Annotated in this window: 50 protein-coding genes and 1 pseudogene (1 of these 51 only partly in view); 27 read left to right on the top strand and 24 right to left on the bottom strand. The window is 72.6% G+C overall.

Annotation, left to right across the window (positions count from 1 at the left end):
* Positions 1 to 455, top strand: partial view of a serine/threonine-protein kinase gene (locus V5O40_RS05740; RefSeq protein WP_332904480.1) — the end only. The gene continues 1,021 nt to the left of window position 1, outside the view; the window shows 455 of its 1,476 coding nt (coding positions 1,022-1,476); its start codon lies off the left edge, out of view; it ends in the stop codon at positions 453 to 455.
* A 23-nt stretch (positions 456 to 478) separates the two neighbouring features.
* On the opposite strand, the gene V5O40_RS05735 is transcribed toward V5O40_RS05740, so the two are convergent.
* Both V5O40_RS05735 and V5O40_RS05730 read right to left on the bottom strand, forming a co-directional pair.
* Positions 479 to 814, bottom strand: a complete 336-nt coding sequence (locus tag V5O40_RS05735) for a hypothetical protein (protein ID WP_332904479.1) — start codon at positions 812 to 814, stop codon at positions 479 to 481.
* Positions 815 to 1,052: 238 nt separating this feature from the next.
* A complete protein-coding gene (locus V5O40_RS05730; RefSeq protein ID WP_332904478.1) occupies positions 1,053 to 1,406 on the bottom strand; it encodes a winged helix-turn-helix transcriptional regulator in 354 nt (117 codons plus the stop codon).
* Positions 1,407 to 1,485: 79 nt separating this feature from the next.
* On the opposite strand from V5O40_RS05730, the gene V5O40_RS05725 reads away from it, so the two are divergent.
* From V5O40_RS05725 to V5O40_RS05715, 3 genes are all read left to right on the top strand, one after another.
* Positions 1,486 to 2,100: a hypothetical protein gene (locus V5O40_RS05725; protein WP_332904477.1), complete on the top strand. Its 615-nt coding sequence runs from the start codon at positions 1,486 to 1,488 to the stop codon at positions 2,098 to 2,100.
* Between the two features lie 94 nt (positions 2,101 to 2,194).
* Positions 2,195 to 3,136, top strand: a complete 942-nt coding sequence (locus V5O40_RS05720; protein WP_332904476.1) for a transporter substrate-binding domain-containing protein — start codon at positions 2,195 to 2,197, stop codon at positions 3,134 to 3,136.
* Positions 3,133 to 4,260: a hypothetical protein gene (locus V5O40_RS05715; protein ID WP_332904475.1), complete on the top strand. Its 1,128-nt coding sequence runs from the start codon at positions 3,133 to 3,135 to the stop codon at positions 4,258 to 4,260. Before V5O40_RS05720 ends, V5O40_RS05715 begins: the two co-directional genes overlap by 4 nt.
* Before the next feature lie 40 nt (positions 4,261 to 4,300).
* Here V5O40_RS05715 and V5O40_RS05710 read toward each other — a convergent pair whose 3' ends face one another.
* From V5O40_RS05710 to V5O40_RS05675, 8 genes are all read right to left on the bottom strand, one after another.
* Positions 4,301 to 5,464, bottom strand: a complete 1,164-nt coding sequence (locus tag V5O40_RS05710) for an acyl-CoA dehydrogenase family protein (RefSeq protein ID WP_332904474.1) — start codon at positions 5,462 to 5,464, stop codon at positions 4,301 to 4,303.
* The gene (locus V5O40_RS05705; protein ID WP_332904473.1) at positions 5,461 to 7,485 is read right to left on the bottom strand and encodes an ATP-binding protein; all 2,025 of its coding nucleotides are present in this window, start codon (positions 7,483 to 7,485) and stop codon (positions 5,461 to 5,463) included. Before V5O40_RS05705 ends, V5O40_RS05710 begins: the two co-directional genes overlap by 4 nt.
* 58 nt (positions 7,486 to 7,543) lie before the next feature.
* Positions 7,544 to 9,145 carry an acyl-CoA carboxylase subunit beta gene (locus tag V5O40_RS05700; protein ID WP_332904472.1) on the bottom strand — a complete coding sequence of 534 codons (1,602 nt, stop codon included), beginning with the start codon at positions 9,143 to 9,145 and terminating at the stop codon, positions 7,544 to 7,546.
* Positions 9,142 to 10,353: an acyl-CoA dehydrogenase family protein gene (locus V5O40_RS05695; protein WP_332904471.1), complete on the bottom strand. Its 1,212-nt coding sequence runs from the start codon at positions 10,351 to 10,353 to the stop codon at positions 9,142 to 9,144. Before V5O40_RS05695 ends, V5O40_RS05700 begins: the two co-directional genes overlap by 4 nt.
* Positions 10,350 to 12,056 carry an acyclic terpene utilization AtuA family protein gene (locus V5O40_RS05690; RefSeq protein ID WP_332904470.1) on the bottom strand — a complete coding sequence of 569 codons (1,707 nt, stop codon included), beginning with the start codon at positions 12,054 to 12,056 and terminating at the stop codon, positions 10,350 to 10,352. Before V5O40_RS05690 ends, V5O40_RS05695 begins: the two co-directional genes overlap by 4 nt.
* A gap of 43 nt (positions 12,057 to 12,099) precedes the next feature.
* Positions 12,100 to 12,900 carry a TIGR03084 family metal-binding protein gene (locus V5O40_RS05685; protein WP_332904469.1) on the bottom strand — a complete coding sequence of 267 codons (801 nt, stop codon included), beginning with the start codon at positions 12,898 to 12,900 and terminating at the stop codon, positions 12,100 to 12,102.
* A gap of 25 nt (positions 12,901 to 12,925) precedes the next feature.
* The gene (locus V5O40_RS05680) at positions 12,926 to 13,546 is read right to left on the bottom strand and encodes a TetR/AcrR family transcriptional regulator (protein ID WP_332904468.1); all 621 of its coding nucleotides are present in this window, start codon (positions 13,544 to 13,546) and stop codon (positions 12,926 to 12,928) included.
* A 119-nt stretch (positions 13,547 to 13,665) separates the two neighbouring features.
* Positions 13,666 to 14,343: a Crp/Fnr family transcriptional regulator gene (locus V5O40_RS05675; protein WP_013736306.1), complete on the bottom strand. Its 678-nt coding sequence runs from the start codon at positions 14,341 to 14,343 to the stop codon at positions 13,666 to 13,668.
* 220 nt (positions 14,344 to 14,563) lie between these two features.
* On the opposite strand from V5O40_RS05675, the gene V5O40_RS05670 reads away from it, so the two are divergent.
* The 6 genes from V5O40_RS05670 to V5O40_RS05645 all read left to right on the top strand — a co-directional run bounded on the left by V5O40_RS05670 (position 14,564) and on the right by V5O40_RS05645 (position 19,849).
* Complete coding sequence (locus V5O40_RS05670) at positions 14,564 to 15,226, top strand: adenosylcobinamide amidohydrolase (protein WP_332904467.1); 663 nt, start codon at positions 14,564 to 14,566, stop codon at positions 15,224 to 15,226.
* A gap of 58 nt (positions 15,227 to 15,284) precedes the next feature.
* Positions 15,285 to 16,430: a CapA family protein gene (locus V5O40_RS05665; RefSeq protein WP_332904466.1), complete on the top strand. Its 1,146-nt coding sequence runs from the start codon at positions 15,285 to 15,287 to the stop codon at positions 16,428 to 16,430.
* Between the two features lie 55 nt (positions 16,431 to 16,485).
* The gene (gene nth, locus V5O40_RS05660) at positions 16,486 to 17,265 is read left to right on the top strand and encodes an endonuclease III (protein ID WP_332904465.1); all 780 of its coding nucleotides are present in this window, start codon (positions 16,486 to 16,488) and stop codon (positions 17,263 to 17,265) included.
* Positions 17,262 to 17,870 (top strand): TlpA family protein disulfide reductase, encoded by a 609-nt coding sequence (locus V5O40_RS05655; RefSeq protein WP_332904464.1) that lies wholly within the window; start codon positions 17,262 to 17,264, stop codon positions 17,868 to 17,870. The genes nth and V5O40_RS05655 overlap by 4 nt, the downstream gene beginning before the upstream one ends.
* A gap of 5 nt (positions 17,871 to 17,875) precedes the next feature.
* Entirely contained in the window at positions 17,876 to 18,607 is a 732-nt protein-coding gene (locus V5O40_RS05650) for an NUDIX hydrolase (protein ID WP_332904548.1), read from the top strand.
* A 63-nt stretch (positions 18,608 to 18,670) separates the two neighbouring features.
* The gene (locus tag V5O40_RS05645; protein WP_332904463.1) at positions 18,671 to 19,849 is read left to right on the top strand and encodes a MarP family serine protease; all 1,179 of its coding nucleotides are present in this window, start codon (positions 18,671 to 18,673) and stop codon (positions 19,847 to 19,849) included.
* A gap of 18 nt (positions 19,850 to 19,867) precedes the next feature.
* Here the strand turns inward: V5O40_RS05645 and V5O40_RS05640 are convergent, their stop codons facing one another.
* The 3 genes from V5O40_RS05640 to eccCa form a co-directional block, all read right to left on the bottom strand.
* Positions 19,868 to 20,593 (bottom strand): phosphatase PAP2 family protein, encoded by a 726-nt coding sequence (locus V5O40_RS05640; RefSeq protein WP_332904462.1) that lies wholly within the window; start codon positions 20,591 to 20,593, stop codon positions 19,868 to 19,870.
* A gap of 73 nt (positions 20,594 to 20,666) precedes the next feature.
* Complete coding sequence (gene mycP, locus V5O40_RS05635; RefSeq protein WP_408631831.1) at positions 20,667 to 21,989, bottom strand: type VII secretion-associated serine protease mycosin; 1,323 nt, start codon at positions 21,987 to 21,989, stop codon at positions 20,667 to 20,669.
* Positions 21,990 to 22,062: 73 nt separating this feature from the next.
* On the bottom strand, positions 22,063 to 26,001 hold the full coding sequence (eccCa, locus tag V5O40_RS05630; protein ID WP_332904461.1) for a type VII secretion protein EccCa: 3,939 nt from the start codon (positions 25,999 to 26,001) through the stop codon (positions 22,063 to 22,065).
* A 100-nt stretch (positions 26,002 to 26,101) separates the two neighbouring features.
* Here eccCa and eccD point away from each other — a divergent pair, with 100 nt between their 5' ends.
* A complete protein-coding gene (gene eccD, locus V5O40_RS05625; protein WP_332904460.1) occupies positions 26,102 to 27,502 on the top strand; it encodes a type VII secretion integral membrane protein EccD in 1,401 nt (466 codons plus the stop codon).
* A gap of 25 nt (positions 27,503 to 27,527) precedes the next feature.
* Here the strand turns inward: eccD and V5O40_RS05620 are convergent, their stop codons facing one another.
* Positions 27,528 to 28,034 carry an inorganic diphosphatase gene (locus tag V5O40_RS05620; protein ID WP_281582445.1) on the bottom strand — a complete coding sequence of 169 codons (507 nt, stop codon included), beginning with the start codon at positions 28,032 to 28,034 and terminating at the stop codon, positions 27,528 to 27,530.
* A 736-nt stretch (positions 28,035 to 28,770) separates the two neighbouring features.
* Here V5O40_RS05620 and dacB point away from each other — a divergent pair.
* The 4 genes and pseudogenes from dacB to V5O40_RS05600 all read left to right on the top strand — a co-directional run bounded on the left by dacB (position 28,771) and on the right by V5O40_RS05600 (position 34,191).
* Positions 28,771 to 30,192, top strand: a complete 1,422-nt coding sequence (gene dacB, locus V5O40_RS05615; RefSeq protein WP_332904546.1) for a D-alanyl-D-alanine carboxypeptidase/D-alanyl-D-alanine endopeptidase — start codon at positions 28,771 to 28,773, stop codon at positions 30,190 to 30,192.
* Between the two features lie 147 nt (positions 30,193 to 30,339).
* A complete protein-coding gene (locus tag V5O40_RS05610; RefSeq protein WP_332904459.1) occupies positions 30,340 to 31,407 on the top strand; it encodes a zinc-dependent metalloprotease in 1,068 nt (355 codons plus the stop codon).
* A 16-nt stretch (positions 31,408 to 31,423) separates the two neighbouring features.
* A pseudogene (gene tilS / locus V5O40_RS05605) lies at positions 31,424 to 32,419 on the top strand (tRNA lysidine(34) synthetase TilS); the annotation flags it as partial.
* Between the two features lie 137 nt (positions 32,420 to 32,556).
* The gene (locus V5O40_RS05600; protein ID WP_332904458.1) at positions 32,557 to 34,191 is read left to right on the top strand and encodes a gamma-glutamyltransferase family protein; all 1,635 of its coding nucleotides are present in this window, start codon (positions 32,557 to 32,559) and stop codon (positions 34,189 to 34,191) included.
* Between the two features lie 24 nt (positions 34,192 to 34,215).
* Here the strand turns inward: V5O40_RS05600 and V5O40_RS05595 are convergent, their stop codons facing one another.
* Entirely contained in the window at positions 34,216 to 35,178 is a 963-nt protein-coding gene (locus V5O40_RS05595) for a GlxA family transcriptional regulator (protein ID WP_332904457.1), read from the bottom strand.
* 152 nt (positions 35,179 to 35,330) lie between these two features.
* Between V5O40_RS05595 and V5O40_RS05590 the strand changes: the two genes are divergently transcribed.
* From V5O40_RS05590 to folE, 4 genes are all read left to right on the top strand, one after another.
* Complete coding sequence (locus tag V5O40_RS05590) at positions 35,331 to 35,468, top strand: hypothetical protein (protein ID WP_332904456.1); 138 nt, start codon at positions 35,331 to 35,333, stop codon at positions 35,466 to 35,468.
* 99 nt (positions 35,469 to 35,567) lie between these two features.
* Positions 35,568 to 36,143: a hypoxanthine phosphoribosyltransferase gene (gene hpt / locus V5O40_RS05585; RefSeq protein ID WP_164448636.1), complete on the top strand. Its 576-nt coding sequence runs from the start codon at positions 35,568 to 35,570 to the stop codon at positions 36,141 to 36,143.
* A gap of 327 nt (positions 36,144 to 36,470) precedes the next feature.
* Positions 36,471 to 38,489 (top strand): ATP-dependent zinc metalloprotease FtsH, encoded by a 2,019-nt coding sequence (ftsH, locus tag V5O40_RS05580; RefSeq protein WP_332904455.1) that lies wholly within the window; start codon positions 36,471 to 36,473, stop codon positions 38,487 to 38,489.
* Between the two features lie 38 nt (positions 38,490 to 38,527).
* Positions 38,528 to 39,190 (top strand): GTP cyclohydrolase I FolE, encoded by a 663-nt coding sequence (gene folE / locus V5O40_RS05575; protein WP_332904545.1) that lies wholly within the window; start codon positions 38,528 to 38,530, stop codon positions 39,188 to 39,190.
* 11 nt (positions 39,191 to 39,201) lie between these two features.
* Here the strand turns inward: folE and V5O40_RS05570 are convergent, their stop codons facing one another.
* Positions 39,202 to 39,912 carry a hypothetical protein gene (locus tag V5O40_RS05570; protein WP_332904454.1) on the bottom strand — a complete coding sequence of 237 codons (711 nt, stop codon included), beginning with the start codon at positions 39,910 to 39,912 and terminating at the stop codon, positions 39,202 to 39,204.
* On the bottom strand, positions 39,909 to 42,461 hold the full coding sequence (locus V5O40_RS05565) for an FtsK/SpoIIIE domain-containing protein (protein WP_332904544.1): 2,553 nt from the start codon (positions 42,459 to 42,461) through the stop codon (positions 39,909 to 39,911). Before V5O40_RS05565 ends, V5O40_RS05570 begins: the two co-directional genes overlap by 4 nt.
* Positions 42,462 to 42,659: 198 nt before the next feature.
* Between V5O40_RS05565 and V5O40_RS05560 the strand changes: the two genes are divergently transcribed.
* Positions 42,660 to 43,214 (top strand): hypothetical protein, encoded by a 555-nt coding sequence (locus V5O40_RS05560; RefSeq protein WP_332904543.1) that lies wholly within the window; start codon positions 42,660 to 42,662, stop codon positions 43,212 to 43,214.
* A 2-nt stretch (positions 43,215 to 43,216) separates the two neighbouring features.
* On the opposite strand, the gene V5O40_RS05555 is transcribed toward V5O40_RS05560, so the two are convergent.
* Genes V5O40_RS05555 through V5O40_RS05525 form a run of 7 tightly spaced genes read right to left on the bottom strand, consistent with a single transcriptional unit; the run spans position 43,217 to position 51,535 of the window.
* Positions 43,217 to 43,810, bottom strand: coding sequence for a hypothetical protein (locus V5O40_RS05555; protein WP_332904453.1), 594 nt, complete (start codon positions 43,808 to 43,810; stop codon positions 43,217 to 43,219).
* Between the two features lie 13 nt (positions 43,811 to 43,823).
* Complete coding sequence (locus V5O40_RS05550; protein WP_332904452.1) at positions 43,824 to 44,987, bottom strand: M23 family metallopeptidase; 1,164 nt, start codon at positions 44,985 to 44,987, stop codon at positions 43,824 to 43,826.
* The gene (locus tag V5O40_RS05545) at positions 44,984 to 45,541 is read right to left on the bottom strand and encodes a hypothetical protein (protein WP_332904451.1); all 558 of its coding nucleotides are present in this window, start codon (positions 45,539 to 45,541) and stop codon (positions 44,984 to 44,986) included. Before V5O40_RS05545 ends, V5O40_RS05550 begins: the two co-directional genes overlap by 4 nt.
* Positions 45,538 to 47,478 (bottom strand): MraY family glycosyltransferase, encoded by a 1,941-nt coding sequence (locus tag V5O40_RS05540; protein ID WP_332904450.1) that lies wholly within the window; start codon positions 47,476 to 47,478, stop codon positions 45,538 to 45,540. Before V5O40_RS05540 ends, V5O40_RS05545 begins: the two co-directional genes overlap by 4 nt.
* 2 nt (positions 47,479 to 47,480) lie before the next feature.
* A complete protein-coding gene (locus V5O40_RS05535) occupies positions 47,481 to 50,792 on the bottom strand; it encodes an ATP-binding protein (protein WP_332904449.1) in 3,312 nt (1,103 codons plus the stop codon).
* A gap of 49 nt (positions 50,793 to 50,841) precedes the next feature.
* On the bottom strand, positions 50,842 to 51,204 hold the full coding sequence (locus V5O40_RS05530) for a hypothetical protein (protein ID WP_164448629.1): 363 nt from the start codon (positions 51,202 to 51,204) through the stop codon (positions 50,842 to 50,844).
* A gap of 13 nt (positions 51,205 to 51,217) precedes the next feature.
* On the bottom strand, positions 51,218 to 51,535 hold the full coding sequence (locus tag V5O40_RS05525; RefSeq protein WP_164448628.1) for a hypothetical protein: 318 nt from the start codon (positions 51,533 to 51,535) through the stop codon (positions 51,218 to 51,220).
* 344 nt (positions 51,536 to 51,879) lie between these two features.
* On the opposite strand from V5O40_RS05525, the gene folP reads away from it, so the two are divergent.
* The 7 genes from folP (at position 51,880) to V5O40_RS05490 (ending at position 56,649) form a co-directional block, all read left to right on the top strand.
* Complete coding sequence (folP, locus tag V5O40_RS05520) at positions 51,880 to 52,821, top strand: dihydropteroate synthase (protein ID WP_332904448.1); 942 nt, start codon at positions 51,880 to 51,882, stop codon at positions 52,819 to 52,821.
* Entirely contained in the window at positions 52,818 to 53,183 is a 366-nt protein-coding gene (folB, locus tag V5O40_RS05515; RefSeq protein ID WP_332904447.1) for a dihydroneopterin aldolase, read from the top strand. Before folP ends, folB begins: the two co-directional genes overlap by 4 nt.
* The gene (folK, locus tag V5O40_RS05510; protein ID WP_332904446.1) at positions 53,180 to 53,707 is read left to right on the top strand and encodes a 2-amino-4-hydroxy-6-hydroxymethyldihydropteridine diphosphokinase; all 528 of its coding nucleotides are present in this window, start codon (positions 53,180 to 53,182) and stop codon (positions 53,705 to 53,707) included. Before folB ends, folK begins: the two co-directional genes overlap by 4 nt.
* A 109-nt stretch (positions 53,708 to 53,816) precedes the next feature.
* Positions 53,817 to 54,302: a DUF3180 domain-containing protein gene (locus tag V5O40_RS05505; protein WP_332904542.1), complete on the top strand. Its 486-nt coding sequence runs from the start codon at positions 53,817 to 53,819 to the stop codon at positions 54,300 to 54,302.
* Positions 54,303 to 54,512: 210 nt separating this feature from the next.
* Positions 54,513 to 55,721, top strand: a complete 1,209-nt coding sequence (locus tag V5O40_RS05500; RefSeq protein ID WP_332904445.1) for an ABC transporter permease — start codon at positions 54,513 to 54,515, stop codon at positions 55,719 to 55,721.
* A gap of 55 nt (positions 55,722 to 55,776) precedes the next feature.
* On the top strand, positions 55,777 to 56,082 hold the full coding sequence (locus tag V5O40_RS05495) for a hypothetical protein (RefSeq protein WP_332904444.1): 306 nt from the start codon (positions 55,777 to 55,779) through the stop codon (positions 56,080 to 56,082).
* A gap of 75 nt (positions 56,083 to 56,157) precedes the next feature.
* A complete protein-coding gene (locus tag V5O40_RS05490; RefSeq protein ID WP_269738557.1) occupies positions 56,158 to 56,649 on the top strand; it encodes a hypothetical protein in 492 nt (163 codons plus the stop codon).
* Positions 56,650 to 56,745 lie beyond the last annotated feature (96 nt).

Below are 56,745 nucleotides of genomic sequence, written 5' to 3'. Positions count from 1 at the left end.
CGGCCGGTGGCGGACCGTCGCCGCAGCCCAGCATCCCGGCCCGTCCGGCGGCAACCGGGATGCTCCGCCCAGGTTGCGCCACCCACCCCGAGGCGCTTCCCGCCGGCGCCCAGTGCGCGACGGAGTTGGAGTGTTTCGGGCCGGTGCAGGTGCGTGCCCAGCGGGCCGAGGCCAGCCGGACGCCCTGCGACGCCCGGCACACCTGGGAGAGCTACGCCCAGGGGCGGTTGCCGGCCGCGTTGGTCGACGCCGGCCACGACGAGATCGTCGCCGACCCCCGAGTGCGGCAGGTCTGCAACGAGAAGACGTTCCGCCTGGTCAGTGGGCTGCGCCAGGCGGCTGGTTGGAATCTTGAGGTGCTGCCGCCAGCGGACGCGGACACCGATCTCACCTACCGGTGCCTGGCTGGGCGGGGCCTGAACGGGCTGGCTTCGCCCACGCTCACCAGCAGCTGACCGGTTCCTGACACCGGGCAGGGTCAGCGTGCCCGTCGGTCGCGTCGATGCCGGTCCCGCATCGCGCGGACCGCCTCCCGATCGCCCAGGGTCTCCAGTGTGTCGGCATCGATGCCGGGCGGCTCGATCCCCGGCCCCACGGACGGCTGCCCGCGCTCGAGTCGAGCATCGGCGTCACGCTGGCGGGCAGCGGTGACGGCCACTCCCGCGACGGTGGCGAGCAGCACACAGAGCAGCGCGCCCGCCACCCCGAGCAGATCCTGCCGACGCCCTACCACCAGCATCGCGAGCAGCCAGAACGCCGCCAGGGCCGCGACCACCGCCACGGTCCGTGCGTCGGATCCTGGGAACCGTCTCACCCGTCCAGAATGTCGGAGATTGCCGATCTGTCAACAGCAGCCAGCTTCACCACGCGGAACAGCTGACAAACAACAGCTTGCCGGATGGGCGGTGAGCTGCGACAGTGCCGGGCGAGTCGGTAATGCGCCCTGCTGGCGACGACACTCGTCACCGGACGACCGACTGCCCGGTCGCCCGGTGCCGTTACCGGGGCCCCGCCGCGCCAGGGGCCACGGGCGTGTGGGCGCCGCCGGCCCGTCAGCGGGCACCGAGCCGTCGGGTGCCGGGCAGGTGGGTGATGCCCCAGGTGGCGATGCTGTCCAGCACCGGCGCGAGGGCCCGGCCGCGCTCGGTCAGGTGGTACTCGTACCGCCGGGGACGCTCGCTGTAGGGGCGGCGTACGACGATTCCGCACTCCTCCAGCCGACGTAGTCGGTCCGCGAGCGTGTTGGTCGGCATCGCCTCGGCCGAGGCCGCCAGGTCGGCGAATCTGAGCTCGCCACGGAACAGCAGGTCACGCACGATGAGCAGGGACCATCGGTCGCCGACGAGGTCCAGCGTGCCGGCGATCGCGCAGTCCGAGCGGGGGGCCGGGTTCCGGGTCGATGGCATTCGCACCTCCGAGTCGCTTGCGATTTACAAGTTACCTCCCTAGGGTCACTTGCAAAACACAAGTGACTTGGAGGAGTCCGTGACCGTACCCGCGCGTACCCGGTCTTCCTGGGTGTCGAGTCCACCCGCGATCGTCGCCGTGGGCTGGTTCTGCGCCGCGCTCGCGGCGAGCGCCCTGGGTGCCTTCCGCACCCAACCGGGCGACCCGCCGGTTGCTCTGGCCCTCGCCGCCGGGGTCCCGCCGCTGACGGTGCTCGTCCTCGCCATGCGCTCGTCACGGTTTCGCGCCTGGGCCCGCAGCCTCGATCTACGGTTCCTCACCCTGTTGCAGACCTGGCGGGTCGCGGGACTGGCGTTCCTGGCGCTCGCCGCCGTCGACGCGCTGCCGGCCGGCTTCGCCCTGCCGGCCGGTCTCGGCGACGTGGCCATCGGGCTGACCGCACCACTGGTGGCGGCCTTCGTGGTCGACCGCGCCAACCGGGTCTTCGTCGCCTGGACGGCCCTGGGCATCGCCGACCTCGTTCTCGCCGTCACCCTCGGGGTCCTCTACTCGGCGAGTCCAGCCGGTCTGCTGCGCACCGATCTCGACACCGGGCTCATGTCCACCCTGCCGATGAGCCTCGTCCCCGCCTTCGGCGTCCCCATCACCCTGGTCGCCCACCTGCTGTCGCTGATCCGGCTCTCCGGGCGCTGAGCACACGCCGGGACCGACCGCCGGATGGTGGTGCCTCGACACGTGCGGCTACTTTCAGTGCCACACGAGACACCGAACCGTAGCGAGGTTGCCAATGGGTGTAAGCCTCTCCAGCTCCCGGTGGCGCTCGGTGGCCGCCACGGCGGCGGTCGCGCTGACCCTGCTGCTCGGTGCGGCGGCCGGCTGCGACAGTCGGAAGGAGCCGGACCTGCCGTCCGTGCAGGAGAAGCTCCGCGAGTCGCACATCTGGGGCCAGCCGGTCCTACGGATCGGGGTGGCCGACGACGAACCGCTGATGGGTGAGATCCGCGACGGCGACCACGTCGGTTTCGACGTCGAGATCGCCCGGTACATCGCCGCCTCCCTCGGCTACGAGGGAGAGCACCGGCTGGAGTTCGTGGCGGTGTCCACGGAGGACCGGATCCCGGCCCTGCAGGGCGGGGTGGTGGACCTGGTGGTCTCCAGCTTCTCGATCACGGAGGAACGCAAGAAGCTCGTCAGCTTCGCCGGGCCGTACTTCGTGACCACTCAGGAGGTGCTGGTGCCGACCCGGCACAAGGACACCATCCGCACCATCGAGGACCTGCGGAACCCGAAGTACCGGATCTGCACCAGCGGCGGTTCCACCACCGAGGCGGAGTTGGAGAAGAACCAGGTCCGCACGCTTGTGGTGAAGGACGTCTGGGACTGCGTCAAGGGCATCCGGGCCGGCAAGTACGACGCGGTCAGCTCCGACGAGACGATCCTCGCCGGTTTCCTGGCCCGGTACCCGACCGAGTTCGAGATCGTCGACATGCCGTTCGGCACCAGCGAACTACTCGGCGTCGGCGTGCCGATCGGCGATCCGGCGCTGCGCGACCTGGTCGCCTACTTTCTCGACAAGAGCTACCAGCAGGGACGCAGCGGAGAGGCCAGCCCGTGGCTGACCGCGTACAACCGCACGTTGGGGCCGTGGCTGCGGGGCGAGAAGCGGCAGCCGCAACCACTCGACGTACCGAGGCTCGTGGACTTCGACGACAAGGCACCGCAACGATGAGTGCGGCACCGGCCACCACCGCCGACGAGCCGGGCACCGACGGTCCATCGCCGCCCGTGCTGCGGCCAGCCGCGCCGCCATCGGTGCTGCCGATCCCGGTGGGGCGGACCGAACCCGACCCCGGCGCGCTGCGGACGGAGGCGGCTGGCGGCTGGGATCAGGTGGAGCGGCGGGCCCGCGCCAGCCAGTCGTTCTGGACGGCGGTGGTCGGCGTACCGGCGATCTTCTCGGTGCTGCGGCTCGGCATCGAGGCCGGCGGGGAGTTGCAGACCACCTTGCTGCTGGTGGCCAACGTGGGCCCGGTCAACCTGCTCGCCGGCTTCCTCACCACGGCGGCCCGCCTGCTCTCCACCGTGCTGGTCGCGGTGTTCGCGCTCGGCGGGGTGCTCGCCGCCAGCGGTCATCCGCTGACCCGCCCGCCGCTGTTCGCCCGGTGGACGCAGATCACCCCGAGCTGGTTCGTCGCGGCGAGCTTCCTGATGGCGCTGGTGACCTGGCCGCTGCTGTACCTTCCGCTGCTGCTGCCCACCTTCGCGGCGGCCTTCCAGCTCCGGCCGGAACGTCTGCACGAGCGCCCCGCCGTCCGCACCCTGATCGTCGTCGCGGCGTACGCCGGCTACCTCTGGCTGCTGGTGCCGACGCTGCGCGACGCCTGGCGGCAGGGCGAACTGCTGCCGATCGTGCTCCTCGTCGGACCACCGCTGCTGGCCCTCTTCGTCGCCGGACCGCTGCCCAGCGTGGTCATTCGGCCGCTCGCCCCGGTGACCCAACTCGCCGTGCTGGTGGTGCTGGTCTGGGCGGCGCTGCCGGTGATCAGTACCCCGGTGCTGCCGCTGACGGTGACCACGGTCGGCGAAGCGGGCGCGACCTCTGTCGACGCCACCGAGGAGATCCGTGGACACGTGGTCACCACCGACGACGTCAACATGGTGATCCTGCAGGAACGCGGCGGAGTGCGGTACGTACCGGTCGACCAGGTACGCGGACAGGTGCTCTGCCCCTCGGAGGAGGAACTGCCCCGGTACCGGCTGCGCATCCACGACTTCCACGTCGAGGACTCGCTGCTGGAAGGACTCGGCCGTCGGGTACGCCCGGTCCACCGGGTGGACGCCGCCTGCCGCTGAGCCGGGGGCGGCAGTGCATCCGATCGGGTGCAGGGGCGAGTCAGTAGGACTTGTCCTGGCCGAGAACGTGTTGGGCGACGAAGTTGAGGATCATCTCCCGGCTGACCGGGGCGATCCGGCCCGCCCGTACCGCGCCGAGCAGGGTGGCCACGCCGTACTCGGTGGTCATGCCGGCGCCGCCGAGCGCCTGCACGGCCGTGTCGACGGCGAGTGCGGCGGCGTCGCCGGCCGCGTACTTCGCCATGTTGGCGGAGACGGCCGCCTCCAGGTCGCGGCCGGCGTCGTAGAGTGCCGCCGCCTTCTGGATCATCAGCCGGGCCAGCTCCACCTGCACCGCCGCGTGCGCGAGGGGATGGGCCACTCCCTGGTGGGAGCCGATCGTCCGGCCGCCCCACACCTTCCGGGTCGCGGTGTACTCCGAGGCGCGTTCGATGGCGTACCGGCCGGTGCCGGCGCCCATCGCGGCGACCGTGATCCGCTCCGGGTTGAGACCGGCGAAGAGCGCCGGGAGCCCGGCGTCGAGCGACCCGCCGACCAGCGCGTCGCCGGGCAACCGCACCTCGTCCAGGTAGAGCAGGAACTGGTTCTCCGGCGACACGATCTCCATGTCCAGCTTGGACCGGGTCAGCCCGGCCGCGTCGGTCGGCACGATGAACAGCGCCGGCTTCAACTTCCCTGTCGAGGAATCCTCGGTCCGGGCCACCACCAGGACAAACTGGGCCTCGTCGACGCCGGAGATGTAGCACTTGCGGCCGGACAGCACCCAGTCGTCACCCTCGCGGCGGGCCACCGTGGCGAGGCGGTGGAAGTTCGAACCGGCCTCCGGCTCGGTGATCGCAAAGACGATCTTCTGAGAGCCGTCGGCCAGCCCGGGCAGGTGGCGTTTGCGCTGCTCCTCGGTGCCGTGTCGGTTGATGACGGTGGCCGCGATGGCGGGGGAGACCACGAGCAGCAGTAGCGGGCAACCGGCGGCGGCCAGCTCCTCGCAGACGATGGCCAGCTCGGTGATGCCGCCGCCCCCGCCGCCGTACTCGGTGGGGATGTTGACGCCGAGGTAGCCGAGTCGGCCGGCCTCCTGCCACAGCTCGGTGGTGTGCTCGCCGGCCTTCGCCTTGTCCACGAAGTACCGGTGGCCGTACCGCCGGCCCAACGCCCGCACGGCGTCGCGGAGTTGGTCCTGCTCGGAGGTGAGGTCGAAGTTCATGACGGTGACTCCTCATCGGGGGTGACCACGGCCAGCACGGCGGCCGTGTCGACCTGACCGCCGGCCGGCACCGGAAGCTCGGCGACCAGACCGTCGGTGGGGGCGAGCACGGGATGTTCCAGCTTCATCGCCTCCAGGGTCAGCAGCAGGTCACCGGCGGCCACCCGCTGACCGACCTGGACGTGCACCCGGGCCACCGTGCCGGGCAGCGGCGCGAGCAGCGACCCGGCGGCCAGCTCCGCGGTGGGCAGCGGGAAACGGGGCAGCTCCGTCAGGCTCGTCGCCCCGTCCGGTCCGGCCACGAAGACCTGCGACCCCACCCGGTGTACGCGGTAGGCCCGCCGCACCCCGTCGACATCGAGCACGACCCGCTCCGGGCACGCCTCGACCAGCGCGACGGCCGGCGTCGCCGGCCCGGTGCCGCCCTCCGGGGTCGCGGTGCCGGCGGATTCGGCGGGGGACACCGACCACTCGGCGAGGCCGCCCGAGCGGTCCAGCCGGTAGTGGATCTCGATTGCCTCGCCGTCCGGGCCGGCGAACCGGATGACCTGCGGGAAGGCGGGCACATTGCGCCAGCCCGACGGCAGGCCGGCCAGCACCGGGGCGGTAGCCCGGCGAGCGGCGGCCGACGCCAGCGCGGCTGCCAGTGCGACCAGGGGCACCTCGGCGGCGGGCAGGATCGGCTCGAAGACCTCGGGGTGCCGGTCCAGGAAGCCGGTGTCGACGTCGACGGCGGCGAACTCCGGGCTGCGCAGGACGCGGACCAGCAAGTCCCGGTTGGTGACCACACCGTGCAGTTCGGCGCGGGCCAGCGCACCGGCCAGGGCCCGGGCCGCCTCCGCGCGGGTGGGTGCCCACGTGATCACCTTGGCGAGCATCGAGTCGTAGTGGACGCTCACCGCCGACCCGTCGACCACGCCGGAGTCCAGGCGTAGGCCGGGGGTGGCCAGCGGCCCGAACTCGGCCGCCACGCCGGGTAGCGCGAACCGGTGCAGGGTGCCGGTCGCCGGTCGGTACCCGTGCGCGGGGTCCTCGGCGCAGAGTCGCACCTCGATCGCGTGTCCGGTGGCCGGTGGCGTCGCGGCCAGCGGCAGCGGTGCGCCCTCGGCGACCAGTAGTTGCAGCCGCACCAGGTCCAGCCCGGTGGTCAGCTCGGTGACCGGGTGCTCCACCTGGAGGCGGGTGTTCATCTCCAGGAAGTGGATCTCCCCGTCGGGCGCGAGCAGGAACTCGACCGTGCCGGCCCCGACATAGTCGACCGCCCGCCCGGCGGCCACCGCCGCCTCGTGCAGCCGCTCCCGCACCTCGTCGGTCAGGACGCCGGGCGCCTCCTCGACGATTTTCTGGTGGCGGCGCTGGATCGAGCAGTCCCGCGCGCCCAGCGCCACCACCGTCCCGAGGCTGTCGCCGAAGATCTGCACCTCGACGTGCCGGCCCCGTTCGACGTACCGCTCGATGAAGACCGTGTCGTCGCCGAACGCCGCGGCCGCCTCGCGGCGCGCGCCGGCCACGGCCTCGGTGAGCCCGGCGGCGTCGCGGACCACCCGCATGCCGCGCCCGCCGCCCCCGGCGGACGCCTTCACCAGCACCGGGAAGTCCGTCACCTGCCCCGGGTCGGTCCAGGTGGGCAGCATCGGTACGCCGGCCTCGGCGAGCAGCGCCTTGGCGGCCAGCTTGTCGCCCATCGCGGCGATCGCCTTCGCGGGCGGGCCGACCCAGGTCAGGCCCGCGTCGGCGACCGCCGTGGCGAACTCGGCGTTCTCGGCGAGGAAGCCGTAGCCGGGATGGACGGCGTCCGCACCGCACCGGTGGGCCGCGTCCAGGATGAGATCGATGCGCAGGTACGTCTCGGCGGGCGCGTTGCCGGGCAGCCGGACGGCCTGGTCGGCCTCGGCGACGAAAGGCGCGTCGGCGTCCGCGTCGGAGTGCACGGCGACCGTCCCGATCCCGAGCGCCCGGCAGGTGGCGAAGACCCGACGGGCGATCTCCCCCCGGTTCGCGACCAGCAGCTTCCGAATCACCTGCTGTATCTCCTTTCGTTCGCGACTGCGGGACTCCGCTTCGCTGCGTTCCTCGCGCTCACATCCGGAAGATGCCGAAGCCGTCGGCGCCCTGTACCGGTCCGCTGTGGACGGCCGAGAGACACAGGCCGAGGACGGTACGGGTGTCCCGCGGGTCGATCACCCCGTCGTCGTAGAGCCGACCGGAGAGGAACAGTGCGCCGGACTGGGACTCGATCTGCTGCTCGACCATCATCCGCATCGCCGCGTCGGAGTCCTCGTCGAACTCGCGGCCCCGCGCGGCGGCGGCCTGCCGGGCCACGATGGACAGCACCCCGGCCAACTGCGCCGGCCCCATCACCGCCGACCTGGCGTTCGGCCAGGTGAACAGGAACCTCGGCTCGTACGCTCGGCCACACATGCCGTAGTTGCCCGCGCCGTACGAGGCGCCCAGGTTCACCGTCAGGTGCGGCACCGTCGAGTTCGACACCGCATTGATCATCAGGGCGCCGTGCTTGATGATGCCGCGTTGTTCGTACTCGGTGCCGACCATGTAGCCGGTGGTGTTCTGCAGGAAGATCAGCGGAGTGTCGGCGGCGTTGGCGAGCTGGATGAACTGCGTCGCCTTCTGCGCCTCCTCGCTGAACAGCACACCCCGGGCGTTGGCCAGCACGCCGACCGGGTACCCGTGCAGTTCGCCCCAGCCGGTGACCAGCGCGGTGCCGTAGGCCGGCTTGAACTCGTCGAACTCGCTGCCGTCGAGCACCCGGGCGAGCACCTCGCGCGGATCGAACGGCACCTTGAGGTCGGCGCTGGCGATGCCCAGCAACTCCTCCGGGTCGTACTTCGGTGGTCGCGGCACCGGGTTGCGCGGCGCCGGACCCCGCTTGCGCCAGTTGAGCCGGCGTACGCACTGTCGGGCCAACCGGATGCCGTCGCGCTCGTCGGCGGCGAGGAAGTCGGCCAGACCGGATTTCGTCGCGTGCATGGCCGCGCCGCCCAACGACTCGTCGTCGGCGTCCTCACCGGTGGCCATCTTCACCAGCGGCGGCCCGGCCAGGTAGACCTGCGAACGGTCCCGGATCATGATCGTGTAGTCGGACATGCCGGGCACGTACGCGCCGCCGGCGGTGGCGTTGCCGAAGACCACGCTGACCGTGGGGATCTTCTCGGCCGAGAGCCGGGTCAGGTCGCGGAACACCCGGCCACCCGGAATGAAGATCTCCGCCTGGGTGGGCAGGTCCGCACCCGCCGACTCGACCAGGTTCACCATCGGCAGCCGGTTGGCCAGGGCGATCTCGCCGGCCCGCCGGGTCTTCGCCAACGACCACGGGTTCACCGCGCCACCGCGTACCGTCGGATCGTTCGCGACGACCAGACACTCCACGCCCTCGACCACACCGATCCCGGTAACCACGCTGGCCCCGACCGGAAAGTCGGTGCCGTACGCGGCGACCGGCGACAGTTCGAGGAACGGGCTGTCCTGGTCCAGCAGCAGTTCGATGCGCTCGCGGGGGAGCAGCTTGCCGCGCTGGTGGTGCCGGGCCACGTACTTCTCGCCGCCGCCGGCCCGGGCGGTGTCGAGCGCGGCGTCCAGCTCGGCGAGGCTGTCCAGCAGCGCGTCCCGGTTCGCGCGGAAGATCGACGAGGACGGGTCGATCGCGGTGTCGAGTGTGCTCAAAGGCCCATTCCCTTCGCGATGATCTCGTTCATGATCTCGGTGGTGCCGCCGCCGATGCCGAGGATCCGGGCGTCGCGGTAGTGCCGCTCCACCTCGGCGTCGCGCAGATAGCCGAAACCGCCGTGCAGTTGCAGGGCCTGGTCGACGACCCGGTCGGCGGCCGAGACCGCCACGTTCTTCGCCATCGCCACCTCGGTCACCACCGGCTCGCCCGCGGCCACCCGGGCGGCCACCTGGTGCACGTACGCCCGCGCCGCCTCGGCCCGGGTGTGCATCTCGGCCAGCCGGTGCCGGACCAGCTGCCGGCTCGCCAGTGGCCGGCCGAAGGTCGACCGGTCGCGACACCAGCTGACCGCCAGTTCGACGCAGCGCTGCGCGATGGCGTACGCGTGGGTGGCCAGGGAGAGGCGTTCCGCCGCGAACTGCTGCATGATCGCCAGAAAGCCGGTGTCCTCCTCGCCGATCCGGTTCGCCACCGGCACGCGTACGTCGACGAAGGAGAGTTCGGCTGTGTCCGAGCAGTGCCAGCCGAGCTTGTCCAACCGTCGTCCCACGGTGAAGCCGGGGGTGCCCTTGTCGATGACCAGCAGGCTCAGCTCCCCGCCGCCCGGCACGCCGGTGCGGACCGCGGTGGTCACGAAGTCCGCCCGGACTCCGCTGGTGATGTAGGTCTTCGCGCCGTTGACCACGTAATGGTCGCCGTCGAGGCGGGCGTGGGTGCGGATGCCCGCGACGTCCGAGCCGCCGTCGGGCTCGGTGATGGCCAGCGCGCCGATCATCGAACCGGCGAGCGTCGGCCGGACGTACCGGTCGATCAGGTCGTGCTCCCGGCCGGTCGGGTCGACGCTTCCGGGGGCGTCGCCGGACCGTCTGGGAAGTTTGCCGCCCGAGCCGGCCCCGGCCGCGGCGACCATGTGCGGCAGCGCGATGCCGTGCGTGAACAGGGCGGCGACAAGCCCCGACGAGCCACCCGAGCGGATGATCTCCTCGGTGACGATGATCGAGTCGAGCAGGTCACCGCCGCTGCCGCCGACCGCCTCGGGAAAGCCGATGCCGAGCAGGCCGATCTTGGCGGCGGTCGCGTGCAACTGGCGGGGCACCTCGCCGGCCCGCTCCCAGTCGGCCAGGTGCGGCAACACCTCCCGGGTCACGAAGGCGCGGGTCAGCTCCCGCAGCTGCCGCCGCTCGGGAGTGTCCACGATCGTCACGACCGCACCTCCCGGCCGACCGGTGCGTCGCCGACCGCCGGTTCGACCGGTAGGTCGACGATCCGCGAGCGGAGCAGCTCGCCGAGGGCCTTGGCCTGTGGGTCGAACCGGGTGGAGGCGGCCACCCCGGCGCCGAGCAGTCCCCGGATCACGAAGTTGACGGCGCGCAGGTTCGGCAGTTCGTACCGTTCGACGGTCAACGGAGCGGTCTCCGGCAGCAGCTCCGCCAGCCGCGTCACGGTGAGCCAGCCACGCAGCCAGGCCCAGGTCGAGTCGGTACGCGCCCAGACCCCCAGGTTCGCGTCGCCGCCCTTGTCACCCGACCGCGCTCCGACCACCTCACCGAGCGGGGCGCGCCGGGTGGGACCGGTCGCCGCCGGTCCGGCCACCTCGGCCGCCGGCTCGCCGACGACCGTCCCGGTCACCGGCGGCGGGTCGATCGGCATCCGGGTGCCGTCGGGGAGCACGGCGACGTGGTCGACGGCCGCCTGCGGTACGGCGTCGGCGGTGAACACGCCGTACGGGGTGGCGTCGCCGGGCAGGGTGGTCAGGGTGCAGCCCGGGTAGGAGGCCAGGGCCAGCTCGACCGCCGCCGCGGAGAACGCCCGTCCGGCCCGCGTCCGGTCACCGTCGCGCAGGTGCACGTGCAGCAGCGCGCTGGCCGTCTCGGTGTCGGCGGCATCCGGGTGGTCGGTACGGGCCAGGTCGAACTCCAACCCGTCCGGGCCGACCGCCCCGGTCAACTGCTCCCGGACCAGATCCGCCTTGGCCGGGATGTCCAGCCCGCAGAGCACGAACGTCATGGAGTTGCGGAAACCACCGAGGTTGTTGACGCCCACCTTGAGCGTGTCCGGTGGCGGGGTGCCCCGGGCGCCGCTGACGAGCACCCGGTCCGGACCGTCCTGGCTCAGCCGGACCGAGTCGAGCCGGGTGACCACGTCCGGGCCCAGGTACGCCGGCCCGCCCACCTCGTACAACAACTGCGCGGTGACGGTCTCGACGGTGACCGCGCCGCCGGTGCCGGGATGCTTCGTGATCACCGCCGAGCCGTCCGCGCGCAGCTCGGCGACCGGAAATCCGGGTCGCCGTCCGCCGTCGGGCAACTCGTTGAAGAAGCTGAAGTTGCCGCCGGTGACCTGCGCCCCGCATTCGATCAGGTGCCCGGCGACGGTGGCGCCGGCCAGCGCGTCGAGGTCGCCGCGTCCCCAGCCGAACCGGCTGATGGCCGGGCCGACGACCAGCGAGGCGTCGGTGACCCGGCCGGTCACCACCACGTCCGCCCCGGCGTCGAGGCAGGCCGCGATGCCGAACGCACCGAGGTAGGCGTTCGCGGTCAGCGCGTCCGGCCGGGCCAGGGCGTCGCCCTCGACGTACCCGATCCGGACGGGCAACCCGAGCCGGTCGGCAAGGGTGCGGATCGCGGCGGCCAACCCGGCCGGGTTGAGTCCACCGGCGTTCGTGACAAGCGTGACCCGCCGGTCGAGCGCGGTGCCGAGACAGCCCTCCAGTTGCCGGAGGAAGGTCTTCGCGTAGCCCAGATCGGGGTCCCGCATCCGGTCCCGGCCCAGGATGAGCATGGTCAACTCGGCCAGGTAGTCACCGGTCAACACGTCCAACCCGCCGCCGTCGAGCATCTCCCGCCAGGCGGAGAACCGGTCACCGTAGAAACCGGAGGCGTTGCCGACCCGCAGCACGCCGCTCATCGGCGGCACCCCCGGGTCGCCGCCGCGTGGCCACGTCGCGCGTTCACGGCTGTGCTCCCGTCGTCGCCGTGCGGGGAGCGCGGCCAGTGCCGGGCGGGCCGGCGAAGGCCTGGGCGACGTCCAACCACCCGTCGGCGACCGGCCCGGTGGCGACCAGGGCGGTGTCGGCGCGGTGCCGGCGCCGGGTCACCAGCAGGCAGAAGTCGAGCGCCGGACCGGTCACCCGGTCGGTGGCGTCCGCCGGGCCGAAGGTCCAGTTCCCCCCGCCGGGTGCGGTCAGCTCCACCCGGACCGGCGCCGTGGGCACCGCCCGGCCGTGCGCGGCGAAGCTGTGCCCGACGGTACGGAAGCCGAGGTACGCGATGTGTCGCAGCCGGTCGGTGGTGGGCCGGGTGACGCCGAGCGCCTCGGCCACGTCCTCGCCGTGCGCCCAGGTCTCCATGATCCGGGCCGTCGCCATCGAGGCCGGTGACATGCGGGTTCCGTACCAGGGCAGCTTTTCTCCGGCGGGGGCGGCGGTGAGGGCTGCCGCCAGCGCCGAGCGGCCCTCCCGCCAGCGGGTGAGCAGGACGGCGGGCGGGGCGAGGAAGGCCACCGCGCCGTCGTCGACCAGCCGGCCAGGATCCGGTGCGGCGGTCACCGAGGCGTAGAAGGCGTCGGTGTCGGTCGCGGCGAGCCGGGCCACGTGATCCGTCCAGGCCAGGTGGGCGATCTGGTGGGCGATCGTCCAGCCCGCCGCCGGAGTTGGTCGCTGCCACTCCTGGGGCGGCAGCGGCGCGACGAGCGCGTCGAGTTGCTCGGACTCGGTGGCCAGATCCGTGAGCAGGGCGGTCAGGTCGACCATGATGCCTCCGGGCGGGTGGGGCCGGTCAGGGAGCGGTGTCGGTGGCGGCGAGCAGCGCGGTCAACTGGGTCTTCCAGGCATGCAGCAGCGCGGTGCGGCGGGTCGAGTCGTCGCTGAGCAGGTTGGCCACGCCGAGCCCGCGCAGCAGGTCCAGGGTGGCCTGCACCGCCTCGCGTACGCCGGGGCGCCGCTCGTCCACCCCGAGCAGTTCGACGGTCAGCCGGTGCATCTCCCGACCGATCCGGGCTTCCAGTGGCAGCAGGGCGGTCCGCAGCTCGGCGTCGGTGCGCGCGGCCACCCAGAGTTCGAGGGCGGCGACGAAGAGCGGCCCGGTGAAGGCGGCGGCGAGCAGGTCCACCACCCGGTCCAGCCGGTGGGCGTCGGCCGGCAGGGCGTCGGCTTCGGCCCGCAACTCGGCCGCTCGCCGCTCGGTGAGGTGCCCGACGGCCGCGGTCACCAGGGCGGTCCGGGTCGGGTAGTGGTGCAGTTGGGCGCCCCGGGAGACGCCGGCCCGAGCGGCCACCACGGTGGTGGTGGTGCCGGACCAGCCGTGCTCGACCAGGCAGTCGACGGTCGCCTCCAGCAACCGGGCCCGAGTGGCGCGACTGCGTTCCTGCTGGGGCACGCGGGTCGATGCGGCGGGCATGCGGACAGCCTGCCGCCCACGAAACAAACAGTCAAGACTGACTTTTTAAGGAGCCACGAACGCCTGCGCGGTGCCGACGAAGGTCCGCCGGCACCGCGCAGGTGAGTTGTCGTGGAGGGTCAGACGCGCGCGCGGCGGGCCAGACGCTCCGGGTCGAGGATGATGATGCTCTTGCCGTCCAGCCGGAGCCAGCCGCGCGAGGCGAAATCGGCGAGAGCCTTGTTCACGGTCTCCCGGGACGCGCCGACGAGCTGGGCGATCTCCTCCTGGGTCAGGTCGTGCGTCACCCGCAGCACGCCGCCGTCGCGGGTGCCGAAACGCCCGGCCATCTGAAGCAGGTTCTTGGCCACCCGACCGGGGACGTCGGTGAAGATCAGGTCCGCGAGGGCGTCGTTGGTCCGGCGCAGCCTGCGGGCAAGCACCCGCAGCAACTGCTCGGCGATCTCCGGGCGGTTGTTGAGCCACGGCCGCAGCGCCTGCTTGCGCAGCCGGGCCAGCCGACTGTCGGTGACCGCGGTCGCGGTCGCCGTCCGCGGCCCCGGGTCGAACAGCGACAGCTCGCCGACCATGTCCGACGGACCCATCACGGCGATCAGGTTCTGCCGTCCGTCCGCTGCCCGGCGACCGACCTTGATCTTGCCGGACAGCAGGATGTAGAGACTGTCGCCGGGCTCGCCCTCGTTGAAGACGACCTCGCCCTTGCGGACCTCGATCGTCTCCATCTCCTTGGCGAGCGCCTCGGCCGCCTCCGGGTCGACACCCTGGAAGATCCCGCTGCGGGCCAGTACCTCGTCCATCGCGCACCTCCGGTTGCGCGTGCCGTCTGCTCGGCCTGGGTCCGCCGTCCGCTGATCCCTCGCGCGCCGACCAGTCTAGGCGCACGTGAGCAGGAATCAGAGGCGCACCCCTGGAATCTTGATCGTTGGACGTAACGCGCCCGTCGTGATCACCGTCTAGTATCCCGCGCCTGGTCAGGCCTCCAGCGGCGGGGCGAGGACCTGGACGTAGGGTCACCCCGTGCTGCCCGAGCCCCTGCTGACCACCCGACGCGAGGACGAACGCGACATTCCGGTGCTCGTCTGGCGTGCCGGGCGACCGCTGCTGGCGGTCAGCTCCGCGCCGCTGGGCGGTGGCATCGGGGTACGCCGGTGGGTGCTGAACGCGACGGTGCCCATGTCGTACGACCGGAACGACCCCGCCGACCACCTGGCCGAGCTGGCCCGGGAGTTCGGCCTGGACGGGCCCGGGGTGGGCCTGCTGACCGGGGTCGACGTGGCCGAGGTGGCGCGGCGAACCGACACCGGCGTGCAGGTCTGGGCCACCGTCGGGCTCGGTACTCCGGTGCCGGCGGCGGCGCCGACCGTGGCGGCACCGGCGCAGCCGGTCGGCACGGTGAACATCGTGGCGTACGTGCCGGCGCGCCTCGGCGACGCGGCGCTTGTCAACGTGGTCGCCACGGCCACCGAGGCCAAGGCGCAGGCGATCGCGGAGCTGGGGCTGCCCGGCACCGGTACGCCGACGGACGCGGTCACCGTTCTCTGCCCACCGGACGGGCCGGTCAACGCCTACGGCGGGCCGCGCTCCACCTGGGGAGCGCCGCTGGCCCGGGCGGTGCACGCCGCCGTGCTGGCGACGGGTCGCGAGACCGCCGTCCCATGGTCGGATCGGCTCCGGGGCTGAAACTACCCACCCGATCGGCGGTCGATTCCGCGATATCCGCCCGGTAGGGTCGCGCACGATGTACGCTGCCGCCCCCGCCATACCCCGCCCCCGCCGCCACCGCCTCGCCGCGTTGGGGGTGCTGCTCGCCGCCCTGCTGCTCGCCGGCTGCGCCGGCACCGACGAGGGTCCGCTCTGGCAGCCCGGCACGGGCGGCGGCGAGGGGGCACCCGTCGAATCGGCCGCCCCCGAGGTCAAGAAGATCTCCCTCTCCGCCACCGGCGACATCGTGATGGCCATGGCACCCGACCGGCTGCCCCCGAACAACGGCAAGGGTTTCTTCAACTCGGTGAAGAAGGCGCTCGCCGCCGACCTGGTGATGGGCAACCTCGAAGAGCCGTTGACGGTGGACACCGGGACCGGCAAGTGCGGTGCCAACTCCACCCGCTGCTTCCAGTTCCGGGCTCCGCCGGAGTACGCCGCCCATCTCGCCGATGCCGGTTTCGACCTGCTCAACCAGGCCAACAACCACGGGTACGACTTCGGGCCGAAGGGCTACGAGAACACCCAGAAGGCGCTGGAGGAGCACGGGCTGGAGCACACCGGCGCGCCCGACCAGATCACGGTCGTCGAGGTGAAGGGCGTCAAGGTCGCCGTCGCCGGTTTCTCGTCGTACCAGTGGTCGAACAGTCTCACCGACATCCCGGCCGCGAAGAAGGTGATCAAGAAGGCCGCCGACCAGGCCGACATCGTCGTGGTGCAGGTGCACATGGGGGCCGAGGGATCGGAGATGACGCGGGTGCGGCCCGGCACCGAGATGTTCCTCGGCGAGAACCGGGGCGACCCGATCAAGTTCTCCCGGGCCATGATCGACGCCGGCGCCGACCTGATCGTCGGGCACGGCCCGCACGTGCTGCGCGGCATGGAGTTCTACAAGGGCCGGCTGATCGCCTACAGCCTGGGCAACTTCGCCGGCGGCGGCAACTCGCTGAGCAACAACGGCCGACTCGGTTGGGGCGGCGTGCTCAAGGTGTCCCTCGAAGCGGACGGCACCTGGGCCGGCGGGTCCTTCACCTCCACGTACATGGACGGGGCCCGCAAGCCCACCATCGACCCGGACGACCGTGGTCTGGGACTGCTCCGGGACCTCACCGAGCTGGACTTCGCGAAGACCGGCGCCCGGTTCACCGACTCCGGAAAGATCAGCCCGCCCGACGCGAACTGATCTCCGGCGGCACAGGCGTCCGAGCCGGTCGGACCGGCGACGTAGGCTGGCCGTCGTGACCAGAAGCGCTACCGAGACCGACCTGGGACGCACCCGTCGCGCGCGGCGGATCGGCCGTGTGCTGACCGAGACCCACCCCGACGCGCACTGCGAGCTCGACCACGGCAGCCCACTGGAACTGGCCGTCGCGACCATCCTGTCGGCCCAGTGCACGGACAAGAAGGTCAACGAGGTCACTCCGAAACTCTTCGCCCGCTATCCGACCGCCGCCGACTACGCCGGGGCGGATCGCGGCGAGGTGGAGGAGATGATCAAGCCGACCGGCTTCTACCGCAACAAGACCACCTCGTTGATCCAGTTGGGCCAGGCCCTGGTCGAGCGCTACGACGGCCGGGTACCCGACCGGTTGGCGGACCTGGTCACCCTGCCCGGCATCGGCCGCAAGACCGCGAACGTCATCCTCGGCAACGCCTTCGACGTGCCCGGCATCACCGTCGACACGCACTTCCAGCGGCTGGTGCGGCGCTGGGAGCTGACCACCGAGACCGACCCGGTCAAGATCGAGCACGAGATCGGGGCGATGTTCCCGAAGCGCGACTGGACCATGCTGTCGCACCGGATCATCTTCCACGGCCGCCGGGTCTGTCACGCCCGCAAGCCCGCCTGCGGCGCGTGCACCCTGGCGAAGCTCTGCCCCTCGTACGGCACCGGACCGACCGAACCGGCCGCTGCCGCGAAGCTGCTCAAGGGCCCGCGCGCCCGTGACCTCGCGACCGCCGCGGGAGTCGACCCCGAGCTGGTCCCGGCGCAGGCGGTGCGGGCGGAGGCACCGTGAACCGCCGGCTCGCGCTGCTGACCCTGCCGCTGCTGCTGGTGCTCGCGACCGCCTGCACCACCGACCGCGAGGCCCCCCGGCCGGCCGGGCAGGGCACGGTGGCCGCCCGTCCCTCCCCGTTCGAGGGCTGTGCCGACCTCACCGAAGGCCCGGCCGGTCCCGGCGACGACGAGGCGACGGGTGACCCGCTGCCCGAGTTGACCCTCACCTGCTTCACCGGTGACACGCCGGTCGCCCTGCGGGACATCCGGGGACCGGCAGTGGTCAACATCTGGGCCTCCTGGTGCCCGCCCTGCCGCAAGGAACTCCCCGCCTTCCAGCGGCTGCACGAGCGCGCCGACGGGCAGTTGCGGGTCGTCGGAGTGAACACCCAGGACAGCCGCAGCGCCGCGCAGTCGATCGGCGAGGACTTCGGCGTACGGTTCCCGATGCTGTTCGACCAGGGCAAGGCGTTCCAGCGGGCCCTGGAACGCAGCGCGTTCCCGATGACGGTGTTCGTGGGTGCCGACGGCGGCGTCCGGTACATCGACACCTCGGGCGCCCTCGACGACGCCCAACTCGCCGAACTCGTCAAGCAGCACCTCGGCATCGCGGTACCGGCGTGAGCGAGGTGCCAGCCGGCGTGAACCCGGGCCGGAAGGCGCCCGGCGCGTCACGGCCGGTGCCTGACTGGCTGGACCCGCTGCTCGGTCGGCTCGGCACCGCACGTACCGAGGACTTCACCCAACTGCGTACGCCGGACCAGGGTGGCCGGGAGAGCGCCGTGCTGGTGCTGCTCGGCGAGGACGCCGCCACCGGCCCGGACGTGCTGGTGCTGCAACGGGCCGCGACCCTGCGCAACCACGCCGGTCAACCGGCCTTTCCCGGCGGCGCGGCCGACCCGGAGGACGCCGACGCCGCCGCCACCGCGCTGCGCGAGGCGAACGAGGAGGTCGGGCTCGACCCGACCAGCGTCACCGTGCTGGCCCAACTGCCGAGGTTGTGGATACCGGTGAGCGACTTCGTGGTTACCCCGGTGCTCGCCTGGTGGCACGCCCCGCACCCGGTGGACTCCCGGGAGCCGGCCGAGGTGGCGCACGTCGCCCGGCTGCCGATCGCCGAGCTGGTCGACCCGGACAACCGGGTCCGGGTACGCCACTCGAGTGGCTGGGTCGGTCCCGCCTTCTCCGTACGCGGGATGCTGGTCTGGGGGTTCACGGCCGGGGTGCTGGCCGCGCTGTTGGAGATGGGCGGCTGGAGCCGTCCGTGGCCGCGCGGCCGGGTGATCGATCTTCCCCCGATCGGTGCCGCACCCGCCCCGTCGGCCGGCACCGACGAGGCCGACGAGAGCGCCCTGCGCTGATCTGACCGTCACCTTCCGCAAGCGATCGTCTTCGCGTGAGCCCCGGCCCCGTACGCTTGAGCCGTGTCGGCCGTGGATCTCGTCCTGCTGTTGCTCATGCTCGTGTTCGCGATCAGCGGATACCGACAGGGGTTCGTCATCGGGGTGCTCTCGTTCTCGGGGTTCTTCCTGGGAGCCCTGATCGGCCTGCAGCTCGGCCCGATGTTCGCCCAGCAGTTCGTGGACAGCGGCACCCGGGTGCTGATCTCGCTCGTCGCCATCTTCGGCCTCGCCGTGGTGGGTCAGGCGCTGGCCGGCTGGCTCGGCTCGCACCTGCGCCGCACCATCGCCAGCGACGTGGGACGGCGCGCCGACGACATCGGTGGCGCGTTCGTCTCGCTCTTCGCGGTGCTGCTGGTGGCCTGGCTGGTCGCCGTGCCGCTCGGCTCCTCCTCACTGCCCTGGCTCGCCGCTTCCGTGCGGAGCAGTGCGCTGCTCAACGTGGTGGACCGGGTGCTGCCCGACCAGGCTCAGCAGCTCTCCACCGCGCTGCGCGACACCGTCGACACCAACGGCTTCCCGGACGTCTTCGACGGCTTGCGGCGTACCCAGGCCCGGCAGGTCGAGCCACCCGACCCGGCACTGGCCGGGTCCGAGGTGGTGAGCAGTGGCCAGCGCTCGGTGGTGAAGGTGCTCGGCTCGGCACCGAGCTGCTCGCGCCGGATCGAGGGGTCCGGCTTCGTCTACGCCGACGACCGGGTGATGACAAACGCGCACGTGGTCGCCGGCACCCGCTCGGTAGCGGTGGAACTGGGCGGCGACCGGTACGAGGGCGACGTTGTCGTCTACGACCCCGACCGGGACCTGGCCGTGCTCTACGTACCCGGACTGCCCGGCCCGTCGATGCGTTTCGCCGCCGGGAACGCCGCCACCGGGGCGGACGCGATCGTGCTCGGTTTCCCGCTGGACGGGCCGTACAACGCCCAGTCGGCGCGGATCCGCGACGTCGACCGGATCACCGGGCCGGACATCTACTCGTCGGGGAACGTGAACCGGGAGATCTACACGATCCGGGCCCTGGTCCGCAGCGGCAACTCGGGCGGTCCACTGGTCTCCTCGAACGGCCTGGTGCTTGGGGTGATCTTCGCGGCGGCGGCCGACGACCCGAACACCGGGTTCGCGGTCACCGCCGCCGAGGCCCGCCCGGTGGCGCTGGCCGGTGCCGAACGCACCCGGGGCACCGACACCGGCGACTGCACCTGACGACGAGGGACTGCCAGGTCAGCTCGACCGACGCCGGGGCCACCCGGCGAACGCGGCGAAGGTGGCGATCACCACCGCCGCGCCGAGCAGCCATCCGGCCAGCACGTCGCTGCTCCAGTGGACGCCGAGCGCGACCCGGCTGAACCCGGTCACCAGGGCGATCGTCAACGCACCGAGCCAGACCCCCGTGCGGGTCGCGGAACGGGGCCGGGTCCGGGGCAGGAACACCACGAGCAGGATCCCGGCGGCGAGCATCGCGTTCAGCGCGTGACCCGACGGGAAGGCCAGCCCGGGTGCCTGCGCCACCGGGTCGGGCAGATCCGGTCGCCGTCGGCCGACGAGCAGTTTCAGCAGGGGGCCGAGCAGACCACCGAACACCATGGTGGTGGTGGCCCAGACCGCGAGCCGCCGAGCGCCGTCGCGGGCCAGCCAGATCACCAGGACAAACGCCGCGGCCCGCAGGGGCATCGGTGCGAAGAGGTCGGTCCAGAAGCTCATCGCCCGGACCCAGACCGGGTGATCCAGAGCGTACCCGTGCAGCTGAGTCGTGATCGCCAGGTCGAGTCGGCGCAGCGGCGGCCAGTCACTCAGCACCAGCGTGGCGAGCAGCGCGAACGGTGCGACCAGCAACACGCCGGAGACGGCGTGCGCCGACCGGGCGGCCGGCCGGTCGTCCCGCCGACCGGGATCGCCCGGGCCGGCCGGCGCTGCCGGATCGACCCGCTCGAAGGTACCCACGGCCATGGTTGTACCCCGCTGGCCGGGCCCATCCCGGCAGATGCGCGAAAAATGCCGCGCTGACAGCAGCGACGGTCGGTCAGGGGTACGACCGCCGGAACCGGCGCAGCATCAGCACCGCACCGGTGAGCAGCGCGACGAGGATGGCCGAGCCGATCCAGAGCCGCTCCGAGCCGGCGTCGTCCGGCGAACCGGCGGCCCGGGCCCGCCACCGGGTCTCCTGCCCGGAGCCGGTCAGACCGAGTTGTTCGGCGTCGGGGTCGCCCGTCGTCGCGGAGCCGGGCGCGGGACCGAAGCCGGTCACTCCGGGCGGGTCGTTGTCGTCCAGCGGGTTCTCGTACGCCGACGGCACCTCGGCGGTCAACGCCGCGACCGGGTCCACCAGGCCGTACCCGAACCGCTCGTCCCGACCGGTGGGCCCGATGTCCCTGGCGGTGACCAGCAGCCGGTTGACCACGTCACCGGCGGACAGCTGCGGATAGCGGGATCGCACCAGGGCGGCGGTCGCGGCGACCAGCGGCGCCGCGAAGCTGGTGCCCTGCACCCGCCAGTAGCCGCCCGGAGGACGCGCCCCCACCAGCCCGCTGGCGGGGGCGGTGAGGACCGTGGCCCGACCGGTGATCGCGCCGCTCCACAGGTTGTCGCTGTTGCGCTCCAGGCCGGAGACCGCGATGACGCCGGGCTCGCGGGCCGGGTACCACACCTTCGCCTCGGGCGAGGTGGCGAGATTCCCGGTGCAGGCGACCACCACGACGTCCCGGGCGAAGGCGTAGTCGATCGCCGCGGCCAGCGCCGCGCTGTCACCGCTGCCGCCGAGCGACAGATTGATCACCTTCGCGCCGTTGTCGACCGCCCATCGCACCCCCTTGGCGACGATCAGCGCGTCGTCGTAGCGGTTCTCCGCGTCCAGCACCCGCACGGGCAGGATCCGGGCGTCCGGCGCGAGCCCCACCACGCCGCGGCGGTCGTCGTTGCGCCCCGCGATGAGGCCGGCCACCGTCGTACCGTGCCCGACCGGATCCGCCTCGGCCGCCCCGCTCGGCGCGACCAGGTCGATCCCCGGTAGCACCTGGCCGGTCAGGTCCGGGTGGGAACCGTCCACCCCGGAATCGATCACGGCCACGATCACGCCGCGCCCGGTCGAGGTCCGCCAGGCGGTCCGCGCACCCAGCTTGTCGAGCTGCCACTGCTCGTCGCGGACCTGGTCGGCGCGGCGCGCCGAGTCGGGGTTGTGCGCCACCGGCGTGCCCACCGGAGGCATCTGGACCGGCACGGCGGACGCGGGCACGACCGCGATGGCGGCCGACAGCGCGGCGGCGGCCGTCGCGAGCAGCGCGCGGTTGGCGAACCGCCCGGCCCTCGCCGGGCCACGGTGCCGCAGCCTGGTCACATCCTCAGCCATTCGTCGCAGGACACATGACGTTCGGAGATTACCGGTTCCGACCCGCCTACAGGGACGTTCCGTGGAGTCGGCGTCACTGTGGCGGCAGGTGAGCCAGTTGGACCAGGCGTACGCCCTCGCGTCGGGTGAACAGCCGACCGCGCCCGGGCGGCAGCGGACCGGGACGGACCGGACCGACGAGCGGACCCTCCTCCGGGCTGCCCGACAGCACCAGGCCCGAGGTGGACAGTTCCCGTAACCGCTGCACCAGCGGCTCGTACTGGGCGCGGGCGGCACCGCCGGTGCGGCGCGCCAGCACCAGGTGCAGTCCGACGTCGCGGGCGTGCGGCAGGTGTTCCTCCAGCGCCCGCAGCGGGTTCGCCGGCCCACCCGCCACCAGGTCGTAGTCGTCGACCAACACGAACAGTTCCGGGCCGGACCACCACGACCGCTCCCGCAACTGCGCCGGGCTGACCTGCGGGCCCGGTGCGCGGTCCGCCAGGTAACCGGCGGCCGACTCGACCAGGTCGGCGCTGTGTGCCGCGGCGGTGCCGTAGCCGATCAGGTGTTCGGTGGAGATGACGCCGAGCAGGCTGCGTCGGTAGTCCACCAGGATCACCCGCGCCTGTTCCGGGGTGAACCGGGCGACGATCGAGGTGGCCAGGGCGCGCAGGAACGACGACTTGCCACTCTCGGCGTCGCCGTAGACCACCAGGTGCGGCTCGATGGCGAAGTCGAGAACCACCGGCCGTAGGTCCGCCTCGGCGACACCGACCGGAATCCGCAGCCCCGTCGTGGCGTCGAGATCCAGGTCGGTGTAGGGCAGCACGGCCGGCAGCAGCCGGACCGGGGGCGCGACCGGACCGGTCCACGCGTCACCGACCTGCTTCACCAGTCCGGCGGTGTCCGTGCCGGTCGTCCGGGGCAGCGCGGTGAGGAGGTGCAGGCCCGCCGAGGTGATGCCCCGCCCCGGGGTCCGCTCCGGCACGTGCGCCGCAGCCCGCCGGGCCACCACCGAGTCGGACGGATCACCGAGGCGCAGTTCCAGCCGGGAGCCGAAGAGATCCCGGATGGCCGGTCGGAAGTCCAGCCAACGCACCGCGGTGGCCACCACGTGCACGCCGTAGGAGAGCCCCCGGGTCGCCAGGTCGGTGATCAGCGGCTCCAGGTCCTCGTACTCGCCGCGCAGGGTCGTCCAGCCGTCGACGACGAGGAACACGTCGCCGAACACCTCGGTACCGCCCGCGTCGGTGCCGCTGTCGCGTCGCTGTCGCCAGGCGCCCATCGACTCCACGCCCAGCTCGGCGAAGCGGCGCTCCCGGTCGGCGAGCAGGGTGGACATCTCGCCGACGGTACGGCGCACGCCGGTGGGGTCGGCCCGACCGGCGACCCCGCCGACGTGCGGCAGGCCACGCACCGAGGCGAGCCCTCCACCACCGAAGTCGAGACAGTAGACCTGCACCTCGGTCGGGGTGTGCGTGAGAGCCAGCGCGCAGACCAACGTACGCAGCGCCGTGGACTTGCCGCTCTGCGTACCGCCGACCACCGCGACGTGGCCGGCGGCGCCGTCGAGCGCCAACCACAGCACGTCGCGGCGCTGCTCGAAGGGCCGGTCGATGACAGCCACCGGCACCTGGCGGGCACCGCGCAGCTCGGGATTGCCGACGGTCAGCCCCCGGACCGGGTCGACCGTGAGCGGACCGACCAGCTCGTCCAGGGCCGGGGCGGCGTCCAGCGGCGGCAGCCACACCTGGTGTGCCGGCGCGCCCTGCCCGGCCAGCCGGTCGACAAGCAGACGCAGCAGCGTCCGGGGGTCGTCCGTCTCGTCCTCGACAGCCGGCGGGGCCGGCGGCCGCGGCACCGGTGTGACGTGGGTGGAGAAGGCGAGCAGCCGGGGACGTTCGGTGCCGGCCGCGTCGGCCGCCAGGGCCCGCCGCCGCACCGGGCCGGAGACGTACGCGGTCTTGAACCGGCGCAGCGGCTCGGTGCCGAAGCGCAGGAAGCCGTGCCCCGGCGTCGGGGGCAGTTCGTGCGCGTCGGGCACCCCGAGCACCGTTCGGGACTCCAGCGAGGAGAAGGTCCGCAGGCCGATCCGGTAGGACAGGTGAGTGTCCAGCCCGCGCAGCCGTCCCTCCTCCAGCCGCTGGCTCGCCAGCAGCAGATGCACCCCGAGCGAGCGGCCCAGCCGGCCGATCTGGAGGAACAGGTCGATGAAGTCGGGCTTGGCCGACAACAGCTCGGAGAACTCGTCGCAGATCAGCAGCAGCGACGGCAGCGGGGGCAGCGGGTTGCCGGTCGCCCGGGCCCGCTCGTAGTCGCGCAGGCTGGCGAAGTTGCCGGCGCGGCGCAGCAGCTCCTGCCGGCGGACCAGTTCGCCGTTGATCGCGTCGACCATCCGGTCGACGAGCGGCAACGCGTCGGCCAGATTGGTGATCACGGCGGCGGTGTGCGGCAGGCGGTCGAAGGGCGCGAAGGTGGCCCCACCCTTGAAGTCGACGAGTACGACGTTGAGCTGCTCGGCGGAGTGGGTGGCGGCCAGCCCGAGCACCAGCGTACGAAGCAGCTCGGACTTGCCGGAGCCGGTGGCGCCGATCAGCAACCCGTGCGGGCCCATGCCGCCCTGCGCCGACTCCTTCAGGTCCAACTCGACCGCGCCGCCGTCCGGGCCGACGCCGATCGGTACCCGCAGCCGGTCGCGCGGCGATCTCGACACCCACCCCTGCCCGGCGGTGAAGTCCTCCGGCTCACCGATGCCGAGCAGCTCCGGCAGGCCCGGCTCGACACCGGGCGCGGCGTCGGCGCCGTTGGTGGCGGCCAGCCGTAGTGGTGCCAGCCGGCGGGCCACCGCCTCGGCCTCGGCGACCTCGAGGGTGTCGGCCGCGCCCACCTCGGCCGACCCGTCGCGGGAGTGGGAGTGCAGTCGGCCGTTGCGCAGCTCCAGCAGCAGCGAGAACCGGTCGAGCAGGCGCGGCGGCGGGGTGTCCAGGTCGATCAGGGTCACCGCGTCGATGCCGCCGTCCCCGACCAGTTCGGTGGCACCGGTGACGTCGCCGCCGTCGAACACGACCACCAGATGGGGCCCGTCCGTGGCCGGTCCGACCGGGCTGAATCTCGAGCGGCTGGCCAGCACCTGGTCGAGCAGCCGTTCCAGCTCCGCCACGGAACTGGCCACCAGCCGCACCGGACCCAGGGCGTCCGTGCGGGTGGGGTGCTGGGCGTGGGGCAACCATTTGACCCACTCCCAGCGGCCGCGTCGTTCCGGCCCGGCACAGACGGCGACCAGCAACTCGTCCGGGGCGTGGAAGACCGCGAGCTGGGTGAGCACGGCCCGGGCCAGCGCCTGCGCGGCCGGCGAGCCGGTGGGGCCGACCGGCGTGGCCCGGACGAAGACCCGGGCGAAGCTGCCCAGCGAGAGGGCCACCGGCAGCTCCGGCACCACCGAGTACGCGTCCAGGAAGCGGCGCAGCGCGCCCGCCGTCATCGGCTCCAGTTCCTCCGGTGGGCGGGTGACCGGCGGCACCAGCGGCGTGGCCAGGGTCTGCGGCCCGACGGCGACCCGGACCACCGCGAAGTCCGGATCCGTCGGCCGCCGCTCCCAGAGCCGGTGGCTGTGCACGGTCGACCAGAGCAGCGACGGATCGGGGTGCCGGTAGCAGAGGCCGGCGCGCTGCCGCTCCACGGTCTGCCGAACCTGCCGACGCAGGATGGCCAGCTGCCGCAGGTACTCCCGGCGGGCGGTCATCATCTCGGACTTCGTCGGGCTGCCTGAGGAACTGCCCCAGGAGGTCGCCAGCATCGCCAGGGAGGAGAGGCCGAACATGCCGCCGACCACGTACGCGTACGTCCCGCCGCCGCGGCCGAACATCATCGCCATCGCGACCGTGCCGCCGAGCATCGGCAGCACCATCAGCAGCTGGTGCCAGCGGGTGCCGGTGCCGGCCGGAATCTCCGGAGGTGCCGGCAGCGGCAGGTCACCCACGGGTATGTCGGGCGCCGGGCGTCGTGCCGGCCGCCGGATGACGACAGTGGACACTCGACCTCCCGACTGCGCACGGTGACCCGAGCCTGGCTCATGGTAGGTAAAGTCCTGTCGTCCGCGCAGCAGCAGACCCGCTCGGGATGGAGATGAGTCGATGGCAGTCGGGCTCGCCCGGGTCACCGTCAGCACGACCCGGCGGCGGGTCGACGTGGCGCTACCGGAGCAGATGCCGCTCGCCGAGCTGCTGCCCGAGGTGCTGCGCCACGCCGGTGAGGGGCTCGCCGAGGACGGCGAGCAGCACGGCGGCTGGTTGCTCCGGCGAACCGACGGCACCGTGCTGGCCGGCGGGCAGGCGCTGGCCGCTCAGGGGGTCCGTGACGGTGAGGTGCTGCACCTCGTGCCGGCTCACACCGAGTGGCCGGAGTTCGAGTACGACGACGTGGTGGAGGCCCTCGCCGACGCCGCCCGCCAGCGGGGCGGGGGCTGGTCATCCGGTGCCACCCGGACGGCTGCCCTCGCCGGTGCCGGTGTCCCGCTCTCCGTCGGCCTGCTCGCCCTGGCTGCCGCCGGGCCCGGTGACCCCGCCGGTTGGCCGGCCGCGACCGTGGTGGCGAGCCTGCTGGTGCTGGCCGGCACCGTGCTGTCCCGCGCACAGGGCGACGGGACGGCCGGTGCCACCGTCGGCGGTCACGCGCTGCCCTACGCGGCGCTCGCCGGTGCCCTCGCCGTCAGCTCGGGCGATCCGGTCGGGCCGGTCGGCGCGCTGCGCTGGGTGGGCGCACCGGAACTGCTCGCCGGGTCGATGGGGCTGCTGCTGGTCTCGGTGCTGGGGCTGTTCGGGGTGGCCACCCGACTGCGGGTCTTCGTGGCCGGCGCGGTGGTGGGCGCGGGGGCCGGATCGGCCGCCCTCGGTGGCCTGTTGCTCGAGCCGGCCGGCGCGGCCGCTGTCCTGCTGTGCGCGTTGACCTTCGCCGTCGGAGCGGCTCCGCTGCTGGCCATCCGGCTGGGCAGGGTGCCGTTGCCGCCGATGACCCTGCCCACCGATCCGCCGGACGACTCGGACCGAGCCCGCGAGCTGCCGGATCGCGGTCGGGTGCGGGCGGCGGTGGCCCGCACCGAGGAGATGCTCACCGGCATGTTGATCGGCCAGGCCGTGCTGACCGTCGGCGCGGTCGTGATCCTCGTCAGCACCGGTGGCGTCGCCGGTTGGCTGCTGGTCGGGGTGACCTCGACGGTGCTGCTGCTACGTGCCCGGCTCTTCACCACGGTCCAGCACCGGATCGCGCCGGTGCTCGCCGGCCTGGCCGGGTACGCGGTCCTCGGCGGAGCACTGGCCGCAACGGCCGACGCGGCGATCCGGCTGGTCATGGTCGCCGGCGGGCTGCTGGTCGCGCTGCTGGTGGTGGCGGTCGGCACGGCGTACGCCCGCCGGCCGGTCTCCCCGTACGTCGGACGGGTCACCGACCTGGCCGACACCCTGCTGGTGGTCTCGGTGGTGCCGGTCGCCTGCGCGGTGCTCGGCCTCTACGGACGGGCCCGGGGGCTGCTCGGCTGAGCGTCCCCGGGCTTCCTCGGAGACGTCAGTGGGTGGACTCGCCGCGTGCCTCGGCCTCCCTGGCCCGCCGGTACGAAGCCTGGATCTCCGCCTCGGCCTCGGTCCGGCCCACCCAGGTCGCGCCCTCCACGGACTTGCCCGGCTCAAGATCCTTGTACACCTCGAAGAAGTGCTGGATCTCCAGCCGATCGAACTCGCCGAGGTGGTGGATGTCGCGCAGGTGCTCCTGCCGCGGGTCCTCGTAGGGAACGCAGAGGACCTTGTCGTCGCCGCCCTTCTCGTCCGTCATCCGGAACATGCCGATCGTGCGGCACCGGATCAGGCAGCCTGGGAAGGTCGGCTCGGGCACCAGCACCAGGGCGTCCAGCGGGTCGCCGTCCTCGCCCAGGGTGCCCTCGATGAAGCCGTAGTCGGCCGGGTACTGCGTGGAGGTGAAGAGGGTGCGGTCCAGCCGGATCCGCCCGGTCACGTGGTCCACCTCGTACTTGTTGCGGTGACCCTTGGGGATCTCAACCGTCACGTCGAAATCCATCTGCACGCTCCCTCGTTGGCCCACGCTGGCTTGACGGAACCGGCGGCAGAGCCAGGGAGGCGATTGCCAACCCACCGACTCCGGCCGCCGCATAGTCTTCGGACCGAAGTAGTGTCACCCAGGCCGGTTCCCGGTGGGGGAGGAGGGGGTCGTGGGGAGGGAAGATTCACACTACCGCCCGGGCGGTGCCGCCGAGGGCGGTGCGAATCGACCGCCGGCCAAGCCGGTCACCGGGCGGGTCCCGGTGCCGGACGCGCAGATCCTCCGCCCACAACCCCCGACGCCATCCGTCACACCGACACCCGTGAACCGGTCCGAGACGAACCCGCCCCTGCACACCTCGTCGCCGGCGACACCGCCTCGGGGTGCCGCCTCCGGACGGGCCGCCGCGCCCGGTGCGGTCACCCCGACAAGCCCGGCCGCACCCGGTGGTGCCGCCCCGACAAGTCCGGCCGCGCCCGGTGGTGCCGCCCCGACAAGTCCGGCCGCGCCCGGTGCGGTCACCCCGACGAGTCCGGCCGCACCCGGTGGTGCCGCCCCGACGAGCCCGGCCGCCGGTCCGGTCGCCGCCGTCCCCAAGAGTTCGGCTGAACCACCGACCGGATCGGCATCCGTGCCGGTGAGCCCGGCGCCGGTTGGGCCGGGGGCGGGCCCTACCGGTCAACCACCGCCCACCGTCGCATCACCACCGGCCGGCGTCGCACCACCACCGGCCGGCTCGGCACCGCGCCGACGGCTGCCGCTGGTCCTCGCCGCCGTGCTGGTGCTCGTGCTGGTCGCCGTGGGCCTGGTCGTGGTCCGGCCCGGTCCGGTGGGGCGCTGGTTGGGCGACTCGCCCGCGACACCGGCGGCCACCGGTGCGGTGGAGCCCGCGCCGGTCCCGGTGCTGGCCGCCGCCGACATCGGCGCGCCACCGCCCAGCACGGACGGGCTCCGGACCACCCTCGAACCGTTGATCGACGACACCGCGCTGGGCGGCCGGGTGAACGTGGCGGTGGCCGACGCCCTCACCGGGGAGATGCTCTTCGACCGCGGTGGCCGGGAGGGGACCGTGCCGGCCTCGGTGACCAAGCTGTTGACCGCCGTGACGGTGCTGACCGCCCGGGGTCCCGGCCATCGGATCCCGACCCGGGCGGTGGCTGGCGCACAACCCGGCGAGGTGGTCCTCGTCGGCGGCGGGGACCCGACGTTGGCCGCCGACACGAAGGGCTTCTACCCGGGCGCGGCCAACCTCACCGACCTCGCCGACCAGGTCCGGAAGGCGCTGGGCGGGGTCGCACCCAGCAGAGTCGTCGTCGACTCCTCGCGCTACGCCGGCCCCGTTCACGAACCCGGCTGGGACGACGACATCCCCACCGGCGGCTACGGCGGGGCGATCACCGCGCTGATGCTCGACGGAGCCCGGAAGAATCCGAAGGCCGGGCCCGGCTGGGCCGAACGCGTCGCCGAACCGGACCTGGCCGCCGGCCGGGCCTTCGCCAAACTGCTCGGGGTGCCGGTCGACACCGTACGCAGGGGCACCGCCCCGCCGACGCCGACCGGGACGACCGCGACGGAACCGGTCGGCGGCGGTGGACCCGGTGCCGAACTCGGCGTGGTGTACTCGCCGCCGCTGATCCGGCTGGTCGACATCATGATCAGCGATAGCGACAACATCGTCGCCGAGGCGCTGGCCCGCCAGGTCGCCCTGGCCCGCGACCGGCCGGCCTCCTTCGACGGTGCGGCGACGGCGATGACCGAGGTGGTGTCGGAGCTGGGGCTGCCGGCCGGCGGACTCGACCTGGCGGACGGCAGCGGACTGTCCCGGAAGAACCTGATCAGCCCGGTCCTGCTGACCGAGCTGTTGGCGCTCGCGGCGAGCCCGGACCGGCCCGAGCTTGCCGGCATCTTCGGCGGGCTGCCGGTCGCGGGCTGGTCCGGCACTCTGCGCGACCGGTACGGTGCGGCACCCGGCACGGCCGCCGGTGCCGGTGTGGTCCGCGCCAAGACCGGCACGTTGACCCGGGTGCACGCCATCGCGGGAGTGGTGACCACCACCGAAGGCCGCCTGCTCACCTTCGCGGTGCTCACCGACGACGTGCCGCCGGACGGCATGGAGCCGGCCCGGGCGGCGCTGGACCGGATCGCCGCCGCGCTGGCCGGCTGCGGCTGCCGCTGACCAGCTCGACGGCCACCGGTCCGGCGTTGCGCGCCGGCGGAGCGGGTCGCGGTCCGGCCCCGCGACGGGCCGCCGTCACCCGAACGGCGGACCGGCACCGGGTCGGCCGGCCGGGTGGAGTGTCGCGGCGCGGGTACGGTGGGTCGCATGGCGCAGTTCGTGGACTGGGATCTGGCTACCGCGACGGCGGGGGCTCTGGGCAAGTCGGGCCCCCGGGTGACGTACGCCGAAGCCACCGAGGTGGTTTCCGAGCTGCGCCGGCTGACCGACGAGGCGGCCGGGCACGTCGCCGACCACACCGGGCTGACCTCACAGGTCGCCCACCCGCCGGTACGCGTGGTCGACCGGCGGGACTGGGCGGCGACGAACATCGCCGGCCTCCGTGAGGTGATCACCCCGCTGGTCGGCCGGCTCACCGAGGACAAACAACCCGGTGTGCTCACCGAGGCGATCGGTTCCCGGGTGACCGGGGTGCAGGCCGGCACCGTGCTGGCCTACCTCTCCGGCCGGGTCCTCGGGCAGTACGAGGTCTTCTCCGCCGACCCCGGACAGCTGCTGCTGGTCGCGCCGAACATCGTCGAGGTGGAGCGCAAGCTCGGCGCGGTTCCACGTGACTTCCGACTCTGGGTCTGCCTGCACGAGGTGACCCACCGGACGCAGTTCACCGCCGTGCCCTGGATGCGGGCCTACTTCCTCGGTGAGGTGCAGGCGTTCGTCGACGCTGCCCAGGGCGGCGAGCACCTGCTGGAGCGGCTGCGTCGGGGGGTGAGCACCCTCGCTGACGCGGTCCGCGACCCGCAGAGCCGGTCCAGCGTGCTGGACATCGTGCAGACGCCGGGGCAGCGTGCCGTGCTGGACCGGCTGACCGCCCTGATGACGCTGCTGGAGGGGCACGCCGAGTTCGTGATGGACGGCGTCGGACCGCAGGTGATCCCGAGTGTGGAGCGGATCCGGGCCGGCTTCAACCGGCGGCGCGAGGCCGGCAACCCGGTCGAGAAGGCGATCCGGCGGCTGATCGGCATCGACGTCAAGATGCGGCAGTACGCCGAGGGCCGCAGGTTCGTGCACGCCGTGGTGGACCGGGTCGGCATGGCCGGCTTCAACCGGGTCTTCGAATCGCCGCTGACCCTGCCCCGGCTGTCCGAGCTGAGCGAACCGGATGCCTGGGTGGCGCGGGTGCACGGGCCGGTCGGTCCGGTGCCCACCGCCGGCTGACCGCGTCGCCGCGCCGATGACTCCGCTCGCCCCGCCGGTGGCCGCGATCCGGATCGCGGTCCGGCGTGCGTTGGCCGACCTGCCGACGGACGGTCCGGTGCTGGTCGCCTGCTCGGGCGGGGCCGACTCGCTGGCTCTTGCCGTGGCCACCGCGTTCGTGGCCCCCCGGGCCGGCCGTACCGCCGGGCTGGTCACCGTCGACCACGGCTTGCAGGCCGGGTCGCGGGGCCGGGCCGAGGCGGTGGCGCGCTGGGCGGAGGATGCCGGTCTGTCACCGGTGGAGGTGGTCAGCGTCGAGGTCGCCGGCCGGCCCGGTGGCCCCGAGGCGGCGGCCCGCGACGCCCGCTACCAGGCGCTGGCGGAGATCGCCGGTCGGCACGGTGCCTCGGCGGTGCTCACCGGTCACACCCGGGACGACCAGGCGGAGACGGTGCTGCTCGCGCTGGCCCGGGGTGCCGGCCCGCGCGGGCTCGCCGGCATGCCGGCCCGCCGCGATCTCGCCGGCACTCCCCTCGTACGTCCGCTGCTGGGGATCGGGCGGGCGGAGACCCGGGCGGCCTGCGCGGCCCTCGGGCTGGTGCCCTGGGACGACCCGCACAACAGCGACCCGGCGTACGCCCGTTCCCGGGTCCGGTCCGACGTGTTGCCGGTGTTGGTCCGGGCGCTCGGCCAGGGTGTGCTGGACAACCTCGCCCGTACCGCCGCGCTGGTGGCGGCGGACAACGCGGTGCTGGACGAACTCGCCGCCGCGGCGCTCGGTCAGGCCCGGCACCCCGACGGCGGCCTGGCCACCCGGAACCTGGCGGCCCTGGCACCCGCGGTGCGCGCTCGGGTGCTGCGGGCCTGGGCCCACGAGTTGGGTGCGCCGCCGGCCGCACTGTCGCACCGCCACGTCGCCGCACTCGACGCCCTGGTCACGGCGTGGCGGGGCCAGCGAGCCAGCTACCTGCCGGGTGGGTTGCGAGTGCTCCGCCGTGGTGATCGGCTGCTGACGGCGTCATCCCCAGCTTCGACGGCCGGCCGGACGTCGGCGTCGTCCCCAGCTTCGACGGCCGGCCGGACGTCGGCGTCGTCCCCGGCTTCGACGGCCGGCCGGACGTCGGCGCCTCCGGCAGCGGGGACAGCGGCCGGCGAGGCGGTCGTCGAAGCATGACCCATCCCCGGCAACCGCTCTACGCGCCGCGCGGCGCCGTGGCCACCAGCCAGCCGCTGGCCGTGGCCGCCGGGCTGGCCGTGCTGCGCCGCGGTGGCAACGCCGTGGACGCGGCGCTGGCCACCGCCAGCACGCTCACCGTGGTGCAACCACCCTCCAACGACATCGGTGGTGACCTCTTCGCCATCGTCTGGGACGGCGAGCGGCTGCACGGCCTGAACGCCTCCGGCCGCTCACCCGCCGGGCTGACCCGGGACCTGGTCCTCACGGCGACCGGCGGTCGAGGCACCGAGCCTCCCGAGGCGTTGGGCGGGGCACAGGCGGTCGGCCCGGCGATGCCGGCCCGGGGCTGGTTGCCGGTGACCGTACCGGGCGTGCCGGCGGGCTGGCGCGACCTGCACGAGCGATTCGGTTCGCTGCCGTTCGCGGAGCTGTTCGCCGACGCCATCGGCTACGCGGAGCGGGGACACCCCGTCTCCACCGCGACGGCGGCGGCCTGGTCCCGTGCGGTCGCCGGGCACGCCGGGCTGTCCGGTCCCGAGTACGCGGAGTTCGGGCGGGTCTTCGCACCGGAGGGGCGGGCTCCCCGCGCGGGTGAGCGGTGGCGCAATCCGGACGCGGCACTGACGCTGCGACTGATCGCCGACAGCCGGGCGGAGGAGTTCTACCAGGGACGGATCGCGGCGGCCCTGGCCGATCACGCCGGCCGTACCGGCGGGCTGCTCACGGCGGCGGACCTGGCACGGCACGCCAGCGTCTGGGTCGACCCGGTGTCGGTGCGTTACCGGGACCACGAGGTCTGGGAACTGCCGCCGAACGGGCAGGGACTGGCCGCCCTGCTCGCCCTGGGCATCCTCGACGGATCGGACCCGGCGGACCGGGCGCGGTGGCTGCACCGACAGATCGAGGCGGTCAAGATGGGCTTCGCCGACGCGCACGCCCACGTGGCCGACCCCGAGCTTGCCCCGGTCCCGCCCGGGCTGCTCAGCCCGGAACATCTGGCCCGGCGCGGTGCGGCGATCACCGAGGCGGCGGCCGAGACGGTGACCGGCGCACCGGAGCGCGGCGGGACGGTCTACCTCTGCACCGCCGACGAGAGCGGCATGATGGTCAGCCTGATCCAGTCCACCTACCTCGCCTTCGGCTCGCACGTGGTACTGCCCGGATACGGCTTCGCGCTGCAGAATCGTGGTCTCGGCTTCCGGCTCGACGTGGGGCACCCCAACGTGGTCGGCCCGGCGAAGCGGCCCTATCACACGATCATTCCCGGTTTCCTGACCCGGCAGGGCGTGCCGGTGGGGCCGTTCGGGGTGATGGGTGGGCACATGCAGCCCCAGGGCCACGTCCAACTGGTCTCGGCGACCGTGGACGCGGGCCTCGGCCCGCAGGCGGCGCTGGACGCCCCCCGCTGGTACTGGCACGCGGGTCGCTCGCTGCTGGTCGAGGAACAACTGGTGGCCGGCCCCGGTGGCGCCGCACTCCTGGCCGACCTGCGGGAGCGGGGCCACCAGGTGACCGTCGCGTCCGATCCCACCGTCTTCGGCTACGGGCAGGCGATCTGGCGACGCGCCGACGGCGGGTTCGTGGTCGGCTCCGAGTCCCGGGTGGACGGCGCGGCCGCCGGATTCTGACCGGCACGATCGCCAGGTGTCCGGTCAACCGACCGCAGCACGATCCCGGAACGTGCTGCGGTAGGCCTGTGGCGTGGCGCCGACCCGGCGGGTGAAGTGGTGCCGTAGGACGGCGGCGTCGCCGAACCCGGCCCGTTCGGCGACCCCCTCGACCGTCAGTGCGGTGTCCTCCAACAGGCGGCGGGCCAGCAGGACGCGCTGGTTGGTCAGCCAGTCGTGCGGGGTGGTGCCGGTCTCCGCGCGGAAGCGGCGGGCGAACGTCCGGGGGGCCATCCCGGCCCGTGCGGCCAACTCGTCGACCGTGGTCTGCCGGTCCAGATGGCCCATCAGCCATTCCAGTACCGGTTCCAGGGTGGGCGCCTCCGGCGCCTTCGGGATCGGCGCCTCGATGTACTGGGCCTGCCCGCCGTCGCGGTGCGGCGGCACCACCATCCGGCGGGCGAGTCGGGTGGCGGTGGCCGAGCCGTGCGCCTGGCGTACCAGGTGCAGGCAGGCGTCGATGCCGGCGGCGGTGCCCGCGCTGGTGAGCAACCGACCGTCCTGCACGTAGAGCGAGTTGCAGCGCACCCGGGCGCTCGGGTGGCGGCGCTGCAACTCGTCGACGTGTCGCCAGTGGGTGGTGCACTCCCGCCCGTCGAGCAGTCCCGCCTCGCCCAGCAGGTACGCGCCGGCACACACGCTGAACAGGTACGCGCCCCGGTCGGCGGCTCGACGCAGCGCCTCGTGGACCTCGACCGGCGCGGTGGTCGTCGGATCGTGCGCGGGAACGGCCACCAGGTCCGCCTGCTCCAGCGGAGCCAGATCGGCGTTCGGCACCAGGTGAAAACCGGCGGAGGTACGTACCGGGGCCTGCCGGGGGCCACACACGTCGAACCGGTAACCCGGTAGCCCGTCGGCGGTGCGGTCGGTACCGAACACCTCAGCGAGCACGCCGAGTTCGAACGGCGCGACGCCGTCCAGGACGAGTACGGCCACCGAACGAAGCATGTGACGAGGGTAACCGCACGGGTGGCAGGAAATCGAGCAGGAGTGGCATTCCTGCCACTGTCGGCGGAAGGAGGGGATGCCCAGACTGGCAGTTGTCCGGTGCGCACCGGCGGCGACCCGACAACCGCAGACGTCAGAAAGCGAGCGCCGCCATGGGTTTCCTGCTCTTCCTGCTGTTCTTCGTCTTCCTCGCCCTGCTGTCCGCCCTCGGGCTGACCGCCGACAGTCGTGACTCGGCGGACTGGAAGCCCTCCGACGGGGGCCACAGGTGGCGGTCACGGCACTGCTGAGGCGAATGTTCCTCTTGTCCGGTAAATCTCTAGGCGGGGTTGCCCTGAAACGGGCGGCCCCGCCGACGGCGAACCCGGGGCGTACGGCAGGCTATGGTCATGGCTGACGGCTCCTGGTACGACGCCGACATCGACCACGTGATCATCTCCGAGGCGCAGATCCGCGAGAAGACGGCTGAGCTGGCCAAACAGGTATCCGCGGACTACGCACACGTCTCCGACGGGCTGCTGCTCGTCTGCGTACTCAAGGGCGCGGTCATGTTCATGGCCGACTTCGCTCGGGCGTTGGGCCGGCACGGCCCCCCGGCCGAGCTGGACTTCATGGCCATCTCCTCGTACGGGCAGGGCACCACCTCCTCGGGAGTGGTCCGGATCCTCAAGGACCTCGACCGGGACATCGCCGGTCGGCATGTCGTCGTCGTGGAGGACATCGTCGACTCCGGGCTGACCCTGTCCTGGTTGCTGCGCTACCTGGAATCACGGTCGGCAGCGAGCGTCGAGGTGGTCGCGCTGTTCCGTAAGCCGGACGCGGTGAAGGTGACGGTGCCGGTCAGGTACGTGGGCTTCGACATCCCGACCGAGTTCGTCGTCGGGTACGGCCTCGACTTCGGTGAGCGTTACCGGGAGCTGCCGTACGTGGGGGTGCTCAAGCCGGAGGTCTACGCCCGCTCCTGACCGGGCTGGACACCTGGCACGTCGGAACCTCCCGCCCGGCGTACAGCCGCCTTTCAGCTGATCGGACTACCGTTGACGACGGTGACCCGGAGATCCGACTCCGGGCCACGCCGGCTGACATCCGGTTCGCCGTACGCGTAAGTGCTGGGCTCGCCAGCTCATATCGCTCTCGCACGGTGTACCGTCGAATGACCGTGGCGCGGCAATCGCGCCCCGGGGTCGAGGCCGGCCCGCACGGCGGCTCCGGCAGCCGCCCAGGCGGCGACACCCACAGTCGGTCAGGACGTCGATCAGGAGGATGCGGGCGTCTCGGCGCTCGACAACAGCATGGAACGTACGCGTTTCTTCCGCCGACCGGTGTTCTGGGTCATCCTGGTCATCCTCGGCGCCGTCGTGCTCAGTCAGTTGTTCACCGGTGGGCCCAGCTACCACCGGGTGGACACGTCCGTCGCGCTCGACCAGCTCAACAAGGGCGGCATCGAGAAGGTCGTCTTCCAGGACAAGGAACAGACGATCCAGCTCGAGCTGGCCGAGGAGACCGAGTTCGGCGACACCACCACGAAGCTGATCGAGGCTCAGTTCCCCTACGAGGTCGGCGACGAGGTCTGGAACCAGGTCCTCGACGCCAAGGCCAACAACCGGGTCACCGGGCCGGCCGACACCGAGGTGTCGTCCGACAGCATCTGGGTCAGCCTGCTGGTCAACCTGCTTCCCATCGTGCTGCTCGTACTGCTGCTGCTGTTCTTCATGTCGCAGATGCAGGGTGGCGGCTCCCGGGTGCTCAACTTCGGCAAGTCCAAGGCGAAGATGATCACCAAGGACACGCCGAAGACGACGTTCGCCGACGTGGCGGGCTCCGAGGAGGCCGTCGAGGAGCTGCACGAGATCAAGGACTTCCTGCAGAACCCGGCGAAGTACCAGGCGCTCGGTGCGAAGATCCCGAAGGGCGTACTGCTCTTCGGCCCGCCCGGCACCGGTAAGACGCTGCTCGCCCGGGCGGTGGCCGGCGAAGCCGGGGTGCCGTTCTACTCGATCTCCGGCTCGGACTTCGTGGAAATGTTCGTCGGTGTCGGCGCCAGCCGGGTCCGTGACCTGTTCGAGCAGGCCAAGGCGAACGCGCCCGCGATCGTCTTCGTCGACGAGATCGACGCGGTCGGCCGGCACCGTGGCGCCGGCATGGGCGGTGGCCACGACGAGCGCGAGCAGACGCTGAACCAGCTCCTGGTCGAGATGGACGGCTTCGACGTCAAGGGTGGCGTGATTCTGATCGCCGCCACCAACCGGCCGGACATCCTCGACCCGGCGCTGCTGCGGCCGGGCCGGTTCGACCGGCAGATCCCGGTCGACGCTCCCGACATGGAGGGCCGCAAGGCCATCCTGCGGGTGCACGCCAAGGGCAAGCCGTTCACGCCCGACGTCGACCTCGACTCGGTGGCCAAGCGGACGCCGGGCTTCAGCGGTGCCGACCTCGCCAACGTGATCAACGAGGCCGCCCTGCTGACCGCCCGGAAGGACCAGCGGGCCATCTCCAACGACTCGCTCGAGGAGTCGATCGACCGCGTGATCGCCGGTCCGCAGCGGCGTACCCGGGTGATGAGCGACCAGGAGAAGAAGATCACCGCGTACCACGAGGGTGGGCACGCACTCGTCGCCTGGGCACTGCCGCACGCCGCACCGGTGCACAAGGTGACGATCCTGTCCCGGGGTCGCTCCCTGGGCCACACCCTGGTGCTGCCCACGGAGGACAAGTACACCCAGACCCGCGCCGAAATGGTCGACACCCTGGCGTACGCGCTGGGCGGACGGGCCGCCGAGGAACTCGTCTTCCACGAGCCCACCACCGGTGCCGGCAACGACATCGAGAAGGCCACCCAGCTGGCCCGCGCGATGATCACGCAGTACGGGATGAGTTCCAAGCTCGGTGCGATCAAGTACGGCACCAGCGGTGACGAGCCGTTCCTCGGCCGCAACATGGGCCACGAGCGGGACTACTCCGACGCCGTCGCCGCCGAGATCGACGGCGAGATGCGGGCCCTGATCGAGCTGGCCCACGACGAGGCCTGGGAGATCCTGGTCGAGTACCGGGACGTCCTGGACAACATCGTGCTCGAGCTGATGGAGAAGGAGACCCTCTCCACCGCCGACATGGCTCGGATCTGCGCCCGGGTGGTCAAGCGCCCGCCGATGGCGCCGTACAACGGCTTCGGTAAGCGGCAGCCCTCCACCGAGCCGCCCGTGCTCACCCCGGCCGAGAAGGACGCGCTGAAGGTGCAGGCCGAGGCCGACGGCGCGGAGGCGACGGTCGGTGGCGTCAGCTCGAACAACTCCTCGGACGGTTCGCACTGAGCACCGACGACCCGGCGGCCAGTTCCCGACAGCGGGGACTGGCCGCCTCCGCCACCGAACCCGACAGCGACGGCCTCGACTACATCGCCGCACGGTTGATCAACGGTCGCCTGACCGGTCGTCCCGTCGAGGACACCATGGACCTCGGCCGGATCGAGAAGGCGGTCCGCGAGATCCTCATCGCGGTCGGGGAGGATCCGGACCGCGACGGCCTCCAGCAGACCCCGGCCCGGGTCGCCCGGGCGTACGCGGAACTCTTCGCCGGCCTGCGCGTCGACCCGGCCACGGTGCTCACCGCCACCTTTGAGGCCAACCACGAGGAACTGGTGCTGGTCCGGGACATCGACGTGATGAGCCTCTGCGAGCATCATCTGCTGCCCTTCCGGGGCAGTGCCCACATCGGCTACATCCCCGGTCCCGACGGCCGGATCACCGGGCTGTCCAAGCTGGCCCGGCTGGTCGAGGTCTTCGCCCGGCGTCCCCAGGTGCAGGAGCGGCTCACCTCGCAGATCGCGGACCTGCTGATGACCCGGCTGGAGCCACGCGGCGTGATCGTCGTGCTCGAGTGCGAACACATGTGCATGGCGATGCGGGGCATCCAGAAGTCCGGTGCCAAGACGATCACGTCCGCGGTGCGTGGCACCCTGCAACACGACGCCAAGTCCCGGGCCGAGGCGATGGCTCTGATCATCCCTCGCTGACCGCCCGGCGGTCAGGACGACAGCATCCCCAGCACGATCCCCGCGTTGACCACCACGGCCGGAACCAGGCAGGCCAGCGCGCCGAACCGTGGCGTGCGGTCCACCCGCTCTCCCGGACCGGGCGGAAAACAGCGGCCCACCGCGAGCCAGCCCAGGCCGAACGCGACCGCCGGTGCCGGCAGCGCCACCAGTACCGCGAACGCGGTCACCGCGCCGGTACCGGCCAACAGGTACACCACCACCAGCAGCACCGGAACGAACAGCCCCAGCGGCCCGTACACCAGCAGATTGCGCGCGCGGGCCGGCCAGTGCGCCACCCGGGACAGGCCACGGGCGGTGAGCGTGTCGTCCGCGCCGACAGCCCACCGGCGGGCGTCCCGCAGGGCGGTCAACACGGCCGCCGGACCACCGCTCATCGACCGGCTCGCCTCGACCAGTTCCGGCGGGGTCGGCGCCAGCGAGATCGGCGGCACCTCCAGCTCACGCAGCCGGCTCTCCTGCGACACCAGCCGGGTGCGTACCCCGGACAGCTCCTCCCGGGCGGCCTGGACCGCGCGGGCCTGCTCACCCGCGGCGGTCGCCGCGCCCCGACGTACCCCGTCGAGCTGCCGGGCCGCGGCCAGGTAGTCGGCCCACGCGGCCCGCACCGGGTCCCCCGGCGCGCCGGCAGCCCGCTGCCGAACCGGCCCGGCGGCGGTGGCCGGCGAGTGATCGAGCGTCATCCGGGTCCCCCCTGCACGCTGCCGGGCACCTCGTACGGAACCAGCACCACACCGCGCTCCGCCGGCCCGTCCCAGAGCACCACCCGGTCGGGCCGGGGTCGCCACTCCACCGGACGACCGAAGACCGGAGTGAGCTGCGCCCCCGGCACACCCGCCACCGCCACGGCGGTCAGCTTGTCCACCGTCTCGTCCGGCTCGACAAGCGTCGCGAACGACGGCACCGTACGCCACCAGCCGAGCAGGTGCTGCCCGGCGGGTGGCCCGTCGCGCAGCAGAGCCCGCAGGCGAGCCGGCGGCAGCTGCTCGGCCGGTGCCACGTCCAGCCCGAAGACGACCAGGTACGCCGGCTCGCCGGCGTCCGCCACGGCGACCAGCCCGGCAAGGTCCACCCGGTCGACCTGGTGACGCTCGGCCAACTCCGCGACCAGAGTGTCCGCCAGCTGTGCCGCCTCGGTGTCCGCCACGGCGACCACGAACCGCGCCGTACCGGCCGGATGATGGGCCGCAGTGGTGTGGGCGGCCGTCGCCAGCAGGCGGCACGCGGCAGGTCGTGGACCGAGAACCGCGAGGTTGCGCCCCGCCGCCGGTCCGAACGACACCGTTGCGGTGCTACGCGCGACATCCACCACCCGCCCGAGCAACGCGGCCGGCGCCGTCGACTGACCCGCGACGGCCGCCCGGTAGCGGGGATCGTTGGTCAGCAGCGGACGCGCGTACCCGGCGAAAACGACCGGGGGCGTCGCGGTCGGCGGACGGGCCGACCAGAGGCGGTGGCGCAGCCCGGTGACCGCCTCCGGCTCGTCTGCCGGGTCGGGGAACCGGACCATCCGCTCATGACCTCGGATCGCTCCCCGCGGGCCGCCGAGCCCGCCCGCGGTGTTGACCACCGCGCTGCCCACCGGCAGACCGGCCGCGGCGTCGTTCGTGGGTGCCAGCACCGCCCCGCCGCCAGGCAGCGCCACCCGCACCGGGAACTGGCCCGGCAGGGAGTCCCGCTGCCCGCCGTCGGAACGGGTGCCCAGGCCCAGGTCACCCTCGCCGGCCAGCACCAGGTGCACACCGTACGCCCGCCCGGTCCTCGCCAGTGCGTCCAACCGGGCGGACACCTCGGCGGAGAGCCGGTCCCGTTCGCTGAGAAGCACCTGCAGGTTCTCCAGCACACAGACGACCCGGGGAAGCGGGCGGTGTTTCCGCAACTCGGCGAAGCGCTGCCCACCCGCGCGGGCGGACGCCTCGGCGCGCCGCTGCACCTCCGCCGTCAACTGGTCCAACAGATCCAGCACGTACTCCCGGTCGGCGGCCATCGCGGCCGCCCGGACCTGCGGCACCCAGGACCTGTCCCGCTCGGTCTGCAGGAATTCCGCGAAGGACTCACCGGCACCCAGGTCCACCAGGTACAGCGACAGCTCTTCCGGGCCGTACCGCGCGACGAGCCCGAGCAGCGCCGTGGTCAGGAAGGTGGACCGGCAGCCCCGTGACCGGCCGCTCACCAACCAGTGCGGGGTCAGTTCGGTGAAGCCGAGCGAGACCGGTCGGCCACCCGCGTCGCCGACGGTGCTGGTCAGCCCGTCCGTCCCGGCCGCCTGCCCCAGCTCGTCCGTTGGCGGCAGCAGGTGCGACAGGGCGAGCCGGCTGCCGGCCTCGACCTGGGCGGCGATCCGCCGGCACACGGTGTCGACCAACTCGGTCGGCGGATCCGGGTCGACGAAGACCGGTGAGTTCAGACCTCCGTCGGTGCCGGCGAACGCCGCACCCGGCGGATTACCGAGCAGCGCGTAGGCCGTCCGCATCGCCAGTGGCGTAGCCCTGGGGAGCGCGGGTCGGCCGGCCGCCGGCCACCCCGCCACCACCAGGTGCAATCCGGCTGCCGGTCCCTGCTCGGCGAGTGCCTCGATCCGCGCCAGGTCATCCGGCAGGTGCGCTTCGGGCAGCGCGGCCAGCACCAACAGCAACGAACGGTCGTGCCGGCGAGGACCGGAGGCGTCCGGCGCCACCCACCGCTCCGCCTCCGCCAGCACGGCTCGTAGCCCGTCGGCGTCGGTGGCCGGCGGGGCCAGCACCCCGGCGTCGCCGAGCGCCTCGAACGGTGCCAGCGCGACACCCGTCGCGTCCACCGCCCGTACCAGCAATGCCCCCGCCGGTGTCGCCGCCAGCAGGCGCAACAGTACGGCCCGCAGCAGCCCGGCGACCCGTGGGTCGTGCGCGTCGGCGTCCATCGCGAGGTGTCCGCTGCCGAACATCGGCACCAGCGCCGGGAAACGTGCGTCGTCCAGCGGAGCGGCGGTACCCACCCGGACGAACGGTGGTGGCCCCTCCCCGGCGGGGTGGGCCGGAGCGACCGCGTCCAACGCGGACCCGGCCCAAGCCGGGGCGAGGATGCTGGCCGCGTCCCGCAGCCGTTCGGCCAACGCGTACTGGCGGCGCTGGTCAGCCGGAACGGGGCGGGTCTCGTCGAGGATCGTCGTCGCCGCCGCGACCGTCGCAGCGGCCCGGCGGTGCAGCGCGGCGGCGCGGAGCGTCCGTGCCTTCGGACCGCCCACCGTGTCCACCCCCTCCGCCCGAGGTCGGCACCCACTCGCCGGGCAGAAGTGACGGTATCCCAGCGAGGGCTTCACCTCCGGGATGCGGGGCGGTGCTGCGTCGTAGTTGTCATGGATCTCACCCATCGGCAGTGTTCGGTCACGATCTGCCAAATCTTGGGCATTGGGTCCTGGGCCGCCAGCGGCTAGCCTCAGGGGGTGGAATCAGTGCCGCCCTCCGCCGGTTCCCAGGTCTCCCGCGTACCGGCGCAGAGGACCCCGCCGGAGGAGCTGGCACCGCCTGCGGTCACGCCGGCGCCGCGCCAGCCCCGGCGCCGCCTGCGTACGGTGCTGACCGTCGTTGCGGGGGTGGTCGCGGCGCTCTGCCTGACCGGCGGGGTGGTCGGCTATTTCGTCTACGACCGAGCCACCACGCCCGACCGCAGCGCTCCGACAATCGTCGTGGACAGCTACCTGCGTGCGTATCTGGTTGAGCGCAATGACGTGCGCGCATCGCTCTTCAGCTGTGAGGGTGTGGCCGAGTTCGAGACGCTTCGACGGCTTAGGGACGACCTAGCGGCCCGCGAGGAGCGGTTCGGCACGACCATGTGGGTTAGTTGGGAACAGTTCCAGGTAAATCGGGTTGACGACAACGCCGAGGTTCGCGTCGACCTGACCTTCGCGGCAGAGGTGGACGGCATCCGACAGAGCGACCGGCAATCGTGGACGTTCACCACGAGGCTGAACGAAGACTGGCGGGTCTGCTCGGCTGCGGCTGGCTGACCTCACTCCACCCACAGCATGTGGACCGGTACCTCCAGGGTGGTCGGTGCCTGGCCGCGCCAGGCCCAGCGGTACCACTCCATCTCGGGAGTCACCCGCACACAGATGTCACCCTCGGCACCCGAGTAGGTCTCGGTGACGGCGCGTAGGTCACGGTGCTCGACGGCGCCGACCATGTGCACGACCCGTCGCCCGGTGACCGAGTCCGCCTCGAAGACCGGCGTCGGCGCTGGGTGGGCCGGTGCGTCCAACGAGACGAGCCGCAGGCCGCCATCCGTCGTCGGCGTGGTCGCTGGGCCGACCGTCTCGACCCAGACCCGTTCGACGGGCACCAGCGGAGCGAAGACCTCGACCTGGTCGGACTCGGCGCGGTACCACTCGTGTTCCGGGATGACCGGGACGTAGGTGCGGCTGTTCTGCACGACCCGTTCGTCGGCCCGCAGGTCGGCCCGCCAGCCCAGACCGGGCAGTCCGACGAGCACGCGCCGTCCGCGTAGTTCGACGCTTCCCGCAGCGGGAACGATCTCGATCGGACGGGGCGGCTGGGGAGCCCAGTCGGGCTGATCGGCGAACGGGTCCGGAAGTGGTTCGGTCATGACGGCCCGTGGTTCACCCGGCGCCCTTCAACGGCGCGCCCTTGGACCGCATGAACGGGACCGGGTCGATGGCGCCCCGGCTGCTGCGATCGCCGTCGACGTGCACCTCGAAGTGCAGGTGAGGTCCGGAGGAGTTGCCGCTGCTGCCGACATCGCCGATCACCTCACCAGCCTGCACCGTGTCGCCGACGGCGACCAGGGGACGATCCACCAGATGACAGTAGCGGGTGATGATGCCCTGGGCGTGCAGCACGTCGACGAACCAACCGCAGCCCCCCTTGCCGGGCCAGCCGTCCTCGTCGCAGCTGAGCCGCCCTCTCCGGTCGGGATCACAGCGGGACACCAGTACCCGGCCGGTCGCCGCGACCCTGATATCGGTCCCCTTCGGCGCGGCGATGTCCACACCGTTGTGTCCGGGCCGACTGGCGGTCCGGAATCCGGAGCCGACTCCGCCCGGAATCGGGGCGGTCCAGCCGGAGGCGGCGATCTCACCGCCCGCCGCGGCGTCGCACACCTCCTGTCCGGCGATCAGCGCGGTTCGTGCCGCGCCACCGGCCAGCGCGTCCACGATCCGAGCGGCCAGTTCCTCGTGTTTGGCGTACGCGTCCGGGAAGGCGCTGATCTGGACCCGCTGGGCGGCCACGGTAAGTGACAGTTTCTCCCAGTCGGGTAGGTCGAGCAGCTTCTCGTAGAACTTGCGGGACGCGTACTCGGGATCCATCCGCTGGGCCACCGTGCCCCACGAGGCCCGTTGCTGGAAGAGACCGAGGGAGTCGTGGTCGGCCCCGATACCCTCGTTCGGAATGTCCCGCGACTCGCCGACCGTGCTGTTGGCCAGGTTGAGCAGCCGCGACTCCTGCATGGCGGTCGCCACGGCGATCACCCAGCCCCGCGGTGGTACCCGCATCTCCTGGCCGACCTTGATGATCACGGCCGCGTTCCGCAGCTGGCGTTCCCCGTACTCGGCGAAGCGCGGCATCTTGCCGGTGACGTCCACCTCGAAGTCGCCGGTGCACTCCATGCTGGCCGGGCTTAGCTGCTCGGCGGCGTCGCCACCCAGCTCGGTGAGGAAGAAGGCACCGGCGCCTCCGGTGCAGCAGAGCAGCACCAGCGCCGCGGTGAGCGCGGCGGCCAGAGCGCCGGTCCGGACCGGCCGGCGAGGACCGTGCTCACTCATCCCCGGCTCCAGTCCACCGCGTCCACCAACCAGCGTCCGTCGGGGGCCAGCAGTTCGAGCCGGAGTTGCCCGTCGTCAAGCGGGATCGTCGCCTCCACGAAGGTCTCGCCGCGTGGGCGCAGGGTGACGTCACCCGTGACCGCTTCGGCGGGCACGCTGGCCGGGTCGGCCCCGACGAGCTTGTCGGTCAGATCGGCGGTCGAGAGCGGACGCAGCGCGCCATGCCAGTCCTCGGCGGTCTGACCCGGGCGGCCGAGCCAGGCGGCGGCGAAGCGGGCGGCCACCACTTCCGGGGCCGGCTGGCCGGGCCGGGTGACCGGGGACGGCGTCGCGGTCGTGGAGATCGCACCGTCGTCCCCGGTGGTCGGGTGCACGGTGGTGATCGGGTCGGCCGGGCGATTGCTCAGCCCGGCCGCCGGATCGGTCGGGCCGGCCACCAACCTGGCCGTCCCCACCACGCCGAGCACCAGTACGGCGATGCCGAGTGCGGCACCCAGTCGAGACCGTAGCAACCGTCGGAAGAGGAACTCGATCGCCCGACGCACGATGGTCACCGGGCCTCGGAGCGGACCCGTGGCGCCGGCTTCTCGGGCGTCCGTTCGGCCGACCTGGGACGGTAGATGGCGTAGGAGGGGTTCTCGTCCGGCACGTCCGGCTCGGTCCAGGACGCCGGCTGGCGACGACGCGGCCTGGGGGCCACCGGGGCGGCCTTGGCGCGCTGTTCCTGGGCGGAGCTGTCGGCGCCGTCCGTTCGCCGATCGTCCGGCCGCTTAGCGGCCGCCGGTGTCCCCACCGGCATCGGATCCGGTCGAGCCTCCGGACGCACCTTCGGCTGCTCCGGCGCGACCGCCCGACGCCGTCCCACGCTTGGCTCGGCGGTGCCGCCCGGCTCGGCGACGTCGAGCCGGGCCGCGGTACGCATGTCCCGGAAGAACCGGCGGTGCCAGGAGCCCGCCGAGCTGACCGCCTCGCTGTTGTCCTTCCCGCCGAGCTGGGTGATCCGGCGGTAGGGGCGCAGCAGCAGCCAGCCGACCACCCCGCAGAGCCAGACCAGCACCACCTGGAGCCAGCCGGGGAGGGTGGCCGTGCTCATGATCAGGTCGACCGCGAAGAGGTAGATGGCGGCACCGGTGCCGAAGATCGCGATGTTGAACAGCGCCGCCACCACCGCGTTGCCCAGCCGTCGCAAGCCGGCGCTGGCCGGTCGGAGCAGACCGATGGTGCCGAGGATCGGCGCCGCAATCACCGCCCACCGGAAGATCAGAAATCCGAGCAGCACCAGCAGTGACGCGGTCAGGTCGAACATCGCGAAGAGCAGGGCGGCGAGCACCGCGATGAATCCGGCACCGACCCGGTCCATGTCCCGGACGCCCTTCAGGTACTCGTAGGCCTCCGGATCCTCCCGCTCGATCTGCGCGGCGACCGTCATCCACTGCTGCTTCTTGGCAGAGATGGTGGCCTCGCGAAGTTCTGGGCTGGTCCGGATCTTCTCCGCCTCCCCCCAGGACAGCGACTTCGCGTCGTAGAGCGCCGCGCCGTACTTCTTGGCGGTCTCGCTGTCGGCCGAGCCGAGCACCCCGCGCAGCCAGTTCCGGTAGAGCATCGCCTCGGCGGCCGTGTCGCTGGCCCGGACCGCCGGTGGCCGCTTGTCCGTACAGGCGTCCGGGTTGGGCATCGCACACCGGTCCGGCGGCACGTCCTTGGCGGCCGGGCCCACCGCGTCGTGCACGACGCCGAGCGTGGAGACCAGGGCGCCGTCGGCGAGGTTCGCCGACTTGACCGGCCAGGCGGCCAGCGCGGTGACCGCCACCATCACCACCAACGCCCAGCCCGCCGTGGTCATCGCGTTGCTCATGTCGGACTGGCGTGAGCGCCAGAGCAGGTAGAGCCCGACCACGCAGAGCGTGACGATGCCGAAGACGCTGAACACCTTCTGGTAGATGGCCTTGGTGGCCTGGTCCACCAGGGGATCCGCCCAGCCCCACATGGTGCCCGGATCCCAGGCCCGTTCGCGCAGTGCGTTCGAGGCGCCGATGATCGCCGTCGCCATCATGAACTCGCCGTTGGCGATGGTGTTGGTGAACTTGTAGTCCGGGTGCAGCAGGGTGGTCGCGCAGCCGGAATCGATGTCGTAGGTGCTGTAGCTGTAGCCGGCGTAGCCGTAGTCGCTGTAGTAGCCCTTCGGGCCGGGAAGCTTGGAGGCCTCGGGACGGGAGGCGAACCACCCGGCGATGCCAGAATCCGGCGCGGTCGGCGTCGGGGGATTGCGACACGTCGCTTCCGACTCCGCCACCTGCTGCAGCTTGGTGACGCAGGCACGGAAGTCGACCTGCCACTCCTCGGTCGTGCAGAGTTCGGCCGCCGCGGCCTGGTACGCGGCCGGAGCCGCGTACGCCGGTGTGGCCGTGAGCCCGGGCCAACTGATCGTGGCTGCGGCGAGGACGCCGAGCGCCAGGAGGAGCGCCGTGATCCGTGCCCGGGCCCTCGCCATTGTCACGCCTCCATGTCAGGCAGCACGGTCGGCAGCACCCCTGCGGCGGCGGCGATGGCGGCGGGGGTGGTGTCGAGGTGGTCCAGCAGTCCATCCACGTAGGAGACGTCGACCCGGACCTTCTGGACCCGGCCGTCGACGTCGCGCATCACGAACTCCCGGAAGCCGAGCCGGTTGGCCGAGGTCGCGTCGGCGGTGGAGAGCGAGGCGAGGGTGGCCTCGTAGCCGTCGTCCACCGGTACGCGTAGCAGTCGCAGCGCCTCGGAGGCGATCTCGGCGTCTTCGGCGATCCGACCGACGAACACGGTGGAGACGAGGTTCTGTACGTCGAGACCGAGGATGTCCCGGGGGTTCTGCGAGGCGACGAGCGCGGCCAGGTTCCACTTGCGGGAGTCGCGGGCGAGTCGGACGAGGAATGACCGGCCGGAGCGCCACCCCTCCATGAAGTGCGCCTCGTCCAGGCCGACCAGCTTCCGGGAGGCCATCGAGCCGCCGTAGCAGCGGCGGACCGCCAGCCGGTGCGCGGTGTGCAGCATCGGCAGGGCGAGTGCCTCCTCGGCCGACCAGTACTCGCGTTCGATCTTGAGGTCGGGCAGCCGCAGGCCGGCCATTGTGATCACGGTGAGTGCGGCGTCCGGGCCGAGCAGGCCCTCCGGCGGGCGACCGAAGAAGAGCATCGCCAGTGGCATCTCGGCGGTGTCCAGCAGCAGGTTGGCCAGTTCCCGGCCGGCGTCGTCGTCGAGCCGGCCGAGGCAGGTGACCACGTCGTCCAGTGTGGAGGTCTCCTCGGCGGGCACCTGGCGCACGGCGTGCCGGAACAGCGTGGCGGTGGAGGCCTCCCGGGCCACCTGCGGTGGCACCAGCATCATGCAGATGTCCTGTACCAGCATCCGCCGCTCGGCCCGGGCGTTGGAGACGGCGATCTCGAACTCCCGGTCGCCGGCGGCTCCGGCGGCGAACTCGCTGCGCAGCGGGGTCGGGATCAGTGAGTACGGTGCCAGCGTGCCGTGCTCGGAGCCGGTCAGGTTCAGCACCCGCGAGTACGGCCGGAGCTCCGGCATCGCGCAGAGCCGGGCCAGCGGGCCGGAGGGGTCGAGCAGGGTCACCTGTACGCCACGGCGGGCGGCCAGGTAGCCCAACGCGCCGAGCAGCGTGGACTTGCCGCCGCCCGGTTCGGCCACGAAGACCGCCAGGCCGGAGCGCTCCCGCACCTCCATGGGAAAGTGCAGGTCGAGGAAGACCGGACGGCGGCAGGTCCCGGCGGTACGGCCGATCAGGTCACCACGTCGGTCACCCACCGTGGAGGCGGCCTGCGGCAGCGCCGCCGCGAGCAGGTTGACGGGCATCCTGCGTACGTAACCGGTGTTGGCGATCGGCTCACCCGGAATGAACTCGCGGGCCAGCCAGTCCTGGTTCTTCGGGTGCTGCAGGGAGACACGCAGCTCGCGCGAGTAGAGCTGGATGAGCCGGCGGGCCCGTTCCAGGCACTCCTCCCGGGTCCGACCGCCGACCGCGATGCGGTGCCAGCCATGGGCGCGGGCCGAGTCGACCGGCAGCCCCGTGGTCATCTCGTCCCCGATGACCAGCGCGCGCTTGGCGAGTCGCTCCAGTTCGGGCGGCGCGTCGATGCCGTGTTCGGCGTAGTCCAACTGCTGTGACCGGATCATCCGGAGTCGGTGTTCGAGGTTGCGGAAGGAGTCGCCGGAGCCGAGGATGTCGACCCGGGTGGAGAGTTCCATCGGCCAGGGCAGCCGCTCGTGGAAGTGCAACCAGGGTTCGTGCCGCTCGGGGATCTCCAGCGGCTCCATCCGACCGACGGCGAGCACCGCCACGTGTCGTTCCTCGCCGGTCATCCGGTGGACCAGCTTGACGGTGGAGCCGTACGGTGTGCGGTAGCGCTCGACCTGTTCGGTGAGGGCGAGCAGGTCGCCGCGTTCCCAACGACCGTCGGTGATGGGTGAGAGCGTGCCCGGGGGTGCCATGCAGAGCGCCACCGACCGGTAGAGCAGCCATTCCAGCTCGTGTGCGGTGACCCGCCGCCCCCGCATGCCGAAGGCGCCGAGCACCTCGTCGAACTGTTCGACGGTGCGGCCGAGCTTGCGCCGCTCGCCCTCGGCGACACCGCGGCCGAAGGTGCGTAGCAGCCGTTCGGTGAGCGAGTCACCGAGGGAACGGCGGGCGAAGGTGACGCCGAGGTAGGTCTGGCCCTCGGCGTGATTCACCGACAGCAGGTGGCGTTGCGCGGCGACCAGATGCTCGGCCCAGCCGGGGGTGCCGGGGACGTCGGGCAGCGGCGCGGCGGTGTTGGCGTCGATGGTGCGGGCCCATTCGTCGGCCGGGAAGGGCCGGGTGGTGCGGCGCAGGTGCAGTCGGAAGCCGGCCAGGCCGGCGTACTGCTCGGAGATCGCCGAGAGCAGCGCCTCGCGTTCCGCGTCCGGCCGGAAGGCCCAGCGCACCTCGGGCAGCCAGTACCAGGCGGTGACCGTGTTGGGGGTGAAGGTCAGGTGCCCGGCGATCTCGGTGATGGCCAACTCGACGGCCGGATCACGATCGCCGAACTTGATCTTCGGTGGTCGGACACGGACCGGCTTGACCGGCCGGTCGCGGTGGTCTACGGACCGTTGCCGGGGGGCCGGACGGTTGGCCGGCGGCGCTGACCGACGTGGCGTCTTCCCGGGCTCGTCGGTCGGTGCCGGGTCGTTGTCGCGGGCGCGGCGGTCCTCCCGGAGCGGGCGGTCGTCCCCGGTGGGCCGATCGTCGGCGGGCGGCCGGGCGGTCGGCAACCGATCCACCGGGGAGGGCGCCACCCGGGACGAAGCCGGCGGCGGGTTCGTGGCCGGCACCGGGGCCTCGACCAGGCGGCCGGGCGGCGTGACCGGCGTCGGGTCGGGCGCTCGCGGTGGCGCCGGCGGCGCCGGTGGCGGAGCCGCCCGACGGGCTGCCGGTGCGGGCCCGACGGCGGGCGGCGGTGCGGGATGCGGCTGCTGCGGCAGGGCTCGTGCGGGGTGCCCGTTGCCCCGCTGGGCGGCACCGGGCCGGGGGTACGCGCCACCGAAGAGGTCGAGGAACGGCGAGTCGATGTCCGCGCCGTCCCGGCTGGCCGGGGTCGGGTCGGCCGGAGCCGCTCGGCGCTGCGGCGGGCGGGGTGCCTGGAACACCCCGACGCTGCCGTGCGCCGGGGTGGTGGCGAGTGCCGGATCCACCGTGGTCTCGTCCAGCCCGTCGGCTTCCGGGTAGTCGAACGAACGCGCACGGTTACCGTGTGGTGCGGCCGGACGTCCGGCCGGGGATCCCGGCGTGGCGGAGCGGCTCATGCGATCGCCCTGCCCGTGTCCTCGTTCGGCCCGTACGGCGTGCAGCCGGTCATGCCAGTTCCTCCCGGATCCTGATCCTGCTGCCGACCAGGCGCGGATCGCGCTGCTCGGCGGCCGGCTCCCGGGTCCGTCGCCAGTCGGTCAGCGCGGTACGGATCACCATGCGCGCCGGACGGTCCGGGTCGACGTACCGGAAGACGAACGAGGTGGTCACGATCGCGAGGGCGATCTCCCAGGCGGGGAAGAGTTCGACCCGCAGCGTGAACAGCCAGTGGATGAACATGTAGAGGGGGACGAGCAGCATGAACAGCCCGTACTGGGCGTACGGCAGGTGGACCGGAAGGGTGTAGCCGGGCGGCCCGAGATAGACCAGGCGAGCCCGGTAGATGTCGTCGTCGGTGCGCAGCCGCATCTCGTGCCCGCGTCTATTCGAAGATCAGGTTGATCAGGAAGTCGCCGATGAAGAAGAGGGTGGCGGCTCCGGCGATGAAGGCCAACCCGACGATCGCGATGGCCGAGCTGGTCAGCACCTTCGAGATCTCGCCCCGGCTGGCGCGGCCGATGAAGATGACGCCCAGCACGGCGAGCAGGATCGGTGCGATCTTGCTGGCGAAGAAGGTGACGACGCCCTCGGTGTCGATCCCCTTCGGTTCCTCCGCGGCGAGCGGAATCGACGACACCAGGGTGGAGAGCAGGTGGAGGGCGCTTGTGGACGCCGTTTCCATCAGCTCGATGGCGATCACTGAAACCTCCCCAAGTCGCGGCCGGCGGCGCCGCGGTGGTGCAGTAGGCAAGCCTTGCGGGATCGGTGCTCACTGTGCGCAGTGCTCGGGACTCTGCGTACGACAATCGCCACGAAGGGTGGCGATTTTTGGGTGGGTTGTCCCGCTTCGGCCCTCCCTCCAACCGTCGCCATCTCGATGCTGGACAATTCCACAGCGTACGGGCCGCCCCTCTTTGCGACAAGCCGCGAAGATGCTGCCCGAACCGACCCGGACGACCGATCGTACACCTGTTCCAATTGGCATGTCAGGATGCTCGACCGGGGGCGTCCGTGCGGGGCGGCCGGGCCGGTACCGTCCTACTCGTGACCGATCTGGTACGGGCTCCGGCCCCGGTGGTGATGGGCGTCCTGAACGTCACGCCCGACTCGTTCTCCGACGGCGGACGCTACGCCGACGTCGACGCCGCCGTCGCACACGGCGTCCGGCTCCGTGCCGACGGCGCGGAGTTGGTGGATGTCGGTGGAGAGTCGACCCGGCCGGGTGCCGACCGGGTGGACGCGGAGACCGAGGCCGCCCGCGTGGTGCCGGTCATCCGCGAACTGGCCGCGGCGGGCGTCCCGGTCAGCATCGACACCACCCGGGCCCGGGTCGCCGTCGTGGCGCTACAGGCCGGCGCGGCCGTGGTCAACGATGTCTCCGGTGGGCTCGCGGATCCCGACATGGCCCGGGTGGTCCGGGACGCCGGCTGTCCCTGGGTGCTGATGCACTGGCGCGGCCACTCCCGCCGGATGAGCGAGCTGGCCAGCTACGGTGACGTGGTCGCCGACGTCCGTGCCGAACTCGGCCAGCGCGTGGACGCGGCCCTCGCCGCCGGGATCGAACCGAATCAGATCATCATCGATCCGGGCCTCGGCTTCGCCAAGAACGCCGCCCACAACTGGCAGCTCAGCGCCCGGCTGCCCGAACTGATCGCCCTCGGCTACCCGCTGCTGTTCGGCGCGAGCCGCAAGTCGTACCTGGGTCAACTGCTGGCTGGCCCCGACGGCGTGCCCCGGACGACCGACGGCCGGACGGCGGCCACCGTCGCCACCAGCCTGCTCGCGGTGGCCGCCGGCGCCTGGGGGGTACGCGTGCACGACGTGCGGGCCACCGTCGACGCGCTCGCCGTGTGGCGGGCCACCGGCCGTCCCCGGTTGACCGTTCCGTCGGCGACCGAGGCCGCACCCGCCGGGTCGACGGCCGGTCAGGTCGTGCCGTCGGACGCCGCCGAGTGGTCCGCGGTCGACGGGCGGGGTCGGCGATGACCGACCGGATCGAGCTGACCGGCCTGCGGGCGCGTGGCCGCCACGGGGTGTACGACTTCGAACGCGCGAACGGTCAGGAGTTCGTGGTGGACGCGGTGCTCGAACTCGATCTGGGACCGGCCGCCCGGTCCGACGAGGTGCGGGACACGGTGCACTACGGCGAGTTGGCCGAGCGGCTGGTCGAGGTGGTCACCGGCGAGCCGGTCAACCTGATCGAGACCCTCGCCGACCGACTGATCGAGGTCTGCCTGGCGGACCCGCGGGTGTCCGGCGTGACGGTCACGGTGCACAAGCCCGAGGCACCGGTGCCGCACGCCTTCACCGACGTGGCCGTGACGATGCGCCGGGCGCGTACCCGATGACCCGCGCCGTGCTCTCCCTGGGCAGCAACCTCGGTGACCGACTCGCCCACCTGCGCACCGCCCTGACCGTCCTCGGTGACAGCGTCCTGCTGGTCTCCGGGGTCTACGAGACCCCGCCGTGGGGCGACACCGAGCAGCCGACGTACCTGAATGCCGTGCTGCTGGCCGCGGACCCGAACGCCGGTCCCTACGACTGGTTGGCGCGGGCCCGGGCGGCGGAGGACGCCGCCGGTCGGGTCCGGGACCCGGCACGGCGCTTCGGTCCCCGCACGCTCGACGTCGACGTCGTCGCGGTGTGGACCGACGACGACCGCCCGGTGGTCAGCAGCGATCCCGAGTTGACCCTGCCGCATCCCCGGGCACATCTGCGCGCCTTCGTGCTGCGGCCGTGGATCGACATCCAGCCCTACGGCCAACTGCCCGGGCACGGCTGGCTCACCGACCTGCTCACCACCGGGCCGGTCGCCGTCGAGGTGCCGGAAGTGAGCCCCCGGCCCGATCTGACGTTAGAGTCGACGGCATGAGCGAGCGCAGTGAGCGGACCATCAGGCTCAGCGCGACCGGGTCTCATGGCGGGGCGGCGTGCGGCGGGGTACCGGCATGAGCGTGTCCCCGCCACCCGACGGGTCGCGGATGGGTCCCACCCGCATCTCGACCCTGGTGGTGACCGCCCTCGCCGCCGCCGCGGTGGCCTGGCTGCTGATCAGCGGCGTCTACTACGAGCGGCTGCCGCCGCTGCCCTGGTTGCCGGTGGTGACACTGGCCGGACTGGCCGTGCTGGAGGCGTACGCCGCGATCAACACCAGAGGTCGGATCGACCGTCGACCGGGCCGGGATCCGGTCAACCCGTTGATGGTGGCTCGGTTCGTCGTGCTGGCCAAGGCATCCGCGCTGGTCGGTGCCATCTTCACCGGCGGGTACGCGGGCCTGACCGGTTGGTTGTTCGTGCAGCCGACGCGGGCCGCCAGCGACGACCGCCCGGCGGCCATCGCCGGCCTGCTGGCCTCGGCCGCCCTGGTGGCCGCCGCACTCTGGTTGGAGCGGGCGTGTCGTGTCCCGGAGCGGCCCGACGACGAGCATGAGCCGGACGACTGGGAGAGCCACCCGGGTCGTCGCTAGTGCGACCGCCCGGGGCCCGCCCGGGTGAGCCGCCACCCGGCCCGGGCACCCTCTCGGGGCGGACACGACCCGCGCCGCCGGCCCCGCCCCAGCAGGGGGTTCCGCCCGGCTCGGACGCGCGGGTACGGTGCCTCCGACCGAAAGGCAACGCCCGCCGCCGGTCCGCCCGTGCGTCGGTGGAGTCCGGGCGGCCGCTGGAAGGCAGGAATCATGGGGTACGACGAACCGGGCCGTGACGGACCGCCGGAGCCCGCCTCGGCCGGTCCCGCGACCGGGGCGGGGGCCGTCCTCGACGATCCCGACGCCGAGCCGGCTCGGGACCGTTTCGGCGTCTACATCGTCTGGGAGACGTTCCTGCTGCTCGGCTTCGGCGCACTTGTCTACCTGGTGTGGCGTGAGGATTCGGCGGTGCTGCGCGGCAGCGGGTTGCGGGATCTGATCATCGACGTGATCGGTCTGGGTCTGCTGGCCCTGGCCGTCGGGCTGACCCTGCGTACCGCCGCGGTCAACCTCGCTGTCGGACCGGTGGCGGTCGCGGCCGGCCTGCACTTCGCCGAACAGAGCGACCGCGGGGTGCTCGGCGCCGTCGGCACGGCCAGCGCGGTGGCGGCGATCGGCGGGCTGGTGCTCGGCCTGGTGGTCGTGCTGCTGCACGTGCCCGGTTGGGCGGCGAGCCTCGGTGGTGCCGCCGGCGTCATCGTCTACATCGAGCAGCGCTCCGCGCCGGTGCTGGTGCAGGGCGATTACGACCCGCGGGGCACCGCGGGACAACTCTTCGTCGGCTTCGCCGCGATCGCGGTGTTCGGTGGGCTCCTCGGAGCGGTGAGCCCGATCCGCCGGCTGGTTGGTCGGTTCCGTCCGGTCGTCGACCCGGCCCGTCGGCGGGGTACGGCCGCCGCTGTGGTGGCCACCACCGGGTACGTCTGCTCCACCGTGCTCGCGACTCTCGCCGGCGTACTGATCGCCTCGACGGAGGGGGCGGTGACGCCGGCGGCGGGGTTGGACTGGACGGTGCTGGCGGTGGGCGCGACGCTGCTCGCCGGCACCAGTGCGTTCGGGCTGCGTGGCGGGGTCTTCGGCACGCTGGTGACGGTCGGTGCGATCGGGCTGTTCCTGGCGTACGCGCAGGCCCGTGGCTGGACGGTCAGCCGGTGGGCGGTCGGCGGCGCCGCGCTGGCCGGCGGGCTCGTCGTCACCCGCCTGGTGGAGACGTACGGACGTCCGGCGCCGGTGCTCGGGGCACTGCCTCCGCCGCCGCCGGAGCCGGCCGCCGAGGGCGGGTGGAGCGTGACGCAGCCGCAGCCGGTCGGTGACTGGCCGCCCGTGCTGCCGGCCCAACCCCCCGTCGGCAGCACCGACCCGTGGGGAGCCCGGCGCTGGGAAACCGGCTCGCGTACCTGGGAGGCCGACGACCGGTGACCGGTCGGCAGCTTGTCGGCGCGCCGAGAGTGATCTCGACGGTTAGGCTCGGCACATGACCGACACATCATCGATCTCCGGCGGCCGGTCGTTCGAGGAGTTGGACGTCCTCTCCACCGAGGAACTGCGGGAACGGGCGTTCACCCTCGCCCGGGAGCGCCGGGACGTAGGGTTCTTCTGGTCGGTGCTGCGGCACCTGCCGAACGCGGACGAGGCGGCCGCGCTGGACGGTGCGCCGAACTCGGTGGGGCCGACGGTCGACGAGGCGGTGGCCCTCTGGCGCGAGATGACCGGGCACGGCTACGAGGAGTCCGCGCCGCTGCTGCGCGCCGCGTTCATCGACTACCTGATGAAGCACTAGCGGGCCAAACGCGCGTACCACCATAAATGACGCCTCGCGTTTGCCTGCGTCGATCCGCTGGGAAATAGCGGGGCCATGGCTCTCACCAATCGATACAAGTCCGCACCGGGCGCTGGTACGCTCGCCGCGCTCATTCTGGTCCTCGTCTTCGGTAGTCCCTGGTACGTCGACTGGGCCAGGGACAACACCGATGCCGACAGTGCCGGCGGGTGGTTTCTGAGACTGCTCGCCTGGCCGGCCTGGCGATTCGACTCCGACGACTCGATCCAGGAGATCTTCGCCGACGACCTGCGGGCGATCCTCGTGGTCGTCCTCACCTTCCTGTTCCTCTACCTGCTGCCGGGCTCCCAGCTGGCCCGGGCCCGCGGCACCATCAGTCAGTTCTTCGCCGGCTGGGCGGCGTTCGTCTTCGCCGGTGCCTTCGCGGCCCTGCTCACCACCCTGATCCGGACCAACCCGTCGCTGCTGGGCGCCTTCCAGGCGGCGGGGGACGGCGCGGAGTACGGCCTCTTCGTCGGCTGGATCATCGGCATCGCCACCCTCGGCGGCTACCGGGGTCGGCGCTGACCGGACGGGCGGGGGCGCCCGGGGCGGCGGCCCCCGCCGACCCCCCCAGCCCGGGGGCCCCCCGGCCCCCCACCCCCCCGGTGAAACCCCGACCGC

The sequence above is a fragment of the Micromonospora palythoicola genome, assembly GCF_036689795.1.
GTDB lineage: Bacteria > Actinomycetota > Actinomycetes > Mycobacteriales > Micromonosporaceae > Micromonospora > Micromonospora palythoicola.
The sequence above is the reverse complement of the archived record's forward strand: the minus strand, read 5'-3'. Positions and strand labels throughout refer to the sequence as shown.

What these genes read in the sequence shown, in the direction of transcription:
- V5O40_RS05730 (WP_332904478.1), bottom strand. Translation starts at nt 1,406, where the DNA reads ATGCCATCGACCCGGAACCCGGCCCCCCGCTCGGACTGCGCGATCGCC.
- V5O40_RS05720 (WP_332904476.1), top strand. Translation starts at nt 2,195, where the DNA reads ATGGGTGTAAGCCTCTCCAGCTCCCGGTGGCGCTCGGTGGCCGCCACG.
- V5O40_RS05715 (WP_332904475.1), top strand. Translation starts at nt 3,133, where the DNA reads ATGAGTGCGGCACCGGCCACCACCGCCGACGAGCCGGGCACCGACGGT.
- V5O40_RS05710 (WP_332904474.1), bottom strand. Translation starts at nt 5,464, where the DNA reads ATGAACTTCGACCTCACCTCCGAGCAGGACCAACTCCGCGACGCCGTG.
- V5O40_RS05690 (WP_332904470.1), bottom strand. Translation starts at nt 12,056, where the DNA reads ATGAGCGGCGTGCTGCGGGTCGGCAACGCCTCCGGTTTCTACGGTGAC.
- V5O40_RS05685 (WP_332904469.1), bottom strand. Translation starts at nt 12,900, where the DNA reads ATGGTCGACCTGACCGCCCTGCTCACGGATCTGGCCACCGAGTCCGAG.
- V5O40_RS05680 (WP_332904468.1), bottom strand. Translation starts at nt 13,546, where the DNA reads ATGCCCGCCGCATCGACCCGCGTGCCCCAGCAGGAACGCAGTCGCGCC.
- V5O40_RS05675 (WP_013736306.1), bottom strand. Translation starts at nt 14,343, where the DNA reads ATGGACGAGGTACTGGCCCGCAGCGGGATCTTCCAGGGTGTCGACCCG.
- V5O40_RS05665 (WP_332904466.1), top strand. Translation starts at nt 15,285, where the DNA reads ATGTACGCTGCCGCCCCCGCCATACCCCGCCCCCGCCGCCACCGCCTC.
- V5O40_RS05640 (WP_332904462.1), bottom strand. Translation starts at nt 20,593, where the DNA reads ATGGCCGTGGGTACCTTCGAGCGGGTCGATCCGGCAGCGCCGGCCGGC.
- mycP (WP_408631831.1), bottom strand. Translation starts at nt 21,989, where the DNA reads ATGGCTGAGGATGTGACCAGGCTGCGGCACCGTGGCCCGGCGAGGGCC.
- eccD (WP_332904460.1), top strand. Translation starts at nt 26,102, where the DNA reads ATGGCAGTCGGGCTCGCCCGGGTCACCGTCAGCACGACCCGGCGGCGG.
- V5O40_RS05620 (WP_281582445.1), bottom strand. Translation starts at nt 28,034, where the DNA reads ATGGATTTCGACGTGACGGTTGAGATCCCCAAGGGTCACCGCAACAAG.
- V5O40_RS05610 (WP_332904459.1), top strand. Translation starts at nt 30,340, where the DNA reads ATGGCGCAGTTCGTGGACTGGGATCTGGCTACCGCGACGGCGGGGGCT.
- V5O40_RS05600 (WP_332904458.1), top strand. Translation starts at nt 32,557, where the DNA reads ATGACCCATCCCCGGCAACCGCTCTACGCGCCGCGCGGCGCCGTGGCC.
- V5O40_RS05595 (WP_332904457.1), bottom strand. Translation starts at nt 35,178, where the DNA reads ATGCTTCGTTCGGTGGCCGTACTCGTCCTGGACGGCGTCGCGCCGTTC.
- V5O40_RS05590 (WP_332904456.1), top strand. Translation starts at nt 35,331, where the DNA reads ATGGGTTTCCTGCTCTTCCTGCTGTTCTTCGTCTTCCTCGCCCTGCTG.
- hpt (WP_164448636.1), top strand. Translation starts at nt 35,568, where the DNA reads ATGGCTGACGGCTCCTGGTACGACGCCGACATCGACCACGTGATCATC.
- ftsH (WP_332904455.1), top strand. Translation starts at nt 36,471, where the DNA reads ATGGAACGTACGCGTTTCTTCCGCCGACCGGTGTTCTGGGTCATCCTG.
- V5O40_RS05570 (WP_332904454.1), bottom strand. Translation starts at nt 39,912, where the DNA reads ATGACGCTCGATCACTCGCCGGCCACCGCCGCCGGGCCGGTTCGGCAG.
- V5O40_RS05555 (WP_332904453.1), bottom strand. Translation starts at nt 43,810, where the DNA reads ATGACCGAACCACTTCCGGACCCGTTCGCCGATCAGCCCGACTGGGCT.
- V5O40_RS05550 (WP_332904452.1), bottom strand. Translation starts at nt 44,987, where the DNA reads ATGAGTGAGCACGGTCCTCGCCGGCCGGTCCGGACCGGCGCTCTGGCC.
- V5O40_RS05540 (WP_332904450.1), bottom strand. Translation starts at nt 47,478, where the DNA reads ATGGCGAGGGCCCGGGCACGGATCACGGCGCTCCTCCTGGCGCTCGGC.
- V5O40_RS05535 (WP_332904449.1), bottom strand. Translation starts at nt 50,792, where the DNA reads ATGAGCCGCTCCGCCACGCCGGGATCCCCGGCCGGACGTCCGGCCGCA.
- V5O40_RS05530 (WP_164448629.1), bottom strand. Translation starts at nt 51,204, where the DNA reads ATGCGGCTGCGCACCGACGACGACATCTACCGGGCTCGCCTGGTCTAT.
- folB (WP_332904447.1), top strand. Translation starts at nt 52,818, where the DNA reads ATGACCGACCGGATCGAGCTGACCGGCCTGCGGGCGCGTGGCCGCCAC.
- folK (WP_332904446.1), top strand. Translation starts at nt 53,180, where the DNA reads ATGACCCGCGCCGTGCTCTCCCTGGGCAGCAACCTCGGTGACCGACTC.
- V5O40_RS05505 (WP_332904542.1), top strand. Translation starts at nt 53,817, where the DNA reads ATGGGTCCCACCCGCATCTCGACCCTGGTGGTGACCGCCCTCGCCGCC.
- V5O40_RS05500 (WP_332904445.1), top strand. Translation starts at nt 54,513, where the DNA reads ATGGGGTACGACGAACCGGGCCGTGACGGACCGCCGGAGCCCGCCTCG.
- V5O40_RS05495 (WP_332904444.1), top strand. Translation starts at nt 55,777, where the DNA reads ATGACCGACACATCATCGATCTCCGGCGGCCGGTCGTTCGAGGAGTTG.
- V5O40_RS05490 (WP_269738557.1), top strand. Translation starts at nt 56,158, where the DNA reads ATGGCTCTCACCAATCGATACAAGTCCGCACCGGGCGCTGGTACGCTC.